We start from the raw sequence: 57,671 nt of genomic DNA, 5'->3' as shown, positions 1-57,671 counted from the left end.
GACCTTGCGCATCGTGCGCGGCATGTGGCAATCCTGGCACTGCTGCTTGCCAAGCCCCGGTTTGAAGAAGTCCTCGCGCCATTCGAGGAAGGTCTGCGTCTGCTTGCCTGCCACCCGTTTCCCCATGCTGTGGCAGTAGGCGCACATGGCGGACGTCTGTATGGCGGGATCGGCCACCGTCTCGTGCGGCGCATTGACGGCATGGGCGGAGCGGATCTTCCCTTCCGGGGTGAGATGGCAGCTCGCACAAGTGATACCGACCGCCTCCTTATCCTTGCCCCGGGCCTTCGGCTTGCTCATCTCGGCGACGTTGATGTCGGGAATGGCGAAGGGCTCGGGGTAATGGCAGACGTTGCAGGAACGCCCCTCCTCCTCAGCCTCTCGGGCGTGCACCGGGTACTTCTCTGACCCGGCGAAGGCGTGGGCGGTGGCGGTAGCCGAAACTCCCGCAGGCATCGGTATCGCCTCCCCTGCCTTTTGCGGAATGGTGGTCGGCTGGTAGTGCAGATCACTGCCGAAGCCGAAGGCGAACTCCCGGTAAATTGCCTTGTGGCACGCTCCGCAGGTCTCGGAAGGGGTGGCGGTCCCCTGCGGGAAATTCATCCCTCCGGTACCGGCACCGGCGGCCAGCGCCGTTCCGGCCAACAGCATGGCAACGAGCCCCGTACATCCCGAGATGATCGATTTTTTCATGTTTTCCTCCTGTGGCGGCCGTGCCGCCTTTGCCGTACCACGTTACGTGCGGTTTATGTGATCGGAAGCAGGATGCTGAACCTGCAGCCCCGCCCCTCTTCGCTCTCCAATTCGATCCTGCCGCCGTTCAACTCCACCGCCTGGCGCGAAATGGCGAGGCCAAGCCCCGCCCCCCCCATCTCGCGCGAGCGTCCGGGATCGACTCGGTAAAAGCGGTCGAAGATGAGTGCCCGGTGTTCCCGCGCGATTCCCGGCCCCTGGTCCTGCACCTCGAGCGCGGCCTCGCCCCGCTCCGTCCTGCGCACGCGCACCTCGATGCGTCCTCTCGGCGGCGAGTACTTAACCGCGTTGTCCAGCACGTTGATCAGCGCCTGGCGCAGCATCTCCGGGTTCACCATGACGCAGAGCCCCTTTTCGGCCCACAGTTCGATCGTCTGTCCCTTTTCCTCCGCCAGCACCCCGATGATCTCCACCACGTCCGCCGCCATCTGCGCGAGCTCGACTTGTTCCCTCACCACGGAAAGCGCCCCCGCGTCACCGCGGCTCAAGGTCAGCAGGCTGTCCACCAACCTGGTCAGCCGGTCCGATTCCTCCAGCATGCTGGCAATCACCTCGCGACAGCCGGCGGCATCCAGTTCCCGCTGCAACCCTACTTCTCCCACGCTCCGGAGCGCCGTGAGCGGCGTGCGCAACTCGTGCGAGGCGTCGGCGCTGAAGCGGCGCAGCCTCTCGAAGGAATCCTCCAGCCGTGCGAAGGTGCCGTTCAGCATCAGCGCCAGGCGACCGAACTCGTCGTCGGAATTTTCCACCGGGAGCCGCTCGGAGAGCCGCTCCGCCGTAATGGCACCCGCCCGCGCCGTCATGGTCTCGATGGGAATGAGGACCCGACCGGCCAGCAAATACCCGCCCAACACCGCCACGAGCACCGCGAGCGGGCTTCCCACGAGCAGGATCATGGCGATGCTTTCCAGACTCGTCCTCAGCGTCTGTTCGTTCTCGGCGACGACGACACGCGGCTGTCCCGGCAACTGCAGTACTGCGTTCCTGATCCGGAAGGGTTGCCCGCCGTGAGAACGCCAGGAGCGAGCGGGACCTTCCGGCACCCCGGCGAGCGCCTTCTCCAGCACCTCCTTGCTCCACCCGGGCGTCTCGGCGACGACCACGTTCCCCTGGCTCACCTGGAAAAATTCCACCGAGCCGTGCTGCGCCAGCTCGTTGATCTCGAACGGCTCCTCACGTAGCACCCGCATCACCGTGGCGAGGTCGCGCTCCAGTTGCGCGTCCATCTCGCGCAGCAGGCTGGCGCGGACGAAGAGGTACACCCCGAGCGCGAAGGCGATCACGATGGCGGCCAGGGCAGCGGCGTACCAGACGGTCAAGCGCAACCGTATGCTGCGCGGTCTGAGGATCATTACCCTTCCTCCATGGTGAACCCAAGCCCTCTCACCGTCCTGAGCAGCTTGCGCTCGAACGGGCCGTCCACCTTGCGCCTTAACCTAGCGACGTGCACGTCGATCACGTTGTCGAGCGGGGTCGAGCGTTCCTTCACCTGCCAGACGTCCCGCGCCAGCATCTCGCGGGTCACCACGCTCCCCTGGTTACGCAACAGGTACTCAAGGAGCTGAAATTCCTTTACCGTCAGCTCGATTCCCTCGTCGTCGCGCTTCACCTTCCGCCCTACCAGGTCCATCTCCAGCCTCCCCAGGGAGAGCTTCACCGGAGTCTCCTTCTTTTCCCGGCGCAGGATCAGCCTGATGCGGGCCAACAGCTCCGGGAAGGCAAACGGCTTCACCAGGTACTCGTCTGCACCGCTGTCAAGCCCGAGGACGCGATCCTCGATCGAGTCGCGCGCGGTCAGTATCAGCACCGGCATCTCAAAGCCGCGCTTTCGCATGGTGGTAAGGATCTCCAGCCCGTCGCGCCCCGGCAGCATCAGATCGAGCAGGACCAAATCGAAGGCGCCGGCACTTAGCTGGTAGAACCCGTCTTCACCGCTGTAGGCCACGCTCACCTGGTACTGCTCGGCCTCGAGCCCGACCTTCAAGGCATCGGCCACCTTCTTTTCGTCCTCTATCACCAGCACGTGCATGCACGCTCCTTGAACTGTTCGCAGTATCGGCGAAATCGGTCATCCGTCTCAACTGAAGTTGTTCTGACAAAGAAGTAAGAATAGCCGTCGGAGCGCCGGGTTATCGACGCACGGTCGGTCCGCCTGGTTCGTGAAGGCAGAAGTTAAACCCTAAAGCTGGCTTTGCACGATACCCGTACGGGAGAGAGGGGTGCACCGTTGCCTGGAGGTGAGTGTGGCAAAGGCGTGGATCAAGGCTTCAGTTGGTCGAAAAATTTCCCGTGATATTTCGCCGTCCCGATGCAGCGCTCAAAAACGAACTGGCAGATCCTCGTCCCCGGGTAGAGTGCCAGCGGCTTGTGCCCCAGGTTCACGATTTCCAGCACCTGACAGTTGGAGATGCCGGGCTGCATGAACCCGGCCGTGACATGAACCGCGAGCCCGAAACGCGCGAAGCGGCTTCGCCCTTCCAGCCAGCCCGCCATGTTCTCGGCGAGGGTGATCCGTTCCCTGGTGATGCCCAGGATCATCTCGCATGGGGCTATGGTGATAAAATCCCCGTCCGCCACGGTCACCGTTTCCGTGACATCGGCAAAATCCGAGTCGTTGTGGACATGGCAGACGCCTGTCTGCTTTTTGAAAATCCTGAAGTGGTTACCGAGTGTCAGGTCGACCGATCCAGGGCCGATCTGGTAAGGGTCAAGTGGCTCAATTTTTATATCGCCGCGGTCAATAGCCGCCTGTATCTCCTCACCTACCAGTATGGACATTTTGGTCACCTCGCGTCTGTGTCGGTCTATCTTTGATGTTGGATAATCTCATTCTGCCTGTCAGGAGGTCCGACAGCTAAGAGAATAACATGCAAAGCAGAGCGCGTTCGGTGAAAGGTTCAAAGTGTCACACCCAAAGACAAAATCTGGAGTCCACATGTGGCCAACTAAAAAGGGGAGACAGCTTGTGCTGTCTCCCCTTTAAAATTTTCACTGCGGTAAAACCTATTCCACCGTGACGCTCTTCGCCAGGTTCCTCGGCTGATCGACGTCGGTTCCCTTCAGCACGGCAACGTGATAGGCGAGCAGTTGCATCGGGATCGAGATGATGATCGGCATCACCTCATCGCCGTCCTCCGGAACCTCGAGGGCGACCTCGACCTTGTCGGCCACCTCGGCGTCCCCCTTGGAGCAGACGGCGATGACGCGGCCGCCGCGGGCGATGACCTCCTCCATGTTGGAGAAGACCTTCTCGTAGGTCGCCCCCTTGGGGACCAGCACGACGACCGGCATGTGCTCGTCGATGAGGGCGATGGGGCCATGCTTCATTTCGCCGGCCGCGTACCCTTCGGCGTGGATGTAGGAAATCTCCTTCAGCTTTAAGGCCCCTTCCAGGGCTATCGGGTAGTTCATGCCGCGCCCTAAGTACAGGAAGTCGCGGGCGGAGAGGTAGTTCCGCGCCACTTTTTCCACCTGCTCGTTCAGCTTGAGCGCCTCTTCCATGAGGGCGGGGACGCGCACGATCGCGGAGATGAGCTTTCTCCCCTTTTCCACGTCCATCGCGCCGCGGGCGCGTCCAAGACGGATGGTGAAGAGGTAGAGGGCAATGAGCTGGGTGACGAAGGCCTTGGTGGAGGCGACGCCGATCTCGGGTCCGGCGTGGGTGTAGATTACGCCGTCGGCCTCGCGGGCGATGGAGGAATCGACCACGTTGCAGATGGCGACGCAGGCACCGCCGCGACGTTTGGATTCGCGCATGGCGGCCAGGGTGTCGGCGGTCTCGCCGGACTGGGAGATCAGCATCACCAGGGTGTTGTCGTCCACCACCGGGTTTCTGTAACGGAACTCGGAGGCGATATCCACCTCGACCGGTATGCGGCAGTACTCCTCGAGGAGGAACTTGCCGACCAGCGCCGCGTGCCAGGAAGTGCCGCAGGCGACGATGCAGATGCGGCTGATATCTTTCAGCTTTTCCTCGGTGAGGGCAAGATCCTCGAGGTAGACGTCACCCTGTTCTTCGCGAAGCCTGCCAGCGATGGTGTCGCGCACGGCGCGGGGCTGCTCGAAGATCTCCTTGAGCATGAAGTGCTTGTAGCCCCCCTTCTCCGCCATGTGCGGCGACCAGTCGATGTGGCGCGGTTTCTTCTCCAGCAAATCCCCCTGCACGTTGCTGAACTGGGCGCGTCCCCCCTTGAAGACCGCCATCTCGCCATCCTCCATGAAGATCATGGAGCGGGTGTGGGAGAGGATCGCCGGGATATCGGAGGCGACGTAGAACTCCCCTTCGCCAAGTCCCACCACCATCGGCGCGCCGTGCTTCGCCGCGATCAGCTTGTCGGGCTCGCTCTCGCTCACGATGCAGATGGCGTAGGCGCCGCGCAGGACGGCGAGGGCCTGGCGCACCGCGCTCTCGAAGTTACCCGTCCCCTTCATGTATTGATCGATCAGGTGCGCGATGACCTCGGTGTCGGTCTCGCTCTTGAAAACGTGCCCCTGCGCCTTCAACTCCTCGCGCAGTTGCAGGTAGTTCTCGATGATGCCGTTGTGCACCACGACGATGGGTCCGGCCTGGTGCGGATGGGCGTTGATCTCGGAAGGACGACCGTGGGTGGCCCAGCGGGTGTGCCCGATGCCGACGGTGCCGACGACCGGGTTCGCCGCGAGGAGCTTCTCCAGGTTGGAGAGCTTGCCTTCGCTGCGCCGGATGCTCGCCTTCCCATCGTTGATGGTGCAGATACCGGCCGAGTCGTAGCCACGGTACTCGAGCTTTCTCAGCCCTTCAATGATGATGGAGGTGGCCTCCTGGTGGCCGGTGAATCCAACGATTCCGCACATGTATGACTCCGTTTCGTCGATTTCTTAATTAATAAAGGGAAGTTCCCAAGACGTTACAGGATAACATCTCGTCGGAAGCAGCAACAGTTATTTTTTCCTGAGGGTCCACCCCTCTTTGTTCACCTGGGGCGAGCGGGCGATGGCAAGCGAGTCGGCCGGGACGTCCTTCGTCACCGTGGTTCCCGCGGCGATCAGGGAGTTTTTCCCCACCGTGACCGGGGCGACCAGCTGCACGTCGCTCCCCACGAAGACGCCGTCCTCGATCACGGTCTTGTGCTTTTTCACCCCGTCGTAGTTGCAGGTGATGGTGCCGCAGCCGATGTTCACGTCGCGGCCGATGGTGGCGTCGCCCAGGTAGGTGAGGTGGGAGGCCTTGGATCCCTCGCCCATGAAGGCCTTCTTGGTCTCCACGAAGTTGCCGATTTTAACGTGGGCCGAGAGCTCGGTGCCGGGGCGCAGGTGCGCCATGGGGCCAATGGCGGCATCGGGACCGACGACGGACTCCTCGAGCACGCTCCCCGCTTTCACCGCCACGTCATCGGCGATGCGGCAGTCGATGATGAGGGTGTTCTGTTCGATACGGCAACGCTCGCCGATCACGGTGTTGCCGCGGATCACGGCGCCGGGATGGATCACGCTGTCGCGCCCGATCTGCACGCCGCGCTCGATGTAGACCGCCTCCGGGTCGATCATGGTGACCCCTGCGCGCATCAGCTCTTCGTTGATGCGCCGGCGCAGCACCCGGGAAGCCTCGGCCATCTGTACCCGGTCGTTCACCCCGGAGATCTCACGGGAGTCGCCCACCTGGTAGCTGCGGCAGGAAAGCCCCTTCGCCCGCGCCTGCCGCACCACGTCGGTCAGGTAGTATTCCTTCTGAGCGTTGTTATTGTCCAGTTTCGCCACCGCCCCGGTGAGGAAGACGCGGTCCACGCAATACACCCCCGCGTTCACCTCGCGGATCAGGCGCTCGGCTTCACTTGCGTCCTTCTCTTCGGTGATGGCCACTACGTTCCCCGCCTCGTCCTTCACGATGCGGCCGTAGCCGAACGGGTTCTCTACCGTCGCGGTCATGACGGTCACGCAGGCCCCGCTCTCCGCATGCGCCTTCAGCATGGCACGCAGGCTCTGCTCAGTCAAAAGCGGCGTGTCGCCGCAGAGGATGAGGACGGTGTCGGCATCCGAATCTATTTCCGGCATGGCGCAGGCGACCGCATGCCCGGTGCCTAGTTGCTCGGCCTGGACCGCGAAGCTCACCTCGGTCCGCCCGGCGAAGCAGTTGCGTACCTTCTCCTGCTGGTGCCCCACCACGAGGACGCAGCGCTCGACGCCGGAGGCGAAGGCTGCGGCTACCGGCCACTCAATCATGGGCGGGCCGGCGACCGGATGCATCACCTTGACCAGATCCGATTTCATCCTGGTTCCCATACCGGCTGCGAGCACTATTGCTGATGTCTTGTTCATGGTTTCCCCCTTGCGGCCGAGCAAATTGTTCTTTTTTAACAACAATGACTCACCAGGTCAAGCTGTTTCGCCTGCGGTTTTCGGCGCCCTGCATCCTTTTATCGTTTACTAATCCGTCACTTACGGCTATAGTCCTGCGGTGGAGGTTTCATGGGAGTCGCCGAGGACATAGCCAAGCTTGAGCTTGACCTGCGCGAGCTGATTATCAAGTACGAGCAGTACTTTTTCGGCATCGAGAAGCGGGAGCCGCTGCGCCTGCTCGACGCGGTTGAGCGCGCCGTAAGACGCTACCAGAACGTGAGCATCCCGAACACCAGCCACAGGTTCAAGTACGAATCACTCGTCTCCACGCTTAGCGTGCACAAGCAGAAATGGGCCCGCACCAACCGCCTCATCGAGGAGGGGAAGTTCCAGCGCGACCGCTTCCGCATGTCGCTGCACCAGGCTGAACGTGCGGAGAAGACCGAGAAGAAGATCGCCACCGCCGCTCCCCCACAGGATGCACAGATCGAGAACATCTACCAGCAGTACGTGAACGCCCGCCGCGCCTGCAACCTCCCGGTCGAAAGCGTGACCCGCGAGAAGCTCGCCGAGGCGATCAACCGGCAAAAACCCGCGCTTATGGAGAAGTACCGCTGCCGCGACGTCGAGTTCGTCGTCGTGATCGAGGGTGGCAAACCCTCCCTGAAGGCCCGCCCGAAGAATCCATGAAAATAGCCCTTATCGCCATTCACCCATACCCATCGCCGCAAGCGGTGCCGCTTGCCTGTGCCTTTCTCCGGGAGGCGCTTTTGTCCGACGCCACCCTCGCCGGGCGCGTCGACACCGAGATCCTCGAGTTCTTCACCGACGACGATCCCGCCGCGTGTGCCAGGACCGTCGCCTCCCGCGCACCCGACCTCGTCGCCTTCTCGATCTATGTCTGGAGCCGTGAGTGCGCCCTCGCCATGGCCGTGGCCCTGCGTCCCCTGCTCCCTGCCGCCCTCTTTTGCGCCGGGGGCGCCGAGCCTACCGCGAACCCCGACGGCCTTCTCGACGGTGCCTTCGACTTCGTGGTCCGCGGCGAGGGTGAAACCGCCCTGCCGCAGGCGGTACGCCGTCTCCTGGAGGGTGCGCAACCGGACGGCATCCCGGGCGTGCTTCTGCCGGGCGCATCCTCCGCTCCCCTTCCCTCTCCCCCCGACCTGGAGACGATCCCTTCCCCTTACCTCTCGGGAAGGCTCGATCCTTCCGCCGTCGGCGGCGCGCTCTGGCAGCTCTCGCGCGGCTGCGACTTCGCCTGCTCCTTTTGCTTCGATCACAAGGGGGGAGGCGGGGTACGCCGCTTTTCCATGGAGAGGATCGAGGCGGAGCTGCGCCTTTTCGCCCGTCTCAAGGTCCCCCAGGTCTTCGTGCTCGACTCCACCTTCAACAAGGTGCCCAAGCGCGCGAAGGAGATCCTGCGCCTCATCAGGAAGGTGGCGCCGGACATCCACTTCCACTTCGAGGTGAGAAGCGAGTTCATCGACGCGGAGATGGCCGGGCTCTTCGCCTCCATCACCTGCTCGCTGCAGATAGGGCTGCAAAGCGCCGACGCCGCCGTGCTGCGCGGAGTGGGACGCGGTTTCGACCGCGACGATTTCGTGAACCGCGTCTTTCTCTTGAACCAAAGCGGCGCCATCTTCGGCTTCGACCTCATCTTCGGACTGCCGGGAGACACGCCGGAGCTTTTCCGTTCTTCACTCGACTTCGCCCTGTCGCTGTACCCGAACCACCTCGACATCTTCCCGCTCGCCGTACTTCCCGGTACGCGGCTTTACGGAAAGGCAGCGTCGCTCGCCCTGAAGCATCTGGACACGCCCCCCTACACCGTCCTTGCCACCCAAGGTTTCACGCCGCAAGAACTCGTGGATGCCGGCAGGCTTGCCGCCGCCTGCGACCTCTTCTACAGCAGGGGAAAGGCCGTGGCTTGGTTCAACTCGGTAGTCGCCGCCCTGCGGCTCAGCCCGAGCGCCTTCCTGGCCCACTTCGCCGCTTTCATGGGGGAGACTCCAGAAGCCGAGGTCCCAGAAGACGCGATCTGGGGGATGCAGCGCACTTTCCTGGAGCGGATCTTCCAGGAGCGCAGGAAGGTGAAGCTTTTACCGCTCGCCCTCGACCTGGTCGACTACCACCATCATTACGCGTCGGCGCTCATGGCGGCGCCGCCAACACCCCTCTCCCCGAAACGGCTGCGCAAGCTGGACCTGTTGCAAGAGCCGCTGCAGCTCTCCGCCAGCTCCACGCTCGCGCGCTTCAACTACGAGGTGCTCGAAATACTGGAAGCCGGCGAGCCCGATCTCGCCGATTTTGCGTCCTGCTTCCAGGCCACCGGTTCCTGCGCCGTCATCTATCCCGCGCACGGCGAGGTGTGCACGGAATCGCTGTCCCCCGCCTATTTCGAGCTTTTGCAGGCACTGGACGGGAAAATGAGCGCACGGCAGCTTTGCCGAAAGGTACGACTCTCTGAAGAAGAGGCCCGGGAATTCCTGGAATTCGCCATCGGGGAAGGGATCGTGCAGCTCGCGTCCTCGCCTGCAGATTAATGGGACCATTTTAGTCTTCTTCCTCATCCCTGCCTCCTCCCCCCTGCCCAGCCCCGGACGCATTAAAACGAAACAATACAGCCCCCCCGCCGGGGCCCTCTCCAATGGTGTGCAATTAATCATCGTTCTGTCATATATCCCCACCACGTACAGCTGCCACTACAAAGAATCCGTATACTTGTAAACACAATCTTAGCTTGCGCACATCTCAATAAAGAAGTGAGATTGTCACATAAACAGCGTGAAAAACATTGAACATGAAGTTGTATCCTGCTTATTAATTGACGCTTTTTCAGTTGATTTCTTAAGCCGCGCGTATTAAAGTAGCCGCCGTTGCGAGCGCCGACCCAGATTAAAGCGTTCTAAAACGATCCTAAATACAGGAGATCACAATGGTTCAAGTCTTCACACGCCTCATCCCGCTGCTACTGCTCCTCGCACTAGCCCGGCCCGGTTTCGCAGCACAGGGCCTGGCCATCGACCCGGCAACCTGCCTTGGCTGCCACGGCAACAAGATTTCTGCCGAGCAGATGGCCAACTCGGTGCACGGCAAAAACGGCTGCACCAGCTGCCACATCGAGATCGTTGAACTCGCAAAGCACATGAAGGGCGAGATCAAGGTTGGTAAGGTCCAGTGCGTGCGCTGCCACAAGAAGGAAGCGGCCGAACACGCAAGGAGTATCCACAGCGAGAAGGGCGTCGGGTGCGCGCAGTGCCACACCGACATGCACAGCCACACCTACTGGAACAAGGACAAGCGTAGGGTCATCGTCAAGTGCACCCAGTGCCACAAAGACGAGCGCGGCTTCAGCCAGTCCGTACACGGCAAGGGTGTCCTCGCCGGGAACCAGGATTCGGCAGCTTGCAACGACTGCCACAACCTGCACGAGATCAAAGCGCTTGGTGACCCGAACTCGAAAGAGAACCGCGAGTTCCACACCAAGGTCTGCCTCCGCTGCCACGCCGACGAGAAACTCGTCGAGCGTAACCACATCTCCGAAGTAGCCGTGAAGAGCTACATGGAGAGCTACCACGGCAAGAACTACCGCCTGGGCTATCCGGAGAAGGTTGCCGGCTGCGCTGACTGCCACACTGCGCACGCCATCCTCCCCTCCAAGGATCCCAAGTCCTCGGTCAACCCGGCTAACCTGGTCGGCACCTGCAGCAAGTGCCACGCTAAGGGGAGCATGCTCTTCACCAAGTTCTACGCACACGGCGAGCACAACGACCGCGAGAAGTACCCCATCCTGTTCTACACCTTCATCGCGATGACCGGCCTGCTGGTCGGCACCTTCACCGTCTTCTGGATCCACACCCTGCTCTGGATGATCCGCGGCTTCGTGGAGAACCGTGAGAAGGCGGCAGCGCTCGAAGAAGGCATCATCATGCACCACGTCCCCGAAGGGCACAAGCAGTACCGCCGCTTCAGAAGGGTCCACGTGTTCATGCACCTCCTGGTCATCATCAGCTTCCTCGGCCTTTCCCTCACCGGTCTGCCGCTCAAGTTTAGCGACCAGGTATGGGCTAAGTTCCTCATGGATCTCTACGGTGGGGCGCCCAATGCAGGCTTCTTCCACAGGGTCTGCGCCGGCATCACCTTCGTCTACTTCGCGATGGCGCTCTTTATGAGCATCCACTTCCTCTTCGTCAGGAAGGACATCAAGGGCAACCCGATCCAGAGGCTCTTCGGACCGGACTCCCTCTGCCCGAACCTGCGCGACATCAGCGACGTGATCGGCATGGTCCGCTGGTTCTTCTTCAAGGGTCCGAAGCCGACCTTTGAAAGGTGGACCTACTGGGAGAAATTCGACTTCATCGCGGTCTTCTGGGGTATGTTCGCCATCGGCGGTTCCGGCCTGATGCTCTGGTTCCCCGAGTTCTTCGGCATGTTCCTGCCGGGTTGGGCGTTCAACGTGGCGACCATCATCCACTCGGACGAGGCGCTCCTTGCGACCGGTTTCATCTTCTCGGTCCACTTCTTCAACACCCACGGACGTCCGGAGAAGTTCCCGATGGACTTCGTCATCTTCAACGGCCAGATGTCCAAGCACGAGTTCGTCGAAGAGCGTGGCGATCAGTGGGCTCGCTACGAGAAGGACGGGATCACCGAGCAGTTCGCTGCCAAGAAGTCTTCCGGCATCTTCTACGACTTCTGCCTGAAGGCCTTCGGCTTCACCGCGCTGTTCACCGGCATCACCTTGCTGCTGCTGATGATCTACGCCTTCATGCACCCGCACCACTAAGCGGTTGCTGAACCTGCAGTAAAAAAGGGGCCTCCCATTCGGGAGGCCCCTTTTTGTTTTTAGCCGTCTGAGTTGTCTGGCTTGTCTGACCGGTCCGACTGGTCAGACGGTTTCGTCGAGGGAAGCAGCGCCTACAGCATGTCCACAGGATCGACGTCGATGGTGAGGCGTACTGTTGAGGGGTGGCTGAAGCCGCCGCGGAAATGGAAGAGGAGCCGGTGCAGATCGGCACGTTCCACCCCTTTCAGAAGGATCTGCCAGCGGAACCGGCCACGCACCTTCCCAAGCGGAGCGGTCACCGGACCTAGCACCTCGACCCTAAGGCGCGTCTCCCGCTTGATCTTGCGCAAAAGAGCGGCCGCCTCGTCCGCAGCAATCTCCCCCTGGCGCGCCGCCACCGCTGAGAAGGTAAGCGCGGCCAGGTGCGCGAAGGGAGGATATCCCACCTCCTCGCGGAAGGCGATCTCCTCGCGGTAAAACGCCTCGTAGTCGTGGGCGACCGCGTGGGTGAGGGCGTAGTGCCCGGGGGCGAGCGTCTGCACGAAGACACGTCCCGGTTTGTCGCCGCGCCCGGCCCGACCCATCACCTGGGTCACCAACTGGAAGGTGCGCTCGGCGCTCCTGAAGTCCGGGAGGTTCAGCGAGGCATCGGCGGAGAGCACCCCGACCAGGGTGACACCGGGGAAGTCGTGCCCCTTAGCGATCATCTGGGTCCCGATAAGGATGTCCACCGTCCCATTCTCCAGCTCCTTCAGAACGCGCGCATGCCCCCCCTTCCCCTTTGTCGAGTCCCGGTCCATACGCGAGACCCGGGCGTCCGGGAAGAGCTTCTGGACCTGGTCCTCGACCCGCTCAGTACCGCGCCCGAGCAGGGTGATCGCACCGCTCTTGCAGTCAGGGCAGCTGGCGGGGGGGAGCATGGTGAAGTCGCAGTAGTGGCAGACGTGCTTTCCCTTGATGCGGTGGAAGGTAAGGGTGACGGCGCAGTTGGGGCAGCGCAGCACGTGGCCGCAGGTCTCGCAGACGAGGTAGGTGGCGAAGCCGCGCCGGTTCAAAAAGAGCAGGGTCTGCCCCCCGGCGTCCAGGTTCTCCCCCATCGCCTCGACGAGTTCGGGGAGGAAGGTCTCTCCCTTCTGGTTGCGGGCGTCCAGCATGGTCGTCTCCGGCATCGGGAGCTCGCGCACCCGGTCCGGGAGGTGCAGGTAGCCAAGCCGGCCGTGCATCGCGGCGTGGTAGCTCGTGACGAGCGGGGTCGCAGAACCGAGGATCACGACGGCGCCGGCTTGCTTGCCGCGCACGAGGGACAGGTCGCGGGCGTTGTAACGCACCCCTTCGGACTGCTTGTAGCTACCTTCGTGCTCCTCGTCGACCACGATTACCCCTACCCCCTGCAAGGGGGCGAAGAGTGCGGAACGGGCACCGATGACGATGGAGGCCTCCCCGCGCCGGATGCGTCGCCACTCGTCGTAGCGCTCCCCGTCGGAAAGTCCGGAGTGCAGCACCGCGATGCCGCAATCGAAGCGGCGCTTGAACCGACCGACCAGCTGCGGGGTGAGGGCGATCTCGGGGACGAGGACGAGGGCCGTCTTCCCGGCGGCCAAGGCGATCGCGATGGTCTGCAGGTAAACCTCGGTCTTGCCGCTCCCGGTGACCCCGTGCAGCAGAAACGGTGCGAAGGTCCCCGCACTTAGTGCGGCGGTGAGCCGGGCGAGCGCCTCGCCCTGGGCCTGGTTCAGGGGCAGTGGCGCATCGTGCCCGAAACTCTGCGCCTTGAACGGGTCCCGGTACACCTCGCGCTGTGAGAGCCTTGCCGCGCCGAGCTCCACCAGGCGCGCAAGCTGTGCCGTGCACCCCCCGAAGCGTTCCCTGAGCTCGGGGCCGGAGCATGGCCCCGCATCGAGGAGGTACTCCAGGATCTCCAGCCCCTTGCCGCGCGGACGGGCCGCACACTCCGGGTCGGCGGTGTAGATCCGCTCGGTGCGCACGCTTTTCCCCCCGGCGAGGTACTCCTTGAGGACCGGTGTGCCGTCCTCGGACTCCTCACAGCGGTAGCGGCTCACCACGTTGATCCCGGCGGGAAGCGCCATCTTGATCACTTCGCCGAGCGGGTGCAGGTAATATCCGGCGATGAAACGGTAGAAGTCGAGTTCTGAGGGGGTGAAGAGCGGCTCCTCGTCGAGGACGTCGAGGACCTCCTTGAGCTCCCCCACTCCTGGATGATCGTCGTCGCCCAGGAGGTATCCGGTGACCTTGCGACGGCCGAAGGGGACGAGGACACGCTTGCCGGCAACGGCCACGGACGAGAGGCGTTCGGGCACGAGGTAGTGGAAGCTTCCCTCCAAGGGGAGGGGGATGGCGACCTCTACGATGTGCTGGCGGGCTGTCTGCATGGAGTAGAGATGTCTGCTGCGCTAAGGGTTAACGACCTCCCCCCGGTGGGGGAAGGAGGTCGTAAGAGGAAGGAAGGGGGAGCGTGAAGCGGAGCGGATTACTTTTTCAGTACCTCTTCAGCCACCGCACGTCCGAGGGCCTCGCACTCGGCGATCACCTCGGGCTTGGGCATGAAGGGGGAGCGTACGAAGGGGTGCGGGAGCTTGAAGTTCATGCTCTTCAGCCGCTCCTCCGCCATCCGGCACGCCTCGCCCGACCAGCCGTAGCTGCCGAAGATGCCGCCGACGTTTCCTTTGAGGCTCACCGTCGAGAGGTAGGCGAGCACGTCCCACATCGGCTTCGGGACGTCACGGTTGATGGTCGGGGTGCCGAAGATGAGCGCGTCGCACTCTTCCATCAGGTCGCGGATGTCGGCCACGGAGGCGTGGTTGATGTGGCACAGGGTAACGTGCACCCCGACCTCGCCTGCCCCCTTCGCCACCGCCTCGGCCATCTGCTCCGTGTTGCCGTGCGGGGAGATGTAGAACACCGCGATGCGGCGGCCGGCCGCTTTGGGCTCGGACCACTTGCGGTACATGTCGATCGCTTTTCTCGCGTCGGCGCGGTAGACGGGACCATGGCTCGGGCAGAGCATGTTCAGCTCGACGCCGTCGAGTTTCGCCACCGCCTGGAGGATGCGCTCCTTGAAAGGACGCATGATGCAGTCGAAGTAGAAGCGGGTCTCGCCGGAGAAATCGGGGCACTCGTCCGCGAAGAGGGCCTCGGGGGAGTAGTGGGAGCCGAAGGCGTCGCAGGAGAAAAGGGCGCGGTCCTCCTCGAGAAGGGTGAACATGGTGTCAGGCCAGTGCAGAAACGGCGCGGAGATGAAGCGAAGCGTGCGCCCGCCGAGGTCGATCTGATCGTTATCCTTCACGATCTTCGACTCGAAGGGAGTGTGGATCTGGTTCCCGAGGAAGGTGCGTGCCGCCTGGCTGGATACCACGGTCGCCTTCGGGCAGTGCTGCAGCAGCTTGGAAAGGGAGCCGGAGTGGTCCGGTTCCGAATGGTTCACCACGATGTAGTCCACGCTCGCGGGATCGACCAGGGAACGGATCTTCTCGAGGTACTCGTCGAAGCGCTTGGCCTTGACGGTGTCGATGATGGCTATGTGACTCTCCCCCTGCACGAGGTAGGAGTTGTACGTGGTACCGTGTTCGGTGGGAAAGAGATCGTCGAAGACGGCGAGGCTCGGGTCCTTGACCCCGATCCAGTGGAGACCCTTCCCTAACTCGACTGCTGCAGACATACCGCTACCCCCTGTCTTATCTTTCATAACGGCCGGATGCCGGCCCTCGCTCAGTTGACAAGCGGCCCCGCGGCGATGCGCCGGGGGGCCGTATACACAGATGCGAACTGTACCAAAATCAAAAGCTTAAAGCAAGGAAAAGGCTAGTTTCCGGCGCCGTCACGGCCGCGGCGATACTCGACCACCACCTGCGCGTCGCGCCTTCCGGAGCGCCCTGCCGGGGCGGGACGCCCACCCTGGCCGGGACGTCCGCCGTGACCTGCGCGCTCGTTCTGGCCGGGACGCCCCTTGGCGCCGAACGGCTTTTTCCTGGGGTCGAAGCCGGGACGCCCTTTTCTGGCACCGGGACCGCCGTTGTTCCTTCTCAGGGGGCGGGTCGGCTCGAACCCTTCGATGACGTGCTGCGGCAGCGGCTTGCCGGTCAGGCGCTCGATGCGGTCCAGGTAGGCCACTTCGTTCATGGAGCAGAAGGAGATGGCGATCCCGGTGGCACCGGCGCGGCCAGTCCTGCCGATCCTGTGCACGTAGTCCTCGGCGAACTTCGGCAGGTCGTAGTTGATGACGTGGCTGATCCCGGAGACGTCGAGACCGCGGGCGGCGACGTCGGTGGCGACCAGAAGACGCACCTTGCCGCGGCGCATGTTGGTGATGGTCTTGTTGCGCGCTCCCTGCGACATGTCGCCGTGCAGCGCAGCCGCGGCGTGTCCCTGGGAGTAGAGTTCGAAGGCCAACTGGTCGGCGTCCTTCTTGGTCGCGGAGAAGATGATCGCCTTGGTGACGCTCGCGTCGGAGACGAGGTGCTGCAGCAGGCGGTTTTTGTGGCGCATGTCATCGGTTACGTGCAGGCGCTGCTCGATCTGGAGGTTCGTGACCTGCGTAACGTCAACCGCGACGCGGACCGGATCCTTCAAAAGACGCTGGGCGAGCTTCGCCATGGCGTCGTCCATGGTGGCGGTGAAGAGAAGCGTCTGGCGCTCGGTCGGAGCCGCGGCGGCGATGCGGTCCACGTCCTCGGAGAAGCCCATATCGAGCATACGGTCCGCTTCGTCCAGGACCAGCATCTCGAGACGGGAGAAGTTGATGGTGCGGCGGTCGAGGTGATCGATCAGGCGCCCGGGGGTGGCGACGATGATGTCGACCGGGCTGGACAAAAGCATCATCTGGTCGCGGTAGGGCATACCGCCAAGGATCGAGCCGCAGCGCACGCGCATGAACTTGCCGTACGTCCTGATCGCGTCAACCACCTGGATAGCGAGCTCGCGGGTCGGCGTCAGCACGAGGACGCGCGGCCCCTTGCCGCGCACCGGCGACGGGATGAGCAGGCGCTCCAGCGCGGGGAGAACGAAGGAGGCGGTCTTGCCGGTACCGGTCTGGGCGCTGCCGATCAGGTCGCGTCCGGAAAGCGCGAGCGGAATCGATTCGGCCTGGATCGGGGTGGGCTCGGTGTAGCCGCAGGCGTTGATTGCTTTGACAAGAGGTGCGGAGAGTTTCAGTGCTTCAAAAGACATGTGTTTCCTTTACGTTCCCTCGAGGCAAAAAGCGGCCGTGCTGCGTCCCGGACATCCCCGTGGGACGGACGCGGCTTCTTCGCCGGAGGGCGGTTTGATGTGGGGCGTGCCAAACCCACCGCGACAGTGATTGTCGCAGGCTCAGCTAAAAAGATGGATCGGCAACACGCAATATGACCGGCAAACCTTACATCGTCGCCAACCATGGTTGCTGCCGCATTTCTCGTGGGGATATACCTGAATGCGAGGGGTTGGATCGATGGGAGGGGGAGGTCCCCCGTTGGAACTGATGTCAGTCAGTCAGAAAGCTTTACTACAGGAAGGGGATAAAAGGCAAGTTTTTATTGAAACGTATACGTTTATAAAAAAACCCCGCCGGTGAGGGCGGGGTTTTCGGTGCGTGCCGGGACGGTACAACAGTCGTGGAGGGGCACGTCGCTGGCTGGTCCGGGATTACTTCTTCTTGGCTGCGATAGCGTCTTTCAGTGCCTTGCCCGGGCGGAACTTGGGGACCTTGGCTTCGGCGATCTTGATCTCCTTGCCGGTCTGCGGGTTCCTGCCGGTACGCGCCTGGCGGCTAGCCACTTCAAAGCTGCCGAAGCCTACCAGAGTTACCCTGTCGCCCTTCTTCAGTGCGCCGCTCACGGTGGAGATGAATGCACCGACGGCCTTCTCGGCTGCGGCCTTGGGGATGTTTGCGGATTTCGCCACTGCTTCGACCAGTTCTGCTTTAGTCATGTGAGACCCTCCTTGGCTGGATTAAATTAACGCCACTATAATCATATATCGGTAATTTGCAAGGGTTTTCTTGATTCCCCCGTGATTTTTCCCGCAACTGGCGCGGCTTTAGCCCCTTTTTAAGGCGCGAAGCCGCTCCTGGCAAGGGTTTACAGCGACCGGTTTCGCCGGATGAAACAGCGCCGCGCAAACCGCAAAAAGCCTTTGATTACGGTTGCTTACTGGACCGGAGCCGCCACTTCGGCGGGCTCGGCGGCGTAGCTTGTAGGCTCGGTCCCGGAAACGAAGCACTCCTGCACGGCACCGGGGGTCCCTTCGCGCGCGAGTTTACCGCTACGCGGGTCGATAAGGGCGAAGGTGACGTTCCCCGGGGTGGGGAAGGACCGCACCGGCATCCCGGCGAGGGCGCGTTGCATGAACTCGGTCCAAATCGGCGCCGCAGCCTGCCCGCCCGAGCCGCCGGAGCCCAGGCTTCTCTCCTGGTCGTAGCCAACCCACACGCCGGCCACCAGTTGAGGCACGTATCCGACGAACCAGGCGTCTTTCATGTCGTTGGTGGTACCGGTCTTGCCGGCCACCGGCCTCCCGAGAGCGCGGGCCCTGCTGCCGGTGCCGCTGGAGACGACGCTCTGCATCAAGTTGGTCATAATGAAAGCAGTCTCAGGCGGGATGGCAGGCACGGCACCGCCGGTCGCCTCCGACATAACCGGAACCGGTTTGTTCTGCTTCAGTTCGATCGGCTTTCCGTCCTCCCCGTCCCCTGCGCTGTCCCCCTCCCCTGCGGCCTCCGGCGCGGCGCTCGACATCCGGGTGAACACCGGGACCTTCGGCTCCTGGATCTCCTCCAGGACGTTGCCGTCGCGGTCGAGCACCTTGGTTACGAAATACGGGGCGGTGCGGTAGCCACCCGAGGCGAATACGGCGTAGGCGCTGGTGAGCTCGATGGGTGTAACGCTCGAGGAACCAAGCGCAAGGGTGAGGTTCGCCGCAAGCGGCGAGGTGATGCCGAGTTTCTTGGCGTAGTCGATAGCGGAGCCGACGCCGATCTGCTCCAGGATCTTGACGCTCACTACGTTGATCGAGTTAGTGAGCGCCTCGCGCATGGTCACCGGCCCGCGGTAGACGTTGTCGTAGTTCTTCGGCTTCCACGCCTTGTCGCCGCCGCTTTCGTACTCGACCTGGGAGTCGTCGATGATGCTCGCCGTGGTCATGCCGTGCTCGAGGGCCGCCGCGTAGATGACCGGCTTGAAGGCGGAACCGGGGTTTCTCTTCGCCTGCATGGCGCGGTTGAACTGGCTCTTCTTGAAGTCGTACCCGCCGACCATGGCGCGGACGCCGCCGGAGGTGGGATCGATGGCGATGAGCGCGGCCTGCGCCTCCGGCACCTGATCCAGGGCGAAGACGGCTCCGGTGCGGTTCTTGTCCGGCTCCTTGACCTGCAGCTCCAGCACGGCGCCGAGGCCGATGGCGCGTTTGGTGGCCGGCTTGCCGTAGCTGTTCACGAGCTCGAGACGCCCGGCCCAGTCCATCCCTTTCCTGGGTACGGTGCCGGTCCGCTCGCCCACCCTTACCGTCAGCTCCTGTTTAGCCGGGTTCACCCCGGTAACCACACCCTGGTAGACCGAGCCCTGCTTGAGCGAGAGATCGTCGATGTCGTCCTCAACCTTCTTGCAGAAGGGATCGACCTCGGCTTCGGTCAGGTACTTCGCCGCCCCGCGGAAGCCCTGGCGCTTGTCCACGGCCTTGAGGCCGTTCACCACCGCGTCGTAAGCCCCCTTCTGCATCTCGGCGTTCATGGTGGTGTAGATCTTCAGCCCGTCTTTGTAGAGCCGCTCCTCGCCGTACTTCTCCACGAGCTGCTGACGCACCTGTTCCAAGAAGTAGGCCGATTGTTCCGCGTTCACCTTCTTGAGCGGCTGGATCACGATCGGGGTGGTCTTAGCGTAATCCGCCTCGGCCTGCGTTATGTAACCCTCCTTCACCATCCGCTCCAGGACGTACCCCTGGCGCTCCTTGGCGCGCTCCAGGTGCTTGATGGGGGAGTAGCTGTTCGGCGCCTTCGGGAGCCCAGCCAACATGGCCATCTCGGCCAGGTTCAGCTTGTCCACCTCTTTGCCGAAGTAGGTTTCCGCGGCGAGCTGCACCCCGTAGGCGCCGGCACCGAGGTAGATCTGGTTCAGATAGATGTAAAGGATCTCGTCCTTCGTGAGACGCTCCTCCATCCTCTTCGCGAGGATCGCCTCCTTCAGCTTCCTGGAGAACTTCTTCTCCGGGGTGAGGAGCATCGACTTTGCGACCTGTTGCGTGATGGTCGAAGCCCCCTCCTTCTTGCGCATGGAGATCACGTTTTTGAAGGCCGCCCGCATGACGCCGATGTAGTCGATCCCCTTGTGCTGGTAGAAGTTGGAGTCTTCCGCCGCCACGAAGGCCTGGATCAGGCGTTTGGGCATCTTGTCGACCGGCACCACGGTGCGCCGCTCAAGGTAGAATTCGCCAACCAGGGTGCCGTCCTGGCCGAAGACCTGGGAAAGGATGGGCGGACGGTAGTCGGCCAGGCGGTCGACCTTCGGCAGTGCGCCGAGAAGGTAGAAGAAATAGCCGAGCAGGGCGAGGAGCATGATGGTGGAGCCGCCGGCGGCGCCCCAGAGGAGGTACTTCAGGGGGGAAGACTTCAGTGGGGAAGACTTCTTCAACCTGCGCTGCTGGCGCGGCTGCGCCTTGTAGGTTTCCATGTCGCGAGGATCTCCGATCGGGATTGATGCGTACGCTGGGGTATACCCGGAAGGCCGGTTGCGGGCGAGGGGGAGAAGCTCCTTTGCCTGCGGCTAGGTGGAGCCGGTCGGGAACCTGCGGGTGCATCTGGTGTGCCGCGCCCCACTGGGGGCGCCAGGAGTGAAGATTATCCCAGATGGGCTCAGTAATTCAAGGTTAATGTGGGGCGGGGAGGCCTTCCCCACGCGGCAGCAGCCGTTCGGGGAGGGCGCCTTATTACCGCATAATGTATACACATTACGTTCTTGCGCCAAACGATGCTATGATTTCCAGGTGCATATGACTAAGTGCGGAGACATTCCCGAAGCGATGACGGCACACCTGACAAGACTGACCAATAATCTGGTGCGCGGCGCCTTCATGGAGCTCTACCTCACCCCGAAACCGGGGCTGGTGGATCTCTGCGACAGCGGCTCGCATCCCGAGCTCTCGGTCGAGCGCATGGAGGCGTCCCTAAAGATCGTCTCCCTGTACCTGCTCGACCTCTGCGACGCCGTCGCGCGCGGCGAGGAGCTGAACGAACAGGTGCGTCTCGGGGTTGCCGCGGAAAGCGCGGTGCAGCGTGCTATCGGCACCAGCTGCCACAAGGGGTACATCTTCCTGGCCGGGCTCATGCTCTGCGCCAGCGCCTGCAGCAACGGGCGCGACGAAGGCGCGCTGCGCGCTTCGATCACCCGGCTCGCCGCCCTTTTCTTCGACCAAGGGGAGCCCGGTGCGGCGCACCGGGTCAGAAACCGCTTCCAGGGAGGCGGCCTGAGGGAAGAGGCGCTGGCCGGGCTGCCGAGCCTCTTCGAAGAGGCGCTCCCCGTTTTCCGGCGCGAGATGGCAAGCGGCGGCAACCGCGGTAGCGCCATTTTCGCCATGCTCGGCAGGCTCATGCAAACCGTCGAGGACAGCACCGCGCTGCGCCGCTGCGGCCGCAGCGGACTGAAGACGATCCGGGAAGACGGCCGACACCTGGAGCGCATGATCGCGCAAAGGGATGATTTCCTTGCCTTCCTTGCCGAGCGCAACGCTCACTACGCGAGCCGCAACCTCACCATGGGTGGCGTAGCCGGGCTCCTCGCCCTGGGCCTTGCCTGGTTAAGCCACACCGGCGAGCTCGAAGCCGCCTGATCACCCCTCCTCCGTTTTTAAGAAATCCCCAGCAATTCCCGTTTACTTAGCCCCGACCCCATGCTAGAATCTCCCCGCTAAACCCGCTCCAGCTCACCCGCCGCCAGGCTAACAAGGGTACCGCCATGTCCTTCGAAGGCGATTTGGAACACCTTCCCCTAGTGGATGTCATCCAGCTGCTGCACCAAACCGGCAAGACCGGCACCCTCACGCTCAAAAGCAGCAAGGGGGAGAGCCAGCTTGTCTTCCGGGACGGTTTCATCGTCAGCGCCAACCACGTCAACAACAGCATCCGCATCGGCCAGGTCATGATCGACATGGGGCTTCTGAGCCGCGAGGCGCTGGAGCAGGCCCTCAAGGAGCAGCAAAGGGCCGGTTCGGAGCGTAAGCCGATCATCCAGATGCTCATCGAGGAGGGAATCGTCGAGACCCAGGCCGCGTACCAGGGGCTCGAGGCACTCATCGAGATGACCATCGTCGATGTCCTCACCTGGACCAAGGGGACTTTCTGCCTCGACGTCAACGAGATCGTCGTTTCCGACGACTATCGCTACTTCCCGGAAAAGGCGAACACGCAGATCCATATGAACACGCAGAGCATCCTGATGGACGCCCTGCGCATCTACGACGAGCGTAAGCGCGACGGCACGCTGACCCCGGAGTCCATCTTCGGCGCGCCACCGGTCGCCGAGTCTCAGTCCGGCTCCGGCATATCTGCCGCCGACCTCGGGCTCGAAGAGCTCGACGAGCTGGAAAGCCGCATCCCGAGGTTCTTCTCCGCCATCAAGGAGGAGCCCCCCGACACCATCGCCGGCAGGCTGCAGAAGGAGCTCTCCGGGATTCCGGCACACGAGCAGCAGGAGCTTTTCGACTACCTCGAAGGGGCTTCCGCGCGTGCCGCCGAAGCGGAAGCGACGCTCGGGGTGATCCTCGTCACCTCCTCCAGGCTGATACGTGAGTGCATCTCGGCGGTTTGCGGCCCGCGCTTTGTCTGCGCCACCGACGATCCCCTCCAGCTTGCTCCCTTTATCGAACAGACCCGCTCCCGCGAGAAGTCGCCGCTGCTTCTGCTGGATGCGGGGGAGGACCGCGGCAGAAATGGCCGCGACGTTGCGGCGCTGCTGCAGCAGATCCGCGAGCGCCACCCGGCCCTCCCCATCGTGCTCTTCGCCGCTCCAGACGACTTCCAGCTCGCCGCCTCGGCGCAGGAGTACGGCGTAACGGCGGTGCTGCCCCGCGCCTGCCGCGATTATCGCGGCGAGAGCTTCATCGCCGACCTGATCGCCGGGTGCCAGGCGCTTGCAGCATGCCTTAAGCGACAGACAGGCGCCCCCACCTCGCAGCTCCCCGCGCAGTTTCGTGCGCAGTTCGCGGCTCTTGCCGAGCAGCGCGAGGCCGCCGAGGTCACCTTCGCGCTGTTGCAGGCCGTTTGCGGCGTCTTTCGCCGCGGCGTCACCCTGGTCGTGGTCCGCTCAGAACTCATCGCCGAGCGCGCCATGGGAATCGGCGCGGACGGCGCCGTCACCTCGGTCAAGCTGCGCCTGAACGCGCCCGAGGAGTCGCTGTACCAAAAGGCGTTAGGCGGCGAACTCTGCTACGGCGACGCGGACCAGTCGCTGCGCGACACCATCTACGGTGCCGTCGGGGCTCCGATTAGCGGCAAGGCACTGCTCCTCCCGGTGAAAAGCTTCGGACGCGTCATCGCCATCATCTACGCCGACTTCGGCGCCGGCGCCGGAACCGACCCGCAACTGCCGCTTCTAGAGATCCTCGCGCAGCACGCGGGGCTCGTTATAGACAACATCCTGTACCGCAAGCGCTGCGCCCAGAAATAGGGCGGGCGGGCCGAGAGCACGAAAGGGGCAACCATGGATGCCAAGATCTTCGTCCAGATTCTTGAAATAGCCTTCAGCAAGAAGGTTTCCGACGTGCATTTCGAGGTCGACAACCCTCCATTCTTCCGCGGCAAGGGGCAGATCATCCGCTCCAAGCTCCCGAACCTCACCGCTGAGGACACCGAGTTCATCGCCGCGCAGATCATGACGCACCACGGCCGCCGCTGGGAACCCGACCAGAAGGAGTTCGACACATCCTTCTCACTGCCGAGCGGGGCGCGCTTTCGCGTCAGCATCTTCCGGCAGCGCGGTCATTTCGGCATCATCATGAGGGTAATCCCGGCCCACATAGGGACCTTCGAAGAGTTGCGCCTCCCCCCGGTACTGGGCGAGATCGCGAAGGCCCCCAACGGCCTCATTCTGGTCACCGGCCCCACCGGCAACGGCAAGTCGACCACGCTCGCCTCCATGCTGCGCTACATCAACGAGAACTTCAGCTACAACTGCATCACCATCGAGGATCCCATCGAGTTCCTCTTCCACTCCGAGAAGAGCTGCATCATCCAGCGCGAGGTCGGCATCGACACCGACAGCTTCAGCTCGGCGCTAAGGGCCGCGTTGCGCATGGACCCGGACCTGATCATGGTGGGCGAGATGCGCGACACCGACACCATCGAGTCATGCCTCATGGCCGCCGAGACGGGCCACCTGGTCCTTTCCACGCTGCATACCCAGGGTGCCGTCTCGACCATCAACAGGATCGTGGGACACTTCCCCCCTGACGCACAGGAGATCGTGCGCCAGCGCCTGGCGGACATCCTTGTGGCAACCGTCTCCATCCGCCTCGTGATGAACAAGACCGGCGAGAACATCATCCCCGTCCTCGAGATCATGCGCGCCACCACGACCATCCAGAGCTGCATCCGCGAGGGAAGGCTCGACGAAATCGAGGCGCACATGGAGAACGGCCGCAGCCAGTACCAGATGCAGACCCTCGACCAGCACCTGATACAGCTCCACGAGCAGGAACAGATCACTATGGAGGAGGCAAAGCGCCTCTCCCACTCCATGGACCTGGAGCGGAAGCTCATGTTCACCAACTAGCCCGATCCCCGTCACACACAAAGGGGGGCGCGGATCACCCGCGCCCCCCTTTTTCATTTTCTGCCCGACGCGCACGCGCCCTCCTGTGTAGTTTCAAAAATTAAAAAGAGTAGCTAATGTAAACTCCGTCTGACCAACTGATCATTTTTGCAGCAGCCACACACAGCCCCCACCCGTGTTTTGCCTCTAAATTCAGCACACTTCCCACTGCATGCCTAATTTATTTGCATATATGCACAAAAATGGTTCATCTCGTGCATAGAGGAGTCCACATTTCAGGCAGAAGCTGGGAGTTCCTCTCTCTATGCTGATTAAAGAGTGATCAAATGCACTCATTCATGACCAAGGAGGATGTATGTCGCCACAGATTGACGAGAAAGTAGAACCGATTTTCCAAGAAGTGCTGAAGAGAAACCCGGGCGAAGTGGAGTTTCACCAAGCCGTCCGCGAAGTACTGGAGTCGCTGGGACCGGTCCTGGTGAAACACCCCGAATTCACCGAGCGCAAGATCATCGAGAGGATCTGTGAGCCGGAGCGCCAGATCATCTTCCGGGTGCCCTGGCAGGACGACGCCGGCAACGTGCATATCAACCGCGGCTTCCGCGTGGAATTCAACAGCTCTCTCGGCCCCTTCAAGGGCGGCCTCCGTTTCCATCCCTCCGTCTACCTCGGGATCATCAAGTTCCTCGGCTTCGAGCAGATCTTCAAGAACTCCCTGACCGGCCTTCCGATCGGCGGCGGCAAGGGTGGTTCCGACTTCGATCCGAAGGGCAAATCCGACAACGAGATCATGCGTTTCTGCCAGAGCTTCATGACCGAACTGTACCGTCACTTAGGTGAGCACACCGACGTCCCGGCAGGCGACATCGGCGTGGGCGGGCGCGAGATCGGCTACATGTTCGGTCAGTACAAGCGCATTACCAACCGCTACGAGCCCGGCGTCCTGACCGGCAAGGGCCTCGACTGGGGCGGCTCTCTGGTACGCACCGAGGCGACCGGCTACGGTGCCAGCTTCTTCGTCGACGCCATGCTGAAGGTGCGCAAGGACTCCTTCGAGGGCAAGACCTGCTCGGTTTCCGGCTCCGGCAACGTCGCCATCTACACCATCGAGAAGATCCACCAGTTGGGCGGCAAGTGCGTCACCTGCTCCGACTCCAACGGCGTCATCTACCACGAGAAAGGCATCGACCTCGACCTGGTTAAGCAGCTCAAGGAAGTCGAGCGTCGTCGCATCGAGGACTACGCCAAGTACCACAAGGACGCGAAATACGTCGCAAACGGCAAGATCTGGGAGATCCCCTGCCAGGTCGCCATGCCGTCCGCGACCCAGAACGAGATCAACGGCAAGGACGCCGCCACCCTGATCAAAAACGGCTGCATCGCCGTCGGCGAAGGCGCCAACATGCCGACCACCCCGGAAGGCGTCAAGGTGTTCCTCGAGGCGGGCATCGCCTACGGCCCGGGCAAGGCTGCGAACGCCGGCGGCGTTGCCACCTCTGCGCTCGAGATGCAGCAGAACGCCTGCCGCGACGCGTGGACCTTCGAGTACACCGAGCAGCGTCTGGCCCAGATCATGAAAAACATCCATGACACCTGCTACCAGACCGCCGAGGAGTACGGCACCCCCGGCAACTACGTGAACGGCGCCAACATCGCCGGCTTCATCAAGGTAGCCAAGGCCATGGTTGCCCACGGACTGATCTAGTTCCGGCGCTACCATAGCAAGAAACGAGAAGGCTCGGCCGCAAGGTCGGGCCTTCTTTTTGTTTGGTTTCGAGAAGTCGGCGAAGGAGCCGGCAAGGAGGGGGAGTCGGAGCGCGGAACATTAGGGGGGTGACACGGCACCGCGGAAAATGTATTATGGACCGGGTCGTGCTCCGGCCACCCGGCCGGGCACCGATCCTACCCCACGTAAGAGGAACTTGAAGATGGGTAAAGCCAGACTGCTTTATGCGGCTGCCGCCTTGACCCTGGCGCTGACAACCGACGCCTCGGCCTTCTGTTTCGAGGAAGCTGGCATCGAGTACGGCATCAACCCGCAGATCCTGCGGGCGATCGCCAAGGTCGAATCCAACTTCAACCCCGCCGCAGTCAACTACAACACCAACGGAACCTACGATTTCGGCCTGATGCAGATCAATTCCAGCTGGGCCTCCACCATCGGCAAGCAGCGCTGGAACTCACTGGGCGACCCGTGCAACAGCGTCAAGACCGGCGCATGGATCCTCTCCATGTGCATAGAGAAGTACGGCTACAACTGGAAGGCAATCGGCTGCTACAACAGCCAGACACCGGACAAGCGGGACCGTTATTCGAAGCGAGTTTTTGATCAGTTGCAGCGCGTAAAGCCGGTGAAGCAGGAGGCGGCCTACACGCCGCTCAAGGACAGCATAGAAGCGCTGGTGCGGCAGAAGGTGGACGGCTGGGTAGACGATGCGGCGCAGGGGAAGGCCGAGGAGTTCAAGGCGAAGGTGAAGGCTAGCGTTCCCGCCCCGAAAGAGGTGCTGCAGCAAAAACCGCAGCCTGCTGAAACCACCGCGAAGACGGCCCTCCCGGAGATTCCCGCACCGCAGGACAACGCGATGTCGAACGACAACATCGGCTACTATACGGAAGAAGGGGAACGCTCGGCGATCCCCATCCCTTGATCTCTTCTTATTTTGCGCCGCACCCTTTGGGCATGGCCCACTTGTACCCGGCAGGGGGCGGCGCGTTGGTGATCAGCACACGTTTCCCCGCCGCATCGTCCTGCTGCAGCAGGAATCCTGATCCCCGCACCCCCTCCTGTAGTTGGTGCTCACCGTAGCCCGCCGTCAACCCCACCAGCTTGAACAGCTTTTCGGCTACGACTTTGAAATCCTCTTTCCCGCCCAGCATGAGCGCCCGGTACCCCGCCGTCTCCAGTATCCTGATCAGGGTGTAGTTGTACGGGTCGCTCTCGCCTATGCTGACGATGTAGCGCCCACCCTTGTACTCGAAAGAACGGTCCACCCTGATGCTGAAGGGGGTCGCTGCGCCGTCACCGGAATGGATGATCCTGTTGCGGCTCCAGTTTGCGGAAAGCGCGTTCAGTACAGAATCGACAATACTCGCCGTATCATGCTGGTTCACCGGACAGACCCACGTGGTAGCCTGCGGGACGGCCGGGATGGCAGGCGGGGCCGGCGCCACCTTGGCCGGAGTCGCTTTAGGTGCTGAAGCCGGTGCCGGTGCCTGAGCCTGAGCCTGAGCCTGAGCCTGAGCCTGAGCCTGAGCCTGAGCCTGAGCCTGAGCCTGAGCCTGAGCCTGAGCCGGGGGCGACGCAGGTACGGGTGTGGACACAGGAGCCGGTTTAGAAGCTGGTGCGGGAATCGGTTTAGCGGCCGGTGCCTGCGGAGCTACAACGACAGACTCCGGAGCACGTGGTGCCTCGGCAACAGGCTCGGGGGCCCGGGGAGCCGCCGCGGGAGCAGGTGCCGGCATCTTGGCGGACTCAACTTTCTTCTCCCTGCCCTCCTTCGCCTCCTTCGCCTCCTTCGCCTCCTTCGCCTCTTTCGCCTCTTTAGCAGCCTTCGGCGCGTGCTCATGGAGCGCCGCCGCCGGGATCAGCAGAGTCTTCCCGACCTCAAGCGACTTGATGTTGCGTATGCCGTTTACCTCGACGATGGAAGGGATGAGGCGTTCCGCCTGTTCGTTGGACAGGCCGAACCGGGCTACCAGGATCTTGAAGATGTGGTCCCCCGGCCGCACCGTGTAACGAACGTACTCCCCTTGTGCCGTCTCGGGACGGACCTTCTTCGCCGACGGGGCCGCCTTTGCGTTCGGCTCCTTCTTTACGGGAGCCTGTTTCTTGCTCTTCGGCACCTGCTTGGGTGACGGCTTGGCCGGCGCCGGCTGCTGTTGCCGCTCCAGTTCCTTCAGATCGATCTGGAATTCAGGCGAGGCCGCGTTCAGTTGGGCGGGAAGCAGAAGGAGGGCGGCAAGGAGCGCTCCCTTTTTGGCATGGATCATCGGTAGCCTCATATCAACGGTAATAGACCACCAGGGCCTTAATCTTGCTGCTGTCCTTGTGGCGGTATATGGTGAGCGCCAGGTCCCCGGGGGCGGAACACTGCTCGATGACGTACCCGTCTTTCGGGACGCTCGACTCGACGCGGTAGCTCTCCACGGCACCGAACTGCCTCAGCACCCTCTTGAACAGGTCATCGGAGATGACCCCGCCGGAAACCGGTATCACCTGGATGGCCCGGTACAGGTTGTTCTCCTTGAAGAGTTTGTACTCCGCTCTAAGGCCGACGTAGCGCACCCATCCTGGATTTTTCCTGCCGTACTCGGCGTCCAGCTTGGTCCCTTCCAGCATCTCCGGGAGCTTTTCGATTCCCTTTTTAGGCGCTGCCTGCGGCTGGACGGGAGCGGACGGAGCAGGCTGCGCGGGGGGCACCTTTGCTGCGGGTGGCGCCGCAGGCGCTGGGCTTTGCACCGGTGCTGCCGTCTTCGGAGCAGTCTGCCCGCCAGCGGGAGCGCTCCCGGGCTTGTGGGGCGATGCGGGCTTAGCCACAGGCTTTTCAGGAGGGGCCGAAATCTTCCCCGCGAGGTAGGAAACCAAAGGCACGGCGAGAAGAAGCAGCACCGGCACGATAAAGAGGTACGGCCTGCGCCGCTTGGTCTGCTGGGCCTTGCGAAGCGCCTCAGCCACGGTCTCCCCGGCGTAATATCCTCCACCCACCACCATAGTTTCGTCAGCGGCGGCAGCAGTTGACGGCGTTTGCCGCGAAGCCGCGTCCACCACTTTCCTGCCTACCTCGACGTGGTCCTCCACCTCGAGCATGGAGGCATCTATCGGCGCGATGTCCGTCTCGGCCCGCTGCATGACCTCCTCGAATGCCGAGGCTGCCGCCTTCCCAGCGGCGCGCGGCACCTCGGGATACTCCTCGGCTACCTTCGGTTCTGACACTTCCGGTTCCGGCGCTTTGGGAGTGAACGCCGCCGGCTCCCAGGCCTTCGGCTGAAACGGAACGAAGGCAGGCGTCTCGACCTCCTCCTCGTCCTGGGGGCCCGCTTCTTTCCCCGCGGCTACTGCCGTCGCATCAGGTACGGGCGCGCCCCCCTTGGTCCTCGCGGTCGTACGCTTTGCTGCCGTTGCGGTTTCCAATACCTGCGGCTCCGGAGCTTGCGGCTCCTGCGCGGGTGTATCCTCTACCGGCAGCTCCTTTCCCGGCGGCTCCGGAAGCGCAATCCCGGCCAGAAGCGCGGCTACGCTGCGTTCCAGGAAGGCATCGGTCATGGTGAGGTCGAGTGAGGTCCTCCCCTGCCTTTTGGCCTGGGCGGCGTCCTCGCTGTCACCGGCCAAAAGCACGAGCTTCCCGCCGGAGGGGAGCATCTTGTCGAGATGACGCAGTAGGATATCGCCGGAAAAACCGGAGATGCGGCTCTGCACGAAGGTGAATTCGGGGGAAGAGGCGGTAAGTTCGAGCTCTCCCAGGGGGAGGGTCGAGGCGGTCTGCAACTGCAGGGAACCCTGCTCCGCCATGGACTGGAAGATACGTTGCACCCTTTCGGTGTCTGCAATGAGTAGGACGCGCGTCACTGTTTCCCCTTGGTTTTTAACGGCACATTTTAGGGGAGGTAAAACGAATAATCAACAGCATTCATTTATGTGAGGGCTTTACAAGATGGCCCCAGCGCGTTTGGTTGCGCTGTCCGGCGGTAATGTGTTACATTTCCGCCGTGTCGGCAGCGCCGCCCCCCGGGAGTCCTAATGCACCCTGTCGTAAAAAAACTGTCCATGCTGCTGCTCGCGCTCATGCTGGCCGGCTGCAGCACGACCTATGTCCCGGTCAGCTTCGGGCAGGGGGACTTGGCGAAGAAACTATCCCATGAGGACCCGTTTCTTCGTCTTCTCTTCGACCGCTACGACCCGCAGCGCAGCACCCTGAGTGTTTCCGGTCCCTCTTTCGACGAGGTCATGATGCCGAGCGAGGTGAAGGACCATCTCGGTGCGTACCGACGCGACTCGAAAGTGATCTACCGCAACCTCTACCAGGAGTACACCCGTGACCAGCTCTGCTCTCTCATGCTGCACGAGTTCTCTCATCACATCTGGTATTACGGGATGAAACAGGAGCAGCGCGACGCCTGGCGCGCGCACATGGCGGCACATCCCACGGCGCTGCAGGCGCTGGTGCGCAGCACTTACCGGCCCGGCTCCGACTTCGACACCGAGGACTTCGCCTTCACCGTAGAACACGCCCGCCCCGTGGACTTGGACGAGCTGGCGACGCTGCAGATCATCACCCCCGACGACCGAGACGCCCTCATGGCGCTCAGATTCCCGGGGAAGGCCGCAGCGGCGACCGGCAAAGCGATTCGCAGCTCAGGCACGGACCACCCCACACAACTGCAAGCAAAGGAACATCTCGAGCGCCATGAAGATAATTGACCGACTGGACCGGAAGTTCGGCCGCTACGCCATCCCGAATCTCACCATCTACCTCATCGCGGGGCAATCCTTCTTCTACCTCATGTACATGACGGGGAAGCTGGACCGGATGGCGACTTACTTCTCCGCCGACCTCTTCATGTCGGGGGAATGGTGGCGCATCTTCACCATCCCGTTCGACCCGCCCAACTCCAGCCTCATATTCACCCTGATCGCCTGGTATTTCTTCTACATGCTCGGCTCTACCCTTGAGGAGCACTGGGGCGCCTTCCGGTACAACATCTACCTCCTATTGGGGTGCCTGATCACCTTCCTGGCGTCCTTTTTGATACCGGCGTACCCGGTGAGTAACGCCTTCTTGGCAGGCTCGGTCTTCCTCGCCTTCGCGACGCTCTTCCCGGAGTTCCAGATACTGCTCTTCTTCATCATACCGGTGCGCATCAAGTGGCTCGCGCTTCTCACCTGGCTGGGCTACGCCTACCAGCTCGTCTTCGGGGGGTGGCCCGCCCGGGTCATGGTGCTTGCCGCCACGGCCAACTACCTGATCTTCTTCGCGCACGACATCTACCTGAACCTGCGCCACGGCAAGAGGCAGATCGCTAAGAAGGTGCGCTTCGCCCCGCGCGAAGAGGTGCTGGTGCACCGTTGCACCACCTGCGGCATCACTGAGAAGACGCACCCTGACATGGACTTCCGCTACTGCCCCAAGTGCAACGGGCAATACGGCTACTGCAGGGATCACATCTTCAGCCACGAACACAAGAAATAGGCGCCCACGGGAGGCGCACAGGAGAAACGAGCATGCTTGAAAAGCTGAGCGGCATACAGGGAAAGTTGAACAACCTGGGCGACGAGGTCTACCAGACCTGGAACTACGAGCAGCGCCACGATGAGATCGGGAAACTGGTTCAGGGGTACCGAAATGGGCTGCCGGTGCAGATCCTGTGTCAGCTCTCCGCCTCCATCGCGGGCGGCACCGTCGAGGCCGCCGAGCACCTTGGCATCCTCATCTCCCGCCGGGAACGCAAGGCGATCGTCAATCGCGAGGCGGGAAGCGACAAGGCACTGCGCGCCCTGCTGGAGGCGACACTGCTGCCGACGCGGCAGTAATCCCGGAGTCCAGGCCTCGTGCGGAGAAGCGGCGCACACACGCCGCTGGGGGTTACATGGAACGACTCACCTTGATAGGGATGCCAGGCTCCGGCAAGAGCGCCATCGGGCGTACCGTCGCCGCGCGGCTCGGCTGGGAGTTCATCGACACCGATCATTGCATCGAGCAGTGCTTTGGAAAAAACCTGCAGGCGGTGGTCGACGAGCTCAATGCCGAGGAGTTCCGCCGGGTCGAGGAGGAGACCGTGCTGGCGCTTGCCCCTGACGGCCACGCCGTCATCTCCACCGGGGGAAGCGTAGTCTATTCTGAGCCCGCCATGCATCACCTCGCCTCAATCTCCACTATCGTCTTCCTCGCCCTCCCAGTTCAAAAACTGCATGAGCGCATAGCAAGTGAAGCACCGCGCGGCATCGTCGGGATGAGTGAAGGCGGTCTGGATGAGCTGTACGAACGGCGCTTCGCACTGTATCAGAAGCATGCTCACCACGTCATACTGCTGAACGACGAGACACTCGAAGAGGCGGCAACCAGGGTACTGTCCCAGTGCCGTCTCGCATCACACCACTGACAGCAACCGCCACGTTGACTTTGCCGGTGCCGTGCCCTAATATCTATACCCATGTCTGAGACAGCCAGCACAAGAACATCTTCCCGGTTCAGTCTGTCCAACCTGACCCTGATCCAGAAGATAACGGCAGGCTACGCAGCCATGGCGCTCTTCACCGCCGCGGCCCTGGTCTTCTCTTCCTACAACATCTACCGCAGCACCAACATCTCCCGTGATATCGCCAACAACGAGCTACCCGTCATCGGCGCCCTAATCGAGTTACGCTCCTCGTTACTGGCACAGGAAAGTTTCGCCGGGAAGTACATCATCCTCAGGGACCCCGCGTTCATAGATCTCTTTCACCAGCGGCAGGCCGAGGCACAGGCAAGCCTCACTATGCTGGAGCGGACGCCCCCCACCTCCGACCTCAAAGAGCTGAAGCGGCTTTATATCGAATACCAGAAGGCATCGGAAAAGCTCTTCTCCGGGCACTCGGCGGGCAACGGAGCGCTACGCACCCCGGCACTCAGGGTACTGAACGCCATCGACACGAGCTACCTGAAACGCAGGGACAAGCTGAAGGTGGTGCTCGCGCGCGCCGACGAACAGCAGAAGCGCACCGTCTGGTGGACCATCGCCATCTCCTGCACCGGCTTTCTCCTCGCCATCGGCGTCGCCCCGGTGGTAACCTACCGCACCTTCGGGGCGATCAGGGAGCTGCAAAGCGCCACGCACCGGATCGCCGCCGGTGACTTCGACTACCGCCCCGAGGTCCCCTACGGCGACGAGATCAGCGACCTCGCCCGCGACTTCACCAAAATGGCGGCGCGGCTCAAGGTACTCGAACAGATGAGCCTCGACGCAAGCCCGCTCACCCGGCTCCCCGGGAACATAGCGATAGAGCGTGTGCTCGAGGAACGCCTGCAAAGCGGCGCGCCCTTCGCCTTCTGCTACGCCGACCTCGACAACTTCAAGCCGTACGGCGACCACTACGGCTACGCAAAGGGGAGCGAGCTGCTCCGCCTCACCGGCGATCTGATCCAGGCCGCGGTGAAAGAAAACGGGGGGAGCGAGGGATTCGTCGGGCACGTGGGGGGAGACGACTTCGTCATGGTGATCCCGGTGGACCGGGTGACGCCAGTCTGCGACGAAGTGATCCGCAGCTTCAATGCCGAGGTGGCCAAACACTACTCCCCCGAAGACCTGAGGGCCGGCGGTATCGAAGGGAGCGACCGCTACGGCGTACATCGCTTCTTCCCCGTGATGACCATCTCAATCGCGGTGATCGTCTGCGGCAGGGACCAGTTCGCCTCCGCCGTCGAGATCGCGAGGGCCGCAGCCAAGGTGAAGGACCGCGCCAAGGGGAAGACTGGGAGCACCTACCTGATCGGGACCCCGGAAAGTGAGAAGGCATGAGAAAGACGCTGCTACTCATCCTGATCCTCCTATTCTGCGGAGGGTGCGCCGGCACCCGGACCGGGGAGGCGAACCTTTTCGACCGCTACAGCGGATCCCGCCAGCTCGCACGGGCGACGACGCTGCTCCAGGAAGGAGACGCTACCGGTGCCGCCGGACTTCTGACCGCGGTTTGCAACGCACCCGGCGTGGCGGGAGTGACCGACGAGGCACTCTTCCGCCTGGCCCTTCTGACCATGAAAACCAAGGCGGACCGTCCCGCATCGGCGCAGGCGCAGCGCCTCTTGCGGCGGCTGAAGAAGGAGTATCCGGCGAGCCAATGGACCCTGCTGGCGGCTCCGGTAACCGACCTGGTGAACCTGGCCGAAGAACAGAAACGACAAAACCGCGCCCTGCGCACCAGCAACCAAGCGCTCAACCGCGAGATGGAGGAACTGAGCCAGCGCATCGAGCAGTTGAAACACCTGGACCAGGAACTGGAGAAGAAGTCCCGCTAGCGCGGTACGGTGCGACGTGTAAAAAAAGAGGCGGCCCAATGGGTCGCCTCTTTTTTCTTGAAGGTCAGGGAAGTTCCAGCGGCGGCTCATCCAGCGCCGCCAGCTGCTCGCGCAACTGGAGCAGATGCTCGCCCCAGTAGCGCACAGTGTTGAACCAGGGGAAGGCGACTGGGAAAGCGGGATCGTCCCAGCGCCGGGCAAGCCACGCGCTGTAATGCATCATGCGCAGCGCCCGCAGGGGCTCGATGAGGCGCAGCTCGGCCGGGTTGAAGTCGTAAAACTCGCGGTACCCCTTGACGAGCTGGGCAAGCTGTGCCAGCTGGCGCGGCCGGTCTCCCGAGAGCATCATCCAGAGGTCCTGTACCGCCGGCGCCATGCGCGCGTCGTCGAAGTCGACGAAATGGGGGGCGTCGTCGCGCCAGAGGATGTTCCCGGCGTGGCAATCGCCGTGAGCCCGGACACAGGCGAGCTGTGGTACCGAGGCGAAGGCGTCGTCGATCCCCTGCAAAAGCTGCCGGGTCACCGCCTGATAGCTCTCGCGGTATTCGTCCGGGATGAACCGCTCGGCGATGAAGGCAGCGCTGGCGTAGCCGAAGTCGCCGCTTGTGAGCGCGGGGCGGCATTCGAAGGGGCGCACCGCCCCGATACTGTGGATACGGCCCAACATGCGGCCGAGGATCAGGAGATTCGCGTCGTTGTCGAACTCGGGTGCGTGCCCCCCCTGGCGCGGGTAGAGCGCGAAGCGGAACCCCTTGTAGTGGAAAAGGCTCGCACCGGCCTGGTTCAGCCATGGGGCCACCACTGAGAGCTCGTGCCCGGCGAGTTCGAGGGTGAAGCGGTGCTCCTCGATGATCTGGTCGTCGCTCCAGCGCCCGGGCCGGTAGAACTTGACGATGAGCGGCTTTTCCTCCTCTATCCCCACCTGGTAGACGCGGTTTTCGTAGCTGTTGAGGGCCGAGGTGCGGCAGTCGCAGCGAAACCCCTGGCTCTCCACGGCGTCCATGATGAAGTTCGGGTTCAGGGTATGGAACGGGTGCTGCGCGTCATGCATAGGACTCTCCTGCGTGATTTTGACCGATGCACAATAGCATCAATTGCGGCGGGAACCAAGAGATGAGTCGGGCAACCATGGGCCTCGACGTATGGACATAAAAAAGCCTGCAACGTCCGTCACGCTGCAGGCTGTGTAACCGTTTTCTCGGTCCTGTTAGAAGAGCGCCCTGGTGATCATGTCGGCAGGCGCCTGCAGCGGCCCGAGTGGATTAACCTGGTCCGTCATCTGGTCGATCTTGGGTTCGCCGCTGGAAAGCTTGTACGCCACATGATGGTTCACGAAGACGACGAGCGCCTTGAAACGCCAGCCGGTCTCGTGGGTCTTGCGCTTGAAGTTCAAGATATCGAGCCAGAAGTTGCCGACCCGCTTGCTGTAGTTGCGTTTGGGCTCGAAGACGTAGGCACGGCAGTCCTCGCGCGCCCTCAGGCATGCCTGCAGCCCCGGGTCGATGTCCTTGGCCGGCAGCCCTTGCAGCATGGCGGCGATGTCCAGGTAGTTGAGGACCCTTATGTTGGGGGAAGACTTGATGTCGAACCCCATCTTTTGCAGGTCCTCCACTGTGGTCTTCCCGACGACGATGCTGTCAAAGGACGCCTTCGCCGCTTCGTACTCCTGCCACGGCGACTCGGTGATCGCTTTCGTTCTGGGGAGTAGATTGGAGCAGCCGACCTGTGTCAGCAGCAACAGGAAAAACATGATCTTGATAAGCGATGCGTTGCACATGAGAAGCTCCTTCCGTACACCGCTAGAAAAACAATGAGCAGATTATAACGTACTTTCTCGTTAAAACGTGTTTGGCTATCCCTTCTTTTTGCGGGCCTTCAGGCCGCAGTACGGACAACGTTTCTGCGGGACCCCCCTGTTGCAGGAGCCGCACCAGAAAGGCTCGGACTCCTCCTCCAGGCAGGCGGCGCACCCTGTCCTTTCCTCAGGGGTGTGGCTGCATTTTTCTCCGCCCGCCATGGTCTCCTCCCCGTCCCCGTCGACTAGGGGAGCATCTTCGCGAGGTACTGCCCCGTGTAGGAGCGCTCGACGCGCGCCACCTGCTCCGGGGTGCCGACCGCGATGATCTCACCGCCGCGGTCCCCGCCTTCCGGCCCTAGGTCGATGATCCAGTCCGCCGTCTTGATGACGTCCAGGTTATGCTCGATCACCACGATGGTGTTTCCCGCCTCAACGAGCTTGTGCAGCACCTCCAAAAGCTTCGCGATATCGGCGAAATGAAGGCCCGTGGTCGGCTCGTCCAGGATGTAGATGGTGCGCCCGGTGGCGCGCTTTGAGAGTTCCTTGGCGAGCTTCACGCGCTGCGCCTCGCCGCCGGAGAGGGTCGTGGCCGACTGGCCGAGCTTTATGTAGCCGAGCCCTACCTCTTCCAGGGTCTGCAGCTTCGTCCTGATGCGCGGGATGTGCTCCAGGAAAACGAGGGCCTGCGAGACCGTCATGTCCAGGACCTCGGCGATGGAGTGCCCCTTGAAGCGCACCTCCAGTGTTTCGCGGTTGTAACGGGCCCCCTTGCAGACCTCACATTCCACGTACACGTCGGGGAGAAAGTGCATCTCTATCTTTATGATGCCGTCCCCGGAGCAGGCCTCACAGCGCCCCCCCTTCACGTTGAAGGAGTAGCGCCCTGGCTTGTAGCCGCGCACCTTCGATTCTGGCAGCTGGGCGAAGATCTCCCGGATCTCGGTGAAGAGCCCGGTGTAGGTCGCCGGGTTCGAGCGCGGCGTCCGCCCGATCGGGGACTGGTCGATGTTGATGACCTTGTCGAGCACCTCGGTCCCGCGGATCGCCCGCACCGCCCCCGCCTTCTCGCGGCTCTTGTAGAGGCGCTGATTCAGAGTCTTGTACAGGGTGTCGATGATGAGCGACGACTTCCCCGAACCTGAAACGCCTGTGATGCAGGTCATCACCCCGAGCGGCACGTCGACGCTCACGTTCTTCAGGTTGTTCTCCGCCGCACCCTCGATGTGCAGGAAGCGGTTCCCTTTTCTGCGCTTTTTAGGTATCGGGATGGTGAGCGCGCCGGAGAGGTAGCGGCCGGTAAGGGAGTGCGGATTCGCCATGATCTCGGCCGGAGTCCCCTCGGCCACGACCTCGCCGCCGTGCACCCCGGCCCCCGGCCCCATGTCGATGACCCAGTCCGCCTCGGTGATGGTCTCCTCGTCGTGCTCGACGACGAGCACCGTGTTGCCGATGTCGCGCAGGTGCCGAAGCGTCGAGAGTAGACGCCCGTTGTCGCGCTGGTGCAGCCCGATGGAGGGCTCGTCGAGGATATAGAGGACACCTACGAGCGAGGAGCCGATCTGGGTCGCGAGCCTGATCCTCTGTCCCTCACCCCCTGAAAGTGTCCCGGAGGAGCGGTCCAGGGAGAGGTAGTCGAGCCCTACGTTGACCAGGAAGTGCAGGCGCTCCCGGATCTCCTTCAGGATCCTGCGCGCGATGTCCTCCTCCTTGTCGGTGAGGGAAAGCGCTGCGAAGAAGGCGAGGGAGTCCTTGATGGAAAGCGCGGTCACCTGCCGGATGTTTCTCTCCCCCACCGTCACGTGGAGCGCCTCCTTTTTGAGGCGCGCCCCCTCGCAGGTCGGGCACGGCATCACCCCCATGTACTTCTCGAGCTCCTCGCGCACCTGCTCCGATTCGCTCTCGCGATGGCGCCGCTCCAGGTTGTTCAGCACCCCTTCGAAGGCCTTCTTGTAGTTGTGCTTCTTCCCGGTCTCGTCGATCCACCAGAACTCGACCTGCTCTCCTTGCGACCCGTTCAGGATCACGTCCTTCGCCTTCTTCGAGAGGCTCTTGAAGGGTGCGTGCATGTCGAAGCCGTAGGCCTTAGCAAGTGCGGAAAGCGTCTGCTGGTACCACCCGGAGAAGCGCTTCTCCCAGGGGGCGATGGCGCCGTCGGCGAGCGAGAGCTCCGGCTCCGGGATGACCAGCTCGGCGTCGAGGTACATGCGCGTGCCAAGGCCGGTGCAGTCCGGGCAGGCGCCGTAAGGGTTGTTGAAGGAGAACATGCGGGGGGTCATCTCGGGATAGGAGATGCCGCACTCGATGCAGGCCGCCGACTCCGAGAAGAGGTGGGTCTCGGCCTTCACACCGCGGCTTTCATCCTCGGAGAGCGCCACCTTCACGATCCCCTCAGCATGGGAGAGTGCGGTCTCCAGGGAATCCGCGAGGCGCTTCTCGAAGCCCGGCTTCACCACCAGGCGGTCCACCACGATGTCGATGTCGTGCTTTTTCTTCTTGTCGAGGGTGATCTCTTCGGCGAGGTCGTGAGTCTCGCCATCGACGACGACCCTTACGAAGCCGTCCTTTCTAAGCTGCGCCAGTTCCTTTTTGTACTCTCCCTTCCTGCCGCGCACGATCGGGGAGAGCAGGGTCAGCTTCGCCCCCTGGGGGAGCGCCGCGATCTGGTCCACCATCTGCGACACCGTCTGCGACGTGATGAGCCGGCCGCAGTTGTAGCAGTGCGGCTTGCCGATGCGGGCGAAGAGCAGGCGGAGGTAATCGTAGATTTCTGTGACGGTTCCCACCGTCGACCGGGGGTTCTTACTGGTAGTCTTCTGTTCGATGGAGATGGCCGGGGAGAGCCCCTCGATCGATTCGACGTCCGGTTTCTCCATCTGCTCCAGGAACTGGCGGGCGTAGGCGGAGAGGGACTCGACGTAGCGCCGCTGCCCTTCCGCGTAGATAGTGTCGAAGGCGAGCGTCGATTTCCCCGAACCGGATATGCCGGTGATGACCACGAGCTGGTCGCGCGGGATTTCTACGTCGATGCATTTGAGGTTGTGCTCGCAGGCACCTTTTACGATGATCTTGTTCGTTGCCATGATGCTCCCGATGAAAATTATCTGCGTGGCGCGCCGGGCGCGCGACTGTTAAATATAGCACACCGCCCCGCTTATTGTCGGGACGGCACCTCCATTATAATGAGAATATCGTCCATACCACAAGGTAAACACCTTTCAGTTTTTTCGCACCCCTGCCGATAAGGGAACAAGCACACCCCCGGGACCGATCCGGGGAGTCGGAACACGTTACGGAGGCGCTTATGAACCGCCCTTTTGCAGCGCATATCGCACGCATCACCCTCGCCGCCTGGCTGGCCGCGACCTATCCCGCACCTGCACTGGGGGCCGACGCCCCTGCGCCCGCTCCCGCCAAGGAAGCACCCGCCAAAGATAATGCGGCCAAGGACAACGCCGAGGCACAGACCCTAAAGGCGGCCGAGGCGAAGCTGGCCGCCCTCGCCAAAGAAGTGGAGTCGGGGAAGTCCGCGGCCCAGGTCAGCAAAAAGAAAGGCGGCAAAAAGCAGGTCAAGGGAAAGAAAAAAAAGGTAGCGAAGGGTAAGAGAAGCGCGAAGGGCAAGGGGGGGAGCGCGGCGGTCAAGGCGAAGGTCACGGACCGGCGCATGACCCAGCCCGAGGTGCAGAGGATCCTCTCCTCCACGCGTGACTTCTCCGGTGCCGACTTAAGCGGCCTCAACCTGGTGGGTTACGACCTGGCGGGCGCCAAATTCAACCGCACCAACCTGCAGTCCGCGAATCTGGAGCGGGCAAACCTCGCGGAGACCGACCTCGAGCTCGCCGACCTGACTGGCGCCAACCTGCGCGGCGCCTCGCTGAACCAGGCGCGCCTCAGGGGAACCCGAATGGCGGGTGCCAAGCTGGAGGGGGCACTTTGGACCGACAAGACCATCTGCCGTTCCGGTTCGGTCGGCACCTGCATCGAATAGCGGCGCAGACGATGCGCACAAAAAAAAGCCCCCGGAAAATCCGGGGGCTTTTTGTCGTTTAAAGGTAGCTTTAAACCCTGACTACATTGGCCGCCTGGAGACCTTTCGGCCCCTGCTGCACGTCGAAAGTTACGGAATCGCCTTCTGCCAGGGACTTGAAGCCGTCGGACTGGATGGCGGAGAAGTGTACGAACACATCCTCGCCGTTATCCTGCTCGATGAAACCAAAACCCTTGCTGTCATTGAACCACTTAACTACACCTTTAGCCATTACGACTTCTCCTGTTACTACTCTTTCGTGATAAGCGGGACCATCCCCGGCACTGGTAAAGAGTTTAAGCACGGGTCTGGTCCCTGTCAAGCGCTTTTGTTAGATTTCTTTCTTATTTCTCGAACTCCATTTCAGCCATCCGCTTGTACAGATCGAAGCGGCGTGCTGTGAGTTCCGCCGAGCGCGCCATGAGTGCAGCGGCGGCGTCCGGGTTGTTCTTCTTCAGTACGCGGTAGCGGTTCTCTCCGTAGGCGTATTCCTCGAGAGAGATGCTCGGGTCCTTGCTGTCGAGGACGAGCGGGTTCTTGCCCTGCTCGGCGAGCTCCGGGTTGTAGCGGACGAGCGGCCAGTGGCCGGAGGCGACCGCACGCTTCTGGGTCTCTACCGCGGTGGCCATGTCGATGCCGTGCGCGATGCAATGGCTGTACGCGAGGATAAGGGACGGGCCGTCATAGGCCTCCGCCTCGATGAACGCCTTGACGCACTGTGCCGGGTTGGAGAGGGCGACCTTGGCGACGTACACGTTGCCGTAGGCCATGGCGATCATGCCGAGGTCCTTCTTGGCCTGCGGCTTGCCGCCGGCGGCAAACTGCGCCACCGCGCCCATCGGCGTCGACTTAGAGGCCTGGCCGCCGGTGTTGGAGTAGACCTCGGTGTCGAGCACGAGGAGGTTCACGTTCTTGCCCGAGGCGATGACGTGGTCGAGGCCGCCGTAGCCGATGTCATAGGCCCAGCCGTCGCCGCCCACGATCCAGACCGACTTCTTGACGAGGTAGTCGGCGAGGGAGAGGAGCTGCTGCGCCGCCGGCTCCTTGCTTGCTGCGAGCGCCTGCTTCAGCTCTTCGACGCGTGCACGCTGCGCCTCGACGCCGGCCTGGTTCTGCTGGTCGGCACCCTTTATCTGCGCGACGAGTTCCGCCGGGAGGGAGACCTGATCCAGGAGCTCCTGGGCGGCCTGGTTGAACTTGTCAACGGCGAGCCTCATGCCGAAGCCGAACTCGGCGTTGTCCTCGAAGAGCGAGTTGGACCAGGCCGGGCCGCGCCCGTCCGCGTTCTTCGCCCACGGGGTGGTCGGCAGGTTGCCGCCGTAGATCGAGGAGCAGCCTGTGGCGTTGGCGATGAGCGCGCGGTCGCCGAAGAGCTGGGAGAGGAGCTTCAGGTACGGGGTCTCGCCGCAGCCGGCGCAGGCGCCGGAGTACTCGAAGAGCGGACGTGCCAGCTGGCTACCCTTCAGGGTGTCGACCTTGATGAGGCTCGGGTCGGTCTCGGGGATGTTGAGGAAGAAGTCGTAGTTGGCCGCCTCGGAAACCCTGAGCGGCGCTTGGAACTTCATGTTGATCGCCTTGTGCTTAGGATCATCCTTGGACTTGGCCGGGCAGTTCGCCACGCAGGCACCGCAGCCGGTGCAGTCTTCGGGGGCTACCTGGACGGAGGCCTTCTTTCCCTTGAATTCGTTGCCGCGGGCATCGGCGGACTTGAAGGTGGCCGGTGCGCCGGCGAGCTTGTCGGCGTCGTACACCTTCATCCTGATGGAGGCGTGCGGGCAGATGAAGGAACAGATGCCGCACTGGATGCAAAGGGCCTCGTCCCATACCGGGATGTCGACGGCGATGTTCCTCTTCTCGTACTGCGAGGTCGCGGTCGGGAAGGTGCCGTCGGCCGGGATCTTGGAGACAGGGAGCTGGTCGCCGAGGCCTGCGATCATGGTGGCGGTTACGTTCTGGACGAAGTCGGGGGCGTGGGCGCCGACGACCGGGGGCTTTCTGAGCGCGCTGGTGGCGGTAGCTGGTACCTGCACCTCGAAGATGTTCTCGAGCGCTGCGTCCACCGCCTTGTTGTTCATCTCGACGACCTTCTCGCCGGACTTGCCGTAGGACTTCTTGATGGCGTCCTTGATCGCGGCGATGGCGGTGTCGAGCGGGATGATGTTGGAGATCTTGAAGAACGCGGTCTGCATGATCACGTTGATCCTGGCGCCAAGGCCCAGCTTCTCGGCGAGCTCGATGGCGTTGATCACGTAGAACTTGAGCTTCTTCTCGATCATCTGCTGCTGCACCTCGACCGGCATGGAGTCCCACACCTTGTCGTGCTCGAAGGGGGAGCAGAGGAGGAAGGTGGCTCCTTCCTTCGCGTTCGCCAGCATGTCGTACTTCTCTAGGAAGGAGAAGTTGTGGCAGGCGACGAAGTCGGCCTGGTCGATCAGGTACGGCGCGTGGATCGGGTTCTTGCCGAAACGCAGGTGCGAGGTGGTCACCGAGCCCGCCTTCTTGGAGTCGTACACGAAGTAAGCCTGGACGTTGTTGTCGGTGGTCTCGCCGATGATCTTGATGGAGTTCTTGTTTGCGCCCACGGTGCCGTCGGAGCCCAGGCCATAGAACATGGCGGCGTAGGTGCCGGCGGAGGGGTTCACGAACTTCGGATCGTACTCGAGGGAGGAGTTGGTCACGTCCTCGATGATGCCGACCACGAAGTGGTTCTTCGGCTTGTCGAGCTTCAGGTTGTCAAAGACCCCCTTGGCCATGCCCGGGGTGAACTCTTTGGAGCCCAAGCCGAAGCGGCCGCCGACGATGATCGGGTACTGCTTGAAGTTGGTGAGCCCGTCGCCCATCGCCTCGCCGATCGCGGTCCGAACGTCCAGGTAGAGCGGCTCGCCCAGGGAGCCCGGCTCCTTGGTGCGGTCGAGTACGGCGATCTTCTTCACGGAGGCGGGGAGCGCCGCGGCGATGGCGGCGACCGGGAACGGCCTGAAGAGGCGGACCTTCAAGAGGCCTACCTTCTCGCCGGCGGCGTTCAGGGTGGCCATGGTCTCCTGGACGGTGTCGGCGGCGGAGCCCATCACGATGATGACGCGCTCGGCGTCCGGGGCGCCCACGTACTCGGCGAGCTTGTATTGGCGGCCGGCCACCTTGGCGAACTTGTCCATCTCCTCCTGCACGATGGTGAGGCAGGCGGGGTAGTAGGGGTTGACCGTCTCGCGACCCTGGAAGTAGACGTCCGGGTTCTGGGCGGTGCCACGCATCACCGGGCGGTCCGGGGTCATGCAACGGTCACGGTGCGCCTGGACCAGCTCCGGGGTGATCATGGCCCTCATGTCGTCAAAGGTGAGTTCCTCGACCTTCTGCACCTCGTGGGAGGTCCTGAAGCCGTCGAAGTAGTGCATGAAGGGGACGCGGGCCCTGAGGGTCGCGGACTGGGAGATCAGGGCGAAGTCCATGACCTCTTGCACGTTGTTGGAACAGAGCATGGCCCAGCCGGTGGAGCGGGCCGACATGACGTCGGAATGGTCACCGAAGATGTTGAGCGCGGCCGCGGAGATGGCGCGGGCGGAGATGTGGAATACGGTCGAGGTGAGCTCACCGGCGATCTTGAACATGTTCGGGATCATCAGCAGGAGCCCCTGGCTCGCGGTGAAGGTGGTGGTCAGTGCGCCCGCCTGCAGGGAGCCGTGCACGGCACCGGCGGCGCCACCTTCCGACTGCATCTCGGCGACCGAAGGGACGGTCCCCCAGATGTTCTTCTCGCCCCGGGCGCTCTTCTCGTCCGAGATCTCCCCCATGACGGAAGAAGGGGTGATCGGGTAGATAGCGATCACCTCGTTGGTGGCGTGGGCCACGTGGGCTGCCGCGGTGTTACCGTCGATTGTTACCATTCTGCGGGACATTGATTTCCTCCTGTAGTTTGAAAATCTTGCATTGGCTTTACGGTAAAAGATCGTTCTACATTTCCATCGGACGTCGGCTTACAGCTCCGACCGTCCCTCCACCGCCCGCTGCACCGTCGCCGCATCCACGTATTCCAGATCGCTTCCAATGGGGATGCCGTGCGCCAGACGCGTCACCTTGATCCCCAGAGGCTTGATCATCCTGGTGAGGTAGAGAGCGGTCGCCTCCCCTTCAACACTGAAGTTGGTGGCGATCAGCACCTCCCTTACCTCGCCCCCCTCAAGCCGCTGCATAAGCTCTGCGATCCTGAGGTCACGCGGTGTAACGCCGTTTAACGGTGAAAGAGCACCCTGCAGCACGTGGTATCGGCCGCGAAAAGCACGGCTTCTCTCCAGTGCGAGCAGGTCCTGCGGTTCCTCGACCACGCAGAGCGTGGCGGCGTCCCGCTCACCGGAGCAGATCCAGCAGGGATCGTCCTCGGTGATGGCAAAACAGACGGAACAAAAACGGACCCTTTCCTTCACCTGCACGAGGCTCTCGGCTAACGCCTCGATATTACCGGGATATTTAAGCAGATGAAACGCGAGCCGCAAGGCACTTTTTTCACCGACGCCAGGCAGTTTCTTCAATTCCCCCACCAGCCTGGTCAGCGAGCCCGAAAAATGTAGCATATTCCCACCACGGATAAAACAAGTTTTTACTGGTTATTTTTACCAAAAAAATTTTGATCGAAGATTTCTATAATTAGAGGGTGCACACCAATCGGCATACACCCTCTCCCTTACGTCAGGCGCCGCGCGGGCGCCAAGTACCTAGAACAGTCCCGGAATGCTCAGACCGCCGGTGATCTTGCTCATCTCTTCCGACATCGCCTGGTGCACCTTCTTGAGCGCCTCGTTCACGGCGGTCATCACCAGGTCCTGCAGCATCTCGACGTCTTCCGGATCAACCGCTTCTTTCTTGATGACCAGGGAAAGCACCTGATTCTTGCCGTTAACAACCACCGTTACGGCACCGCCGCCGGTGGTCACTTCGGCGGTGCGCTCCGCCGCCTCTTCCTGCAGCTTTCCCATCTTCTGCTGCATCATCTGCGCTTGTTTCATGATCTGCGCCAAACCTTTAGACATCTTATCCTCCAATTTATCTTTTATTGTCGCAGCGTACCGCGGAACATCGTTATGATTTTGCCACTTCTTTTCGCGGTAATTCCTGCACCTCGGCGATTTCGCCGTCGAACATCTCCACCGCGGCGGCCACCAGCGGGTGCGCCTCGGCCTCGCGCCTCAGGGTTGCCTTTCGCTCGGCATCTTCAAGGCTTTTTTTTTCCGAAAGGGTCGGGGCGGCATCGGAGGGAGGAGCACTGAGCGCGACCACCTTGATCTGGGTCGGCACCCCGAAGTGTGCCTGGGCAAGCCCCTTCAGCTCGTTGACCTGGTCGGGGTCCTGCAGGCGGGTCAATTGGAAGCTCCCCTGCAGGCAGCCGATCTCCAGGTGCCCCTCGGATACCCGCACCGGGTAGACCTCCTCCAGCGCGCCGCCAAGCATAGGTTTCTTCGCCTTCACGGCGCGGACGAAACCGCTCCAGAGGTCGGCGGTGGCGGCACCGGCGAAACTGGCGGCTGCAGCTGCCGGGGGTACCGGGGCTGGCGAGGCCGAATGCGAAGCATGGGAGTTATGGGAAGCATGGGACGGCGGCGTAGACGCCGCTGCAACGGGGGCGGCTGCGGGACGCGCCGGGGCGGCGTGCTGCGACGCCGGACGTGCCGCCGGGGCGGACGGGCGCGCCGCTTCGACACGCTGCGGCACCGGGCCTCCCTGCTCCAGGGTGTCCAACCGGCGCAGAAGCTCCTGCACGGGGATCGCCGGCGCGAGGGCCGCCATTTTCATCAGCGCCATCTCCAGGATCAGGCGCGGGAAACCGGCGTGGGCCATCTCGGCCTCGCTCTTCAGCAGGATGCTCAGATGACGCTGCAAGTCCTGCTGCGCGCTCTTCTCTCCGAAACCGCGCAGCTCGGCGAGCTCGGCATCGGAGAGCTCCAAAAGCTCACCCGGCTCGCCCACCGCCTTCAAGATGGCGATGTTCCTGAACTGGTTGATGAGCTCATGGCAGAACTGGCGCATGCTGTAGCCGAAAGAATCCACCTGGGCTACGATCTCGAGCGCCCCCCTCACGTCGGAGTCGAGCACCGCGCGGCAACCGTCCATTATGAGACGCCGGTCCACGACGCCCAGCAGCGCGGCCACGTCGGCATCGGTGACGGAATCGCCGCAGAAGGCGAGCACCTGGTCGAGCGTGGAGAGCGAGTCGCGCATGCTCCCGTCGCCCTTTCTCGCCACCACGGCGAGCGCCTCGTCCGAGATCTGCACCCCCTCCTGGTCGACTATGTAGCGCAGCCTCGAGACGATGCGCGGCAGCGCGATCCTCTTGAAGTCGAAACGCTGGCAGCGCGAGAGAATGGTAATCGGGACCTTGTGCGGTTCGGTGGTGGCGAAGATGAACTTGACGTGCGGCGGGGGCTCCTCCAGCGTCTTCAACAGCGCGTTGAAGGCGTTGGTGGTGAGCATGTGCACTTCGTCGATGATGAAGATCTTGTAGCGCGAGCGGGACGGCAGGTACTTGATGTTGTCCCGCAGTTCGCGGATGTCGTCGACGCCGGTGTTCGAGGCGCCATCGATTTCGAAGACGTCGACCGAGTTCCCGTCGGTGATCTCGAGGCAGGTCGCACAGCTGTTGCATGGCTCGACGGTCAGCCCGCTCTCGCAGTTGAGCGCCTTGGCGAGGATACGCGCGGAGCTGGTCTTGCCGACGCCGCGTGCGCCGGTGAAGAGAAAGGCATGCGCCACCCTGCCGCCGTCGATGGCGTTTTTCAGGGTCTGACTGACGTGCTCCTGGCCGACCAGGTCGCTGAAGGTCTGGGGGCGCCATTTTCTAGCGAGAACGAGATAGGACAAGGCGGCGTACCTCTATGGCAACAAGTGGTTCATGGTTTCGCGTGGGGCTTGGGGGGCAGGGGGGTTGCGGAAAGAGCTGATAGCTGGGCTACCCCGCGGCACACGGGGGCGGTTACTGCCGCTGCTTCCTTCCGGACCTGACGGGGTTCATAACCTTCCGTTGCGCGGGACCCAGCTATCAGGTCTATCCACAAAGGGTAAATATAAATATGGCGGAGAGAGAGGGATTCGAACCCTCGGTACGCTATTAACGTACACACGCTTTCCAGGCGTGCTCCTTCAACCACTCGGACATCTCTCCACAGCAAGGAGGAGATATATAATACACGCCGAGTTAATTGTAAAGTGAATTCTTCATGGGGACGAAATACACCGGCAGCCCCGGCAGAAGCTGTGCGCCGGACCCGGCACCAGGACGCTCCGGTCAACCAGCCAGCTCATCCGGGCCGCGCCGCTTCTTGCGCATGAAGATAGCCTGCAGCAGGGACTGCTTCTCCTTTTTCAGGAGCTGCTTCGCGATGATGGAACGCACCGACAGGAGCTCCATCCTGAGCGCCTCGGCGTCCTTCACCAGGTGGCGCGCCCTCGGATCGCTCCTGACGTACGGGGAGAGCAGGTGCACCGCCTCACTGATCTTGCGGCTCACCAGCACGCGCTCCCGGTAGTCGTCCAGCCCCCCCGATTTGAGGCGTTCCTCTAGTGCGGCAAACTCCGTGGTGAAGTAGTTGATCACGTCGGAGTGTAGGACATCTTCTTGTTTCATAGGCTCACCAATCCTTAATGAAGGTTTGTACTTACACCGTTTTCCGACCTTCACAGAGCTATTCGGCGGCTCCATTTTTTTCTTTACCTTTATTTGGGGTCCGCGGCAAAAGTTTGCGGCGCAACTGGCTGGATAATCGGCCCCGATTTTGCTATGCTCGACCGGTGCTGTCCGCTCCACCCACCAAAGAGAAAGGCCCCCCCGCGACGATGACCATGCCCGTACCGCAGTATCTTAAACAGCTTAGCGAGAAGCTCTCGGCTTCCTCCTGCCAGGTGAGCGTGACGGGGCTCGAGGGTTCGGCCCCGGCCTACCTCCTCTCCCGGCTCGCCGCGAGCGACGCTTCGCCGCTCATCGTCCTCACCGCCGACCAGGAAAGCGCCGACGAGATCACCCGCGAGCTCCGCTTCTTCTCCACGCACCCCGAGACCGTGCTCCCCCTCCCCGCCTGGGACGTCACACCCTTCGAGGCGGCCTCGCCGCACCCCGACATCGTGGGGGAACGCCTGAACGCCCTGGTGCGCCTCATGGACGGCGCGGTCCGCGCCCTCGTCCTCCCGGTGGCAAGCGCCATGCAGCGCGTAATCCCGCGCGACACGCTGGGCGGGGTGTGCCAGTACCTCGTGGCGGGCGAGGAACTCGAGCGGGAAAGCCTGGTCGAGAAGTTGGTGAAGCTCGGCTATTCCCACGTTCCCCTGGTCGAGGACCGTGGCACCTTCTCGGTACGCGGCGGCATCCTCGACATCTTCCCTCCCGACCGGGACATGCCGGTCAGGATCGAGTTCTTCGGCGACCTGGTCGAGACCATGCGGCTTTTCGACCCGGTGACCCAGCGCTCCCTCGAAGCGCTACCGGAACTGGTGCTGCTCCCCTCCCGCGAGGTGATCCTCTCGACGGAGGTGGTGAAGGAGTTGGCCCCCAGACTGAAGCGGCGCTGCGACCACCTGGGGATCGGCGCGGACCGGCGCCGGGAGCTCCTCGACCAGTTGCAGCATGCCATCTACCCGCCTGGGGTCGACTTCCTGCAGCCCCTTTTCCACCCGGGACTGCAGACCGTCTTCGACTACGTAGGCGAAGGGGCGGTGCGCGTCCTCGTCGATCCCGAGGCGATCCGCGAGGCGGCCGAGCGCTTCCGCGAGGAGCTCGACAGCGCGGTCCGGCGTGCCGAACTGCGTGACGCCATCACGGGCGACCCCGCCGAACTCTACCTGGCCGACGACTTCGAGCGCCTCCTTCTTGCCGGGCGCCACCTCGAGTTCCCGCGCCTTGAGATCGAGGGGGAAGGGGGCGAGAAGCTCCGCCTCAAATGTGCGGGGAACCAGGACCTAAGACTCGACGCCACGCCGGAAGGGGAGCGGGTGCTGGCGCCTCTCACCGAGAAGATGGTGGGATGGATCGCGGCCGGGCACCGCGTGCTCGTCCCCTGCCACCAGGCGGGACAGGCGCGCAGGCTCTACGAACTCCTCTCCCACTACCGGATGCCGCTGGAGCACTCCTCCGACCGCTTCGAGGTTGCGGCGGGACGCCCGCCGGGGCGTGTCGAGATCGTCATCGGCGAGATCTCGCGCGGCTTCCGTCTCGAGGAGGAGCGCCTGGTGGTGGTTGCCGAGGAGGAGATTTTCGGCAAGAGGGTGAAGCGGCGCGGCATTTCCGAAGCGAAGAAAAAGCAGCTCCTCACCTCGCTCGCCGAGCTTAAGCCCGGCGACCATATGGTGCACGTCGACTTCGGCGTCGCCCTTTACCGGGGGCTCGAGCACTTCAGCCTCACCGGTCTCGAGGGGGACTTCCTGCTCCTCGAGTACGCAGGCGGAGACAAGCTCTACCTCCCGGTGGACCGCATAAACCTGGTGCAGCGCTACGTGGGCGCCGAGGGGATCGAGCCGCGGCTCGACAAGCTGGGTGGGGCCGGCTGGGAGAAGGCAAAGGCGAAGGCCCGCGCCGAGATCGAGGAGATGGCCGCCGAGCTTTTGAAGATCCATGCCGCACGCGAAGTGCAGCAGGGGTACCGCTACTCCCCGGCCGACGACATGTACCGCGCCTTCGAGGCGGCCTTCGCCTTCGAGGAGACCCCGGACCAGGCAGCCGCCATCGACCAGGTCATTGCCGACATGGAGAGCACCCGCCCCATGGACCGCCTGGTCTGCGGCGACGTAGGCTACGGCAAGACCGAGGTGGCCATGCGCGCCGCCTTCAAGGCGACCCTGGACGGCAAGCAGGTGGCTATCCTGGTCCCGACCACGGTCCTCGCCCAGCAGCACGCGGAGAGTTTCGCGGCGCGCTTCAAGGAGTACCCGGTCCGCGTGGAGATGCTGTCACGTTTTCGCACCGCGCAGCAGCAAAGGGAGATACTCGAGGGTGTGAAAAAGGGGGACGTGGACGTCGTCATCGGCACGCACCGCCTCCTGCAGAAGGACGTCGTCTTCAAGGACCTGGGCCTTCTCATCGTCGACGAGGAGCAGCGCTTCGGCGTCGCTCATAAGGAGAGGCTCAAACAGTTCAGGGCGGTGGTGGACATCCTCACCCTCACCGCGACACCGATCCCGCGCACCCTTTACATGTCGCTCATGGGGATACGTGACCTCTCCATCATCGACACCCCGCCGGTGGACCGGCTCGCCATCAAGACCTTCGTTTCGCGCTCCTCGGACGAGCTGATCCGCGAGGCGGTCATGAGGGAGCTAAGGCGCGGCGGCCAGGTCTTCTTCGTGCACAACCGGGTGCAGACCATAGGCGCCATGGCCGAGGAGCTGAAACGCATCGTGCCGGAGGCGAAGATCGCGGTCGGGCACGGGCAGATGGCCGAGAAGGAGCTGGAGCAGGTGATGCTCTCCTTCATGCACGGCGAGACCAACCTCCTTTTGTGCACCACCATCATCGAGAGCGGCCTCGACATCCCGACCGCCAACACCCTCATCGTGAACCGCGCCGACACCTTCGGCCTCGCGCAGCTCTACCAGTTGCGCGGCAGGGTCGGCCGCTCCAAGACCCGCGCCTACGCCTACCTCCTCATCCCCGGAGAAGGATCGATCTCCACGGACGCGCGCGAGCGGCTGAAGATCATCCAGGAACTCACCGAGCTGGGGGCCGGCTTCCGCATCGCCACCCACGACCTCGAGATCCGCGGCGCCGGCGACCTTCTGGGCGCACGGCAAAGCGGGGACATCGCCGCCGTCGGCTTCGAACTTTATACCGAACTCCTGGACGAGGCGGTGCGCACCTTGAAGGGCGAGGAGCTCCCGGAGCGGGTCGAGCCGGAGATCAAGCTCAAGGTCCCCGCCTTCATCCCTGAGGAGTACGTGAGGGATCCGAACCAGCGCCTCATGATCTACAAGAAACTCACGCAGCCCGCCGACGAGGCGGAGATCGACGACATCAAGGAGGAGCTCGCCGACCGCTTCGGACCGCTCCCACCGGCGGCGCTCTACCTCATCGAGATCATGCGCCTGCGCGTCGGGCTGAAGCGGCTCCTCGTCAAGGAGATCGAGCTCGCCGGCAACGAGATCGCCCTCGCCTTCCACGAGAGGACCCCGGTCTCCCCCGACGCCATCACCGGCATCTTGCGCAAAGAGAAGGGAAAATACCGGTTTACGCCGGACTTCCGGCTCTACGTCCGGGTCGCCGACAGCTCCTTCGACGGGGTGCTGGCGGAGGCCAGAAATGTCTTGAAATGCTTAGTCTGATATGCTAGCGTTCACCGGATTGGAAATCATTTACGCAACTTATAAAAGGAGCTAACCGTGCAATTCAGCAAATCTGCCACCGTACTTTTACTCGCTCTCTGCGTTGCCGTGACCGGCTGCAAGAAAGAGGCGGCCACCGGGGTGAAACAGGAAGGCCCGGGTAAAGGGGTCGTCCTCGCCGAGGTGAACGGCGCCACCATCACGGACAACGATTTCTACAAAGAGCAGGCCGCTCTTCCCCCGTACCTGAAGCCGATGACCGAGACCCCGGAAGGGAAGAAGGAAATGATCGACACCATGGTGGTGCGCGAGCTGATCATGCAGCAGGCACAGAAGGAAGGGATCGACAAGAGCCCGGACGTCGCCGCACGCCTGGAAGACCTGAAAAAGCGCGTCATCGTCGAGGCATTCCTGAAGAAGAAGGTTGAAGAGATCGGCAAGGTCACCGACGCCGAGCTGCAGGACTACTACAACAAGAACAAGGACAAGTTCCAGACCGGCGCACAGATCAGAGCGAGCCACATCCTGGTCAAATCCGAGGATCAGGCGAAGGACATCGAGAAACAGCTTAAGGCCGGCGCTAACTTCGAGGACCTGGCCAAGAAGTTCTCCATCGACGGCGCAGCCCAGAAAGGTGGCGATCTCGGCTGGTTCGGCAAAGGCTCCATGATCCCCGACTTCGAAAAGGTCGCTTTCGGTATGAAGGAAGGGCAGACCTCCGGCATCGTGAAGACCCAGTTCGGCTACCACATCATCAAGGTGACCGGCCAGCGCCCCGCCGGCCCGCGCTCCCTCGAAGAGGTGAAGGACCAGATCAAGGCGGCCCTCCTCCCGGAGAAGCAGCAGGAGACCTTCAAGAAACTCAAGGATGACCTGAAGAAGCAGGCGAAGATCAGCGTTAAGGAAGACGCGCTGAAAGGGCTCAAGGGACCTGAGGGCGCCAAAGAGGGCGCACAGCCGGCAGCCGGCCAGCCCGCCCAGGCGAAATAGTCGGAATCACAAGGAATAACCGAAACAGCCAACGGCCGGGCGCAAGTCCGGCCGTTTTTGCACAAACGCCGCATGCGCGGCTATAGAGAGACACCATGGCTAAGATCATCATGGCCTGCACCCTGCTGGCCCTCCTGGCAGTATCCCCCTTCCCGTCCCAGGCAAAACAGATCAGCGGCATCGCTGCCGTCGTCAACGACGAGGTGATCACCACCGTCGACCTCGACAAGGAATATGCCCAGATGCTGAAGGAGAGCGAGAAGCTCCCGCCAGCAGAGAAGATGGGGCTCAGAAGTGCGGCGCTGAACCGGCTCGTGGACAAGAAGCTGGTCGAGCAGAAGATCCGCGAGCTGGACATCAAGGTAGGCGACGACGAACTGCGCGCTTCCATCGAGGACGTCAAGAAGCAGAACAACCTCACCCAGGAGGCGCTGGAGCAGGCTCTGGCGGCCCAGGGACTCACCTTCCCGCAGTACAAGGCGCAGTTGAAGGAGCAGTTGGAGCGGATGCGGCTCATGAGCCAGGAGGTCCGTTCCAAGATCCAGGTGGGTGAACGCGAGATGCGCGAGTACTACGACGCGCATAGCGACAGCTACGGCGGCGCCGAGACCTTCCACGCCCGGCACATCTTCTTCAAACTCGATCCCAAGGCTAAACCGGAAGATGCCGCCGCCACGGAGAAGCTCGCCACGGAGAAGCTCGCCAACGAGGTGCTCGCGAAGGCGCGCGCGGGCGAGGACTTCGCCGCCCTCGCCAAGAAATACTCCCAGGATCCCGCCGCCGCCAAGGACGGTGGGGACCTAGGCAGCTTCAAGAAGAGCGACATGCTTCCCGAGATCGGCGACACCGTTGCCGCCATGAAGCCGGGCGAGGTGAGCTCCATCGTACGGAGCCCGGCCGGTCTCCACATCATTAAGCTGGAGCAGAAGAGCCGCGGGACGGGCCGCCCCTTCGAGGAGGTCAAGGACTCCATCGAGGAGCAGCTCTACAAGAAGAAGTCGGACGAGCGCTTCAACCAGTGGGTGAAGGACCTTCGTAACGCCGCCAGCATCGACATCAAGCAGCCCTAGCCGCTGCTACCCCAGAAACGAAAACCCCCCTCGCCGGTCCGCGGCGAAGGGGATTTTTTTTGCCGGTGCCGGAGGGGTCAGAGCCCTTCCGCCGCCAACTGCTCCATCAGCTCGCGCTGGTGAGAGGTGAGCTTTTCCGGCACGTGCACCGCGACCCGCACGTACATGTCGCCACGTCCACCCCCCCCCATCAGCGGAAAGCCGAGCCCCTTAAGGCGCACCTTGGTGCCGGACTGGATGCCGGCCGGGATCCTGATCCGCTTGGTCCCCTGCATGGTCGGCACCTCGAGCTGTCCCCCGAGGACCGCCTCGGAGAAGCGCACCTCGTTGTTCAGCACGATGTCGTTACCCTCGCGTTGGAACAGGGGATCGGCGCTGACCAGGACGGTCAGGTAGAGGTCCCCGGGAGGCCCCCCCATGCGCCCCGGCCCACCGCGTCCCGCCACCCTCAGCCGCGCGCCGCTTTCTATTCCGGCGGGAACCTTCACCGACAGCTCCTCCCGGGAGCCGTCACGCATGAAGGCGACCCGTTTCTCCGCGCCGTCGTAGGCGTCCCGGAAGGTGACCTGGAGTTCCATGGAGAAGTCCTCGCCCCTTGCCGCCGCCCTGCCCCGGCCGCCGCGCTGGCGCCGCATGGCGTCCCCGAAGATGCGCGAGAAGATGTCGTCGGTGCCGAAACCCTGGTCGCGGAACATGTCGTCCACGTTGAAGCCCCGGAAGATGTCCTCCTGCGAGAAGCGCTGGTGAAAATTGGTGGAGCCGAACTGGTCGAACTGCTCCTTCTTCTGTGGATCGGACAGGACGGCGTACGCCTCGTTGATCTCCTTGAAGCGCTCCTCGGCCTCTTTGTTCCCCGGGTTCTTGTCCGGGTGGTATTTCACCGCGAGCTTGCGGTAGGCCCGCTTGATTTCGTCGGCCGAGGCGCCTTTTTTCAGACCGAGCACCTCGTAGTAATCTCTTTGTGCCATAACGGAAGTCCTTTCAATGTCCCTGGAATTGCTCCACAGAATGTAATTGCTGCCCCCACTAATGTCAACATGTTGTAAACCTTGACAACTCCGCGCGGGCGGGCTTATATAGGCTGCAATTAACGACCCTTAAAAACAGGAGCCGCCAGATGAAGCAATTCGACGCCATCGTGATAGGAGCAGGGATCAGCGGGCTCAGTTTCGCCAGTCATGCAGCCGCCAAGGGACTCAACACCCTGGTCCTTGAAAAGAGCTATCGTCCCGGCGGATGTTTCCATTCGCACCGCTTTCAGGGAAGTGCCGAAGGCTTCTGGCTCGAACTCGGCGCCCACACCTGCTACAACTCCTACGGCGGGCTGTTAGAGCTCATGGAGCGCCACGGGCTTATGCAGAGCATCCTTCCGAGGGAGAAAGTCTCCTTCAAGATGCTGGTCGGCAACGAGGTCAAAAGCATCCCTTCACAGCTCTCCTTCGTCGAACTTTTCACCTCAGCCTGGCAGCTCTTCACCCTGAAGAAGGATGGGGAGAGCGTCGCATCGTACTACGGGCGCATCGTTGGGCGGAAGAACTATAAAAACGTATTCGGTCCGGCCTTCAACGCGGTCATCTCGCAGCGCGCCGACGACTTCCCCGCCGACATGCTTTTCAACAAGCGTCCGAGGAGAAAGGACGTCATCAAGAGCTTCACCCTGAAGGGGGGGCTTAACAGCGTCATCGACGGGCTCGTCGCGGCCCGTGGCATAACCCTGGAGACAGGTGCGGAGGTCGTCCGCATCTCCAAGGACGCGTCCGGTTATGAGGTGGAACTCTCCGACGGGACCGTCTACGGTGCACCGAGGCTCACCCTCGCCGCCCCGCCGCCGGCGAGCGCGGCGCTTGCCGCCGGCATCGCCCCCGAACTCGCCAAGGTGCTTTCCGCGCTCAAGCTGGAGACCATTGAGACGGTAGGGGTGGCGGTTCAGAAGAGCAAGCTGCAGCTGCCGCTTCTGGCCGGTCTGATTCCGATCGGTGAAGAATTCTACTCCGCCGTTTCTCGTGACACCGTAGCCCACGGCAGCTATCGGGGATTCAGCTTCCACTTCAAGTCCGACAAGCTCCCGCTGGATGCGAAGCTGAATCGGATCGCCCAAGTGCTAAAGGTTAAGCCCGAGGATCTCGAGCAGGTGGTGGAGCGTGAGAGCCAGCTCCCGTCGCCGGTGGTGGGCCATAAGGCGCTCACCGACGAGGTCGACCGCCTGCTGCAGGGAAGTAGCCTATACGTGACAGGGAACTACTTTGCCGGGATGGCGGTGGAAGACTGCATCGTGCGTTCGAAGAAGGAGTTCGAGAGGCTGGCAGCGACGCTCTAATAGATTGGCTGGGATAGATGAGAAGGCGAGCCCGCCTCCACGAAAGTGGGGGGCGGGCTTTTTTAACTCCTAAAGTCCCGCCCGCCAGAAATAGAATCCCGCCGCACCGCCGTAGAGCAGCACCCCCGCAGGATTGGAAAGGGCAACCCGTACATCCTGCCCCGACGGAATCGAGCTGTAACTGAAAACGTAAATGGCAACGTACATGAGCAGGGTGTGCGACAGGTCCGGGGGAAACCACGTGTTCCATCCAAGGTACAGATAATAAGCAACCACGTTCAGCAAAAGCGGCGCAAGCGCCGAGGGTAGCGCGGAAACGGTCCCGGCGTTACTGATGGTCACCGAACCCAGCACCCAGCGCCCCTCGCCTTCCCGCCGCGGGATAATGCTGAACCCCACGGGCCTCCCGCCGGTCACCGCAGCCACCACCAGGTGAGAAAGCTCATGCAGCAGCGTCCCCGGAAGTGCCCAGCAGATCTGCCATAGGGCTCCCGCCCTCCCGACCCGCGCCTGCAACACCGCCATCGCTATCACGAGCAGGACCCCGGCAAAGTGATGCCAACGCTCCGGATCGCCCGCCACCTCCATGATGCCGCCCATCTCCCCTCCTCCCATAAAACCGGCCACAGCATACCCTGAAAGGACGGAGCTGACAACCGCAGCCTTATCCCTTGCCATTCATGCCCAGTCTGCTATGTTTAACCAGTTAATGAGAACCATATCCAAGGAGGCAGGCATGTCACTAGAAGGCCAGAAGGCGCCGGATTTCAGGCTCCAGGGGAGCGACGGGAAGGAGCATTCGCTGAAGGAGTACGCGGGGAAACTCGTGGTGCTCTTCTTCTATCCTAAAGACAACACCCCCGGCTGAACCGCCGAGGCGGTCGGCTTTGCAAAGCTGCAGCCGCTTTTCCTCCAGTTGGGGGTCGTATTGGTAGGCATTTCCAAAGATTCGTTAAAGTCGCACGAGAAGTTCATTGCCGACTTCAAGCTCCCGTTCACCCTCCTCTCCGACCCGGACGCGTCGGTGATGAAGGCATACGGCGCCTTCGGTGAGAAGGTTCAGTACGGCAAAACCACCATGGGGGTGATCCGCTCCACGGTGGTGCTCGCGCCTGAGGGAACCGTGATCAGGCACTGGACGAAGATCGCGAAGGCCTCTGAACATCCTGACAAGGTGCTCGATTTCTTCAAGATGCTGGCCAGAGGCTGAACCTGGACAATAAAAGGGGCGAAGACGGAAGTCTTCGCCCCTCATCGTCAGCAGAAGCGGAGGCGCGCGGACGCGGAGCCTGTCTATCAGTCCACGTAGTTGTAGTTGGTTTCCGAATCCAGAATCTTCACCAGTGACTCTGCGGTGTACGGGAACTCTGTCTGTGCCTCCTCAACCTTTCTGTCAGGCGGCGGCGTCCAGTGCAACACCCACTCTCCGTCACGCTGTTCCCTCGTCACCCGCCCGCGGCATCTTGCTTCAAGAGTGCGCCACATCTCATCCTCGTTGATCAACTCGAATCCGCCGATGTTTTCGCTCTCTTTCAGGTTCTGCAGGAATCGGTCAAGCAGGTCGAAATCGATGAAATCCTCCTCATTGCGC

At 62.5% G+C, this 57,671-nt stretch carries 46 protein-coding genes, 1 tRNA gene and 1 other RNA gene (2 of these 48 cut by a window edge); 20 read left to right on the top strand and 28 right to left on the bottom strand.

The genetic code is table 11. From position 1 onward, the window contains the following. The 6 genes from E8K79_RS14865 to glmU all read right to left on the bottom strand — a co-directional run. Positions 1-693 carry the 5' portion of a hypothetical protein gene (locus tag E8K79_RS14865; protein ID WP_136515382.1) on the bottom strand. Its footprint begins 546 nt before the window's first position, so only the first 693 of its 1,239 coding nucleotides appear in the window; its start codon is at positions 691-693; the stop codon falls past the left edge of the window. A 53-nt stretch (positions 694-746) separates the two neighbouring features. After that, positions 747-2,105, bottom strand: coding sequence for a sensor histidine kinase (locus E8K79_RS14860; RefSeq protein ID WP_136515381.1), 1,359 nt, complete (start codon positions 2,103-2,105; stop codon positions 747-749). After that, positions 2,105-2,782 carry a response regulator transcription factor gene (locus tag E8K79_RS14855; protein ID WP_136515380.1) on the bottom strand — a complete coding sequence of 226 codons (678 nt, stop codon included), beginning with the start codon at positions 2,780-2,782 and terminating at the stop codon, positions 2,105-2,107. The genes E8K79_RS14860 and E8K79_RS14855 overlap by 1 nt, the downstream gene beginning before the upstream one ends. Positions 2,783-3,012: 230 nt before the next feature. Further along, positions 3,013-3,531, bottom strand: a complete 519-nt coding sequence (gene dcd, locus E8K79_RS14850; protein ID WP_136515379.1) for a dCTP deaminase — start codon at positions 3,529-3,531, stop codon at positions 3,013-3,015. 225 nt (positions 3,532-3,756) lie between these two features. Next, positions 3,757-5,586: a glutamine--fructose-6-phosphate transaminase (isomerizing) gene (gene glmS, locus E8K79_RS14845; protein WP_136515378.1), complete on the bottom strand. Its 1,830-nt coding sequence runs from the start codon at positions 5,584-5,586 to the stop codon at positions 3,757-3,759. Between the two features lie 87 nt (positions 5,587-5,673). Then, positions 5,674-7,047 (bottom strand): bifunctional UDP-N-acetylglucosamine diphosphorylase/glucosamine-1-phosphate N-acetyltransferase GlmU, encoded by a 1,374-nt coding sequence (gene glmU, locus E8K79_RS14840; RefSeq protein WP_136515377.1) that lies wholly within the window; start codon positions 7,045-7,047, stop codon positions 5,674-5,676. 150 nt (positions 7,048-7,197) lie between these two features. On the opposite strand from glmU, the gene E8K79_RS14835 reads away from it, so the two are divergent. The 3 genes from E8K79_RS14835 to E8K79_RS14825 all read left to right on the top strand — a co-directional run bounded on the left by E8K79_RS14835 (position 7,198) and on the right by E8K79_RS14825 (position 11,854). Further along, on the top strand, positions 7,198-7,758 hold the full coding sequence (locus tag E8K79_RS14835) for an MXAN_5187 C-terminal domain-containing protein (RefSeq protein ID WP_136515376.1): 561 nt from the start codon (positions 7,198-7,200) through the stop codon (positions 7,756-7,758). Further along, a complete protein-coding gene (locus tag E8K79_RS14830) occupies positions 7,755-9,611 on the top strand; it encodes a B12-binding domain-containing radical SAM protein (RefSeq protein WP_136515375.1) in 1,857 nt (618 codons plus the stop codon). The genes E8K79_RS14835 and E8K79_RS14830 overlap by 4 nt, the downstream gene beginning before the upstream one ends. Before the next feature lie 392 nt (positions 9,612-10,003). Continuing rightward, positions 10,004-11,854, top strand: coding sequence for a cytochrome c3 family protein (locus E8K79_RS14825; RefSeq protein ID WP_136515374.1), 1,851 nt, complete (start codon positions 10,004-10,006; stop codon positions 11,852-11,854). Positions 11,855-11,985: 131 nt separating this feature from the next. On the opposite strand, the gene priA is transcribed toward E8K79_RS14825, so the two are convergent. The 5 genes from priA to E8K79_RS14800 all read right to left on the bottom strand — a co-directional run bounded on the left by priA (position 11,986) and on the right by E8K79_RS14800 (position 20,508). Further along, positions 11,986-14,244 carry a replication restart helicase PriA gene (gene priA / locus E8K79_RS14820; protein ID WP_136515373.1) on the bottom strand — a complete coding sequence of 753 codons (2,259 nt, stop codon included), beginning with the start codon at positions 14,242-14,244 and terminating at the stop codon, positions 11,986-11,988. A gap of 98 nt (positions 14,245-14,342) precedes the next feature. Then, positions 14,343-15,530: an FprA family A-type flavoprotein gene (locus tag E8K79_RS14815; protein WP_136515372.1), complete on the bottom strand. Its 1,188-nt coding sequence runs from the start codon at positions 15,528-15,530 to the stop codon at positions 14,343-14,345. 143 nt (positions 15,531-15,673) lie between these two features. Next, positions 15,674-17,038: a DEAD/DEAH box helicase gene (locus E8K79_RS14810; RefSeq protein ID WP_136515371.1), complete on the bottom strand. Its 1,365-nt coding sequence runs from the start codon at positions 17,036-17,038 to the stop codon at positions 15,674-15,676. Positions 17,039-17,491: 453 nt separating this feature from the next. After that, positions 17,492-17,776 carry an HU family DNA-binding protein gene (locus tag E8K79_RS14805; RefSeq protein WP_015718556.1) on the bottom strand — a complete coding sequence of 95 codons (285 nt, stop codon included), beginning with the start codon at positions 17,774-17,776 and terminating at the stop codon, positions 17,492-17,494. 218 nt (positions 17,777-17,994) lie between these two features. Further along, the gene (locus E8K79_RS14800) at positions 17,995-20,508 is read right to left on the bottom strand and encodes a penicillin-binding protein 1A (RefSeq protein ID WP_136515370.1); all 2,514 of its coding nucleotides are present in this window, start codon (positions 20,506-20,508) and stop codon (positions 17,995-17,997) included. Between the two features lie 319 nt (positions 20,509-20,827). On the opposite strand from E8K79_RS14800, the gene E8K79_RS14795 reads away from it, so the two are divergent. From E8K79_RS14795 to E8K79_RS14775, 5 genes are all read left to right on the top strand, one after another. Beyond that, a complete protein-coding gene (locus tag E8K79_RS14795; protein ID WP_246043831.1) occupies positions 20,828-21,664 on the top strand; it encodes a triphosphoribosyl-dephospho-CoA synthase in 837 nt (278 codons plus the stop codon). 125 nt (positions 21,665-21,789) lie between these two features. Beyond that, the gene (locus tag E8K79_RS14790) at positions 21,790-23,499 is read left to right on the top strand and encodes a response regulator (RefSeq protein ID WP_136515369.1); all 1,710 of its coding nucleotides are present in this window, start codon (positions 21,790-21,792) and stop codon (positions 23,497-23,499) included. Between the two features lie 33 nt (positions 23,500-23,532). Next, positions 23,533-24,603, top strand: a complete 1,071-nt coding sequence (locus E8K79_RS14785) for a type IV pilus twitching motility protein PilT (RefSeq protein ID WP_135868814.1) — start codon at positions 23,533-23,535, stop codon at positions 24,601-24,603. Between the two features lie 355 nt (positions 24,604-24,958). Next, complete coding sequence (gene gdhA, locus E8K79_RS14780) at positions 24,959-26,308, top strand: NADP-specific glutamate dehydrogenase (protein WP_136515368.1); 1,350 nt, start codon at positions 24,959-24,961, stop codon at positions 26,306-26,308. Positions 26,309-26,531: 223 nt separating this feature from the next. Then, positions 26,532-27,251, top strand: a complete 720-nt coding sequence (locus tag E8K79_RS14775) for a lytic transglycosylase domain-containing protein (protein ID WP_136515367.1) — start codon at positions 26,532-26,534, stop codon at positions 27,249-27,251. A 7-nt stretch (positions 27,252-27,258) separates the two neighbouring features. Here E8K79_RS14775 and E8K79_RS21135 read toward each other — a convergent pair whose 3' ends face one another. Next, entirely contained in the window at positions 27,259-28,593 is a 1,335-nt protein-coding gene (locus E8K79_RS21135; RefSeq protein ID WP_162604671.1) for a LysM peptidoglycan-binding domain-containing protein, read from the bottom strand. 13 nt (positions 28,594-28,606) lie between these two features. Then, on the bottom strand, positions 28,607-30,169 hold the full coding sequence (locus tag E8K79_RS14755; protein ID WP_136515364.1) for a hypothetical protein: 1,563 nt from the start codon (positions 30,167-30,169) through the stop codon (positions 28,607-28,609). Positions 30,170-30,340: 171 nt separating this feature from the next. Here E8K79_RS14755 and E8K79_RS14750 point away from each other — a divergent pair, with 171 nt between their 5' ends. The 6 genes from E8K79_RS14750 to E8K79_RS14725 are packed head-to-tail and all read left to right on the top strand — an operon-like array spanning position 30,341 to position 34,592. After that, entirely contained in the window at positions 30,341-31,021 is a 681-nt protein-coding gene (locus E8K79_RS14750; protein WP_136515363.1) for a hypothetical protein, read from the top strand. After that, positions 31,008-31,790 (top strand): rhomboid family intramembrane serine protease, encoded by a 783-nt coding sequence (locus E8K79_RS14745; RefSeq protein ID WP_136515362.1) that lies wholly within the window; start codon positions 31,008-31,010, stop codon positions 31,788-31,790. Before E8K79_RS14750 ends, E8K79_RS14745 begins: the two co-directional genes overlap by 14 nt. A 32-nt stretch (positions 31,791-31,822) precedes the next feature. After that, positions 31,823-32,131 carry a hypothetical protein gene (locus E8K79_RS14740; RefSeq protein WP_198419826.1) on the top strand — a complete coding sequence of 103 codons (309 nt, stop codon included), beginning with the start codon at positions 31,823-31,825 and terminating at the stop codon, positions 32,129-32,131. A 56-nt stretch (positions 32,132-32,187) separates the two neighbouring features. Beyond that, entirely contained in the window at positions 32,188-32,700 is a 513-nt protein-coding gene (locus E8K79_RS14735; protein WP_136515361.1) for a shikimate kinase, read from the top strand. Between the two features lie 51 nt (positions 32,701-32,751). Continuing rightward, a complete protein-coding gene (locus E8K79_RS14730; RefSeq protein WP_136515360.1) occupies positions 32,752-34,095 on the top strand; it encodes a GGDEF domain-containing protein in 1,344 nt (447 codons plus the stop codon). Further along, positions 34,092-34,592, top strand: a complete 501-nt coding sequence (locus E8K79_RS14725; protein ID WP_136515359.1) for a hypothetical protein — start codon at positions 34,092-34,094, stop codon at positions 34,590-34,592. Before E8K79_RS14730 ends, E8K79_RS14725 begins: the two co-directional genes overlap by 4 nt. A gap of 64 nt (positions 34,593-34,656) precedes the next feature. Here the strand turns inward: E8K79_RS14725 and E8K79_RS14720 are convergent, their stop codons facing one another. From E8K79_RS14720 to uvrA, 4 genes are all read right to left on the bottom strand, one after another. Beyond that, entirely contained in the window at positions 34,657-35,643 is a 987-nt protein-coding gene (locus E8K79_RS14720; protein ID WP_136515358.1) for a serine/threonine protein kinase, read from the bottom strand. 156 nt (positions 35,644-35,799) lie between these two features. After that, on the bottom strand, positions 35,800-36,369 hold the full coding sequence (locus E8K79_RS14715; RefSeq protein ID WP_136515357.1) for a hypothetical protein: 570 nt from the start codon (positions 36,367-36,369) through the stop codon (positions 35,800-35,802). A gap of 75 nt (positions 36,370-36,444) precedes the next feature. Further along, entirely contained in the window at positions 36,445-36,609 is a 165-nt protein-coding gene (locus E8K79_RS21320; RefSeq protein WP_198419825.1) for a hypothetical protein, read from the bottom strand. 23 nt (positions 36,610-36,632) lie between these two features. Continuing rightward, positions 36,633-39,470 carry an excinuclease ABC subunit UvrA gene (uvrA, locus tag E8K79_RS14710; RefSeq protein ID WP_136515356.1) on the bottom strand — a complete coding sequence of 946 codons (2,838 nt, stop codon included), beginning with the start codon at positions 39,468-39,470 and terminating at the stop codon, positions 36,633-36,635. Positions 39,471-39,691: 221 nt separating this feature from the next. On the opposite strand from uvrA, the gene E8K79_RS14705 reads away from it, so the two are divergent. Continuing rightward, a complete protein-coding gene (locus E8K79_RS14705; protein ID WP_136515355.1) occupies positions 39,692-40,375 on the top strand; it encodes a pentapeptide repeat-containing protein in 684 nt (227 codons plus the stop codon). A 70-nt stretch (positions 40,376-40,445) separates the two neighbouring features. Here E8K79_RS14705 and E8K79_RS14700 read toward each other — a convergent pair whose 3' ends face one another. The 8 genes from E8K79_RS14700 to E8K79_RS14665 all read right to left on the bottom strand — a co-directional run bounded on the left by E8K79_RS14700 (position 40,446) and on the right by E8K79_RS14665 (position 48,023). Beyond that, positions 40,446-40,646, bottom strand: a complete 201-nt coding sequence (locus E8K79_RS14700; RefSeq protein ID WP_135868829.1) for a cold-shock protein — start codon at positions 40,644-40,646, stop codon at positions 40,446-40,448. 112 nt (positions 40,647-40,758) lie between these two features. Next, positions 40,759-44,307 carry a pyruvate:ferredoxin (flavodoxin) oxidoreductase gene (gene nifJ / locus E8K79_RS14695; RefSeq protein ID WP_136515354.1) on the bottom strand — a complete coding sequence of 1,183 codons (3,549 nt, stop codon included), beginning with the start codon at positions 44,305-44,307 and terminating at the stop codon, positions 40,759-40,761. A 78-nt stretch (positions 44,308-44,385) separates the two neighbouring features. Next, positions 44,386-44,979 carry a recombination mediator RecR gene (gene recR, locus E8K79_RS14690; protein ID WP_135868831.1) on the bottom strand — a complete coding sequence of 198 codons (594 nt, stop codon included), beginning with the start codon at positions 44,977-44,979 and terminating at the stop codon, positions 44,386-44,388. A 141-nt stretch (positions 44,980-45,120) separates the two neighbouring features. Beyond that, positions 45,121-45,435: a YbaB/EbfC family nucleoid-associated protein gene (locus tag E8K79_RS14685; protein ID WP_135868832.1), complete on the bottom strand. Its 315-nt coding sequence runs from the start codon at positions 45,433-45,435 to the stop codon at positions 45,121-45,123. Positions 45,436-45,484: 49 nt separating this feature from the next. Then, entirely contained in the window at positions 45,485-47,260 is a 1,776-nt protein-coding gene (dnaX, locus tag E8K79_RS14680) for a DNA polymerase III subunit gamma/tau (RefSeq protein ID WP_136515353.1), read from the bottom strand. Between the two features lie 78 nt (positions 47,261-47,338). Then, an RNA gene (ffs, locus tag E8K79_RS14675) (signal recognition particle sRNA small type) lies at positions 47,339-47,437 on the bottom strand. A gap of 33 nt (positions 47,438-47,470) precedes the next feature. Beyond that, a tRNA-Ser gene (locus tag E8K79_RS14670) sits at positions 47,471-47,561 on the bottom strand. Between the two features lie 123 nt (positions 47,562-47,684). Further along, positions 47,685-48,023 carry a hypothetical protein gene (locus E8K79_RS14665; RefSeq protein ID WP_135868834.1) on the bottom strand — a complete coding sequence of 113 codons (339 nt, stop codon included), beginning with the start codon at positions 48,021-48,023 and terminating at the stop codon, positions 47,685-47,687. A gap of 209 nt (positions 48,024-48,232) precedes the next feature. Here E8K79_RS14665 and mfd point away from each other — a divergent pair, with 209 nt between their 5' ends. The 3 genes from mfd (at position 48,233) to E8K79_RS14650 (ending at position 53,763) form a co-directional block, all read left to right on the top strand. Further along, the gene (gene mfd, locus E8K79_RS14660; RefSeq protein WP_136515352.1) at positions 48,233-51,703 is read left to right on the top strand and encodes a transcription-repair coupling factor; all 3,471 of its coding nucleotides are present in this window, start codon (positions 48,233-48,235) and stop codon (positions 51,701-51,703) included. 57 nt (positions 51,704-51,760) lie between these two features. Then, positions 51,761-52,693 carry a peptidylprolyl isomerase gene (locus E8K79_RS14655; RefSeq protein ID WP_136515351.1) on the top strand — a complete coding sequence of 311 codons (933 nt, stop codon included), beginning with the start codon at positions 51,761-51,763 and terminating at the stop codon, positions 52,691-52,693. Positions 52,694-52,788: 95 nt separating this feature from the next. Next, entirely contained in the window at positions 52,789-53,763 is a 975-nt protein-coding gene (locus tag E8K79_RS14650; RefSeq protein ID WP_136515350.1) for a peptidylprolyl isomerase, read from the top strand. 77 nt (positions 53,764-53,840) lie between these two features. On the opposite strand, the gene E8K79_RS14645 is transcribed toward E8K79_RS14650, so the two are convergent. Beyond that, complete coding sequence (locus tag E8K79_RS14645; RefSeq protein WP_136515349.1) at positions 53,841-54,731, bottom strand: DnaJ C-terminal domain-containing protein; 891 nt, start codon at positions 54,729-54,731, stop codon at positions 53,841-53,843. 149 nt (positions 54,732-54,880) lie between these two features. Here E8K79_RS14645 and E8K79_RS14640 point away from each other — a divergent pair, with 149 nt between their 5' ends. After that, entirely contained in the window at positions 54,881-56,080 is a 1,200-nt protein-coding gene (locus E8K79_RS14640) for a protoporphyrinogen/coproporphyrinogen oxidase (protein ID WP_136515348.1), read from the top strand. Positions 56,081-56,149: 69 nt separating this feature from the next. Here E8K79_RS14640 and E8K79_RS14635 read toward each other — a convergent pair whose 3' ends face one another. Further along, positions 56,150-56,680 carry a hypothetical protein gene (locus E8K79_RS14635; protein ID WP_136515347.1) on the bottom strand — a complete coding sequence of 177 codons (531 nt, stop codon included), beginning with the start codon at positions 56,678-56,680 and terminating at the stop codon, positions 56,150-56,152. A gap of 136 nt (positions 56,681-56,816) precedes the next feature. Between E8K79_RS14635 and E8K79_RS14630 the strand changes: the two genes are divergently transcribed. After that, a complete protein-coding gene (locus E8K79_RS14630; RefSeq protein WP_136515346.1) occupies positions 56,817-57,290 on the top strand; it encodes a peroxiredoxin in 474 nt (157 codons plus the stop codon). Positions 57,291-57,376: 86 nt separating this feature from the next. On the opposite strand, the gene E8K79_RS14625 is transcribed toward E8K79_RS14630, so the two are convergent. Next, a protein-coding gene (locus E8K79_RS14625; RefSeq protein WP_135868842.1) for a hypothetical protein crosses the window boundary here: on the bottom strand, positions 57,377-57,671 show its 3' portion. Its footprint extends 77 nt past the window's final position; 295 of the gene's 372 nt are visible here — the last part of the coding sequence; the start codon falls outside the window, past its right edge; its stop codon occupies positions 57,377-57,379.

Source organism: Geomonas edaphica (genome assembly GCF_004917075.1).
Lineage (GTDB): Bacteria > Desulfobacterota > Desulfuromonadia > Geobacterales > Geobacteraceae > Geomonas > Geomonas edaphica.
The sequence above is the reverse complement of the archived record's forward strand: the minus strand, read 5'-3'. Positions and strand labels throughout refer to the sequence as shown.

Bases quoted from the DNA above. Each gene is read 5' to 3' on its own strand.
- E8K79_RS14860 (WP_136515381.1), bottom strand. From the start codon at position 2,105: ATGATCCTCAGACCGCGCAGCATACGGTTGCGCTTGACCGTCTGGTAC.
- E8K79_RS14855 (WP_136515380.1), bottom strand. From the start codon at position 2,782: ATGCACGTGCTGGTGATAGAGGACGAAAAGAAGGTGGCCGATGCCTTG.
- dcd (WP_136515379.1), bottom strand. From the start codon at position 3,531: ATGTCCATACTGGTAGGTGAGGAGATACAGGCGGCTATTGACCGCGGC.
- glmS (WP_136515378.1), bottom strand. From the start codon at position 5,586: ATGTGCGGAATCGTTGGATTCACCGGCCACCAGGAGGCCACCTCCATC.
- glmU (WP_136515377.1), bottom strand. From the start codon at position 7,047: ATGAACAAGACATCAGCAATAGTGCTCGCAGCCGGTATGGGAACCAGG.
- E8K79_RS14835 (WP_136515376.1), top strand. From the start codon at position 7,198: ATGGGAGTCGCCGAGGACATAGCCAAGCTTGAGCTTGACCTGCGCGAG.
- E8K79_RS14830 (WP_136515375.1), top strand. From the start codon at position 7,755: ATGAAAATAGCCCTTATCGCCATTCACCCATACCCATCGCCGCAAGCG.
- E8K79_RS14825 (WP_136515374.1), top strand. From the start codon at position 10,004: ATGGTTCAAGTCTTCACACGCCTCATCCCGCTGCTACTGCTCCTCGCA.
- priA (WP_136515373.1), bottom strand. From the start codon at position 14,244: ATGCAGACAGCCCGCCAGCACATCGTAGAGGTCGCCATCCCCCTCCCC.
- E8K79_RS14815 (WP_136515372.1), bottom strand. From the start codon at position 15,530: ATGTCTGCAGCAGTCGAGTTAGGGAAGGGTCTCCACTGGATCGGGGTC.
- E8K79_RS14810 (WP_136515371.1), bottom strand. From the start codon at position 17,038: ATGTCTTTTGAAGCACTGAAACTCTCCGCACCTCTTGTCAAAGCAATC.
- E8K79_RS14805 (WP_015718556.1), bottom strand. From the start codon at position 17,776: ATGACTAAAGCAGAACTGGTCGAAGCAGTGGCGAAATCCGCAAACATC.
- E8K79_RS14800 (WP_136515370.1), bottom strand. From the start codon at position 20,508: ATGGAAACCTACAAGGCGCAGCCGCGCCAGCAGCGCAGGTTGAAGAAG.
- E8K79_RS14795 (WP_246043831.1), top strand. From the start codon at position 20,828: ATGACTAAGTGCGGAGACATTCCCGAAGCGATGACGGCACACCTGACA.
- E8K79_RS14790 (WP_136515369.1), top strand. From the start codon at position 21,790: ATGTCCTTCGAAGGCGATTTGGAACACCTTCCCCTAGTGGATGTCATC.
- E8K79_RS14785 (WP_135868814.1), top strand. From the start codon at position 23,533: ATGGATGCCAAGATCTTCGTCCAGATTCTTGAAATAGCCTTCAGCAAG.
- gdhA (WP_136515368.1), top strand. From the start codon at position 24,959: ATGTCGCCACAGATTGACGAGAAAGTAGAACCGATTTTCCAAGAAGTG.
- E8K79_RS14775 (WP_136515367.1), top strand. From the start codon at position 26,532: ATGGGTAAAGCCAGACTGCTTTATGCGGCTGCCGCCTTGACCCTGGCG.
- E8K79_RS21135 (WP_162604671.1), bottom strand. From the start codon at position 28,593: ATGATCCATGCCAAAAAGGGAGCGCTCCTTGCCGCCCTCCTTCTGCTT.
- E8K79_RS14750 (WP_136515363.1), top strand. From the start codon at position 30,341: ATGCACCCTGTCGTAAAAAAACTGTCCATGCTGCTGCTCGCGCTCATG.
- E8K79_RS14745 (WP_136515362.1), top strand. From the start codon at position 31,008: ATGAAGATAATTGACCGACTGGACCGGAAGTTCGGCCGCTACGCCATC.
- E8K79_RS14740 (WP_198419826.1), top strand. From the start codon at position 31,823: ATGCTTGAAAAGCTGAGCGGCATACAGGGAAAGTTGAACAACCTGGGC.
- E8K79_RS14735 (WP_136515361.1), top strand. From the start codon at position 32,188: ATGGAACGACTCACCTTGATAGGGATGCCAGGCTCCGGCAAGAGCGCC.
- E8K79_RS14730 (WP_136515360.1), top strand. From the start codon at position 32,752: ATGTCTGAGACAGCCAGCACAAGAACATCTTCCCGGTTCAGTCTGTCC.
- E8K79_RS14725 (WP_136515359.1), top strand. From the start codon at position 34,092: ATGAGAAAGACGCTGCTACTCATCCTGATCCTCCTATTCTGCGGAGGG.
- E8K79_RS14720 (WP_136515358.1), bottom strand. From the start codon at position 35,643: ATGCATGACGCGCAGCACCCGTTCCATACCCTGAACCCGAACTTCATC.
- E8K79_RS14715 (WP_136515357.1), bottom strand. From the start codon at position 36,369: ATGTGCAACGCATCGCTTATCAAGATCATGTTTTTCCTGTTGCTGCTG.
- E8K79_RS21320 (WP_198419825.1), bottom strand. From the start codon at position 36,609: ATGGCGGGCGGAGAAAAATGCAGCCACACCCCTGAGGAAAGGACAGGG.
- uvrA (WP_136515356.1), bottom strand. From the start codon at position 39,470: ATGGCAACGAACAAGATCATCGTAAAAGGTGCCTGCGAGCACAACCTC.
- E8K79_RS14705 (WP_136515355.1), top strand. From the start codon at position 39,692: ATGAACCGCCCTTTTGCAGCGCATATCGCACGCATCACCCTCGCCGCC.
- E8K79_RS14700 (WP_135868829.1), bottom strand. From the start codon at position 40,646: ATGGCTAAAGGTGTAGTTAAGTGGTTCAATGACAGCAAGGGTTTTGGT.
- nifJ (WP_136515354.1), bottom strand. From the start codon at position 44,307: ATGTCCCGCAGAATGGTAACAATCGACGGTAACACCGCGGCAGCCCAC.
- recR (WP_135868831.1), bottom strand. From the start codon at position 44,979: ATGCTACATTTTTCGGGCTCGCTGACCAGGCTGGTGGGGGAATTGAAG.
- E8K79_RS14685 (WP_135868832.1), bottom strand. From the start codon at position 45,435: ATGTCTAAAGGTTTGGCGCAGATCATGAAACAAGCGCAGATGATGCAG.
- E8K79_RS14665 (WP_135868834.1), bottom strand. From the start codon at position 48,023: ATGAAACAAGAAGATGTCCTACACTCCGACGTGATCAACTACTTCACC.
- mfd (WP_136515352.1), top strand. From the start codon at position 48,233: ATGACCATGCCCGTACCGCAGTATCTTAAACAGCTTAGCGAGAAGCTC.
- E8K79_RS14650 (WP_136515350.1), top strand. From the start codon at position 52,789: ATGGCTAAGATCATCATGGCCTGCACCCTGCTGGCCCTCCTGGCAGTA.
- E8K79_RS14645 (WP_136515349.1), bottom strand. From the start codon at position 54,731: ATGGCACAAAGAGATTACTACGAGGTGCTCGGTCTGAAAAAAGGCGCC.
- E8K79_RS14640 (WP_136515348.1), top strand. From the start codon at position 54,881: ATGAAGCAATTCGACGCCATCGTGATAGGAGCAGGGATCAGCGGGCTC.
- E8K79_RS14635 (WP_136515347.1), bottom strand. From the start codon at position 56,680: ATGGGCGGCATCATGGAGGTGGCGGGCGATCCGGAGCGTTGGCATCAC.